Raw genomic sequence first — 57671 nt, forward strand, 5'->3', positions numbered from 1 at the left:
TTTGTCGACAGCTTCCTCAATCTGGCGGAAGCCACAGCCGGTGCATCACTGACCGGTACGGCGGGCGCTAACCAGGCGGTGAGGGTCACCGTTGGTGGCACTAACTATGACGTTACCGCCGGCACCAACGGTGTCTGGACGCTGGATCTCGACGCGGCCGCGTTGGGTGCGCTGGCACAGGGTACGCAGGCGGTCACAGTTGTGGCTACCGACAGTGCCGGCAATGCCACCACCGTGGCGGGCAGCTTCACGGTGGATACCCAGGCACCGACCGTCACCATTACGCCGTTTACCGGCGACAATGCGCTGACCTATGTCGAAAGCCTGTCTGCGCAGACGCTGAGCGGGACCACCGTCGGTGCCAGCGCGGGACAGCTGGTGACGGTCACCATCGGTACCTCCACGCTGACCGGCGTGGTGCAGGCTGATGGAAGCTGGTCAGTGAACGTTACGCCAGCGGCAATTGCGCAGCTTGGCACCAGCGGCACTGGCACCATCGGGGTGTCGGTGACCGATGCGGCTGGCAATATCGGCACCGCCAGTGCCGACGTCACTATAGACCTGACGCTGCCGGCAACGCCGCTGTTAACGCTGGCACCGGTGTCGACTGACAATATCGTGAACGCCACCGATGGTGACACGCTGACGATTAACGGCACCTTTGCCAATCTGCCCACCTTAACGGGTGCGGGAACCATTACCGTCACAGTAGATGGTGTGCCGGTCGGCACCTATCCGGTAGCGACCGCCGCAGGGACCTGGTCGGTGACTATCCCGAATCTGCCAGCGAACCTGGCCGACGGGACCCACACTGTTCAGGCGCAACTGGTCACGGTGGGCGACGGCACGTTCACGGCCAGCGAGCAGATCCTCGTCGACCGCGTAGCGCCAACGCTGACCATCGCGGCATTTGCTGGCGATAACGTGCTGAATGGCAGTGAAGCTGCGGTTTCGCAGACCATCAGCGGCACCGCATCCACTTCCGAGGCGGGCAGAGCGGTCACCGTGACGCTGGAAGGCAAAACCTATACCGCGATTGTGCAGGCAAACGGCAGCTGGAGCACCAGCGTGCCTTCCGGTGACCTGCAGGCGCTCACCCAGACTGGTCATACCATTACCGCCACCCTGAGCGATGCGGCGGGTAACCTCACGACCGCTACGGATACCTTCACCGTGGATACCGGCGCACCGCTGATTCAGGTGGAGGCGCTGCTGGGCGATAACCTGCTGAACGCCACCGATATCCTCACCACGCAGTTGTTGACCGGTACCGCCTCCGGGGCCGAAGGCCAGACCATTGGTCTGTATCTCGGCGACGGTGCACCGATTGCAACCGCAATCGTGCAGCCAAACGGAACCTTCAGCATTCAACTGACGCCGGAAGTGCTGGGTAGCCTGACCGACGGCACGCTGGTGTTTGGCCTGCGTGTCGACGATGCCGCCGGTAACCAGACCGATGCCACGGTCACCATTAATAAAGTGGTGAACAGCGCGCTGAATCTGGTGGTCGACTCACTGTTTGGTGACGGCTTCCTCAATGCTGCCGACACGGCTGTTGCCCAGACCATTACCGGTGTGGCAACCTCCGCTGGCGTCGGCGCGACGGTATCCTTAACGCTGGGTGGCACCACGCTGACCGCTAACGTTGGCCAGGACGGCAACTTTGCGCTGGTGGTGCCACCGAGCCTGTTGGGGGCGCTGCAGCCAGGCAGTACGGAACTGCAACTGGTGCTGACCGATGCGGCGGGTAACAGCAGAACCATCGGTGAAACCGTCACCACAATCCTTACCGCACCGGTTATCGGCGCGCTGGATACGCTGTTTGGCGGCGATGGCCTGCTGAATATCGCCGAGGCTGCCTTAACCCAAACGGTGGGCGGCACCGTCACGGCGGCAACCGGTTCAACGGTTACCGTCACGCTGGGCACCAAGTCTTACCAGTCAACGGTAAATGCGTTGGGTCGCTGGAGCGTCAACATCCCACCACTGGATCTGGCTGCGCTGACCGATGGCACGCTGGCGCTGGGGGTTAAGGTTGTCGACCCGGCGGGGAACACCAGCTCAACGGCGGTGAACGTCGGCATCTTTACCGCCACGCCAACCGTGTCGATCGGATCGATCTTTGGCGATGGCATCCTGAACATTGCGGATGCGCTGACCAATCAGACCATCAGCGGGACGGTTAACAATGCCGTGGCGGGATCCATCGTCCATGTGACCGTCGGTAATACCACGGTTGATGCCACCGTCGGCAGCAACGGTGCCTTTACCGCCACCATCACGCCGGCCCTGTTGAGCACTTTGACCAGCGGTAATCTGACCGTTACCGCGTCGGTGACCGATCCGGCGGGGAACACCTCGCAAGTCGTTAGCGCCGGTGCGGTGGTCAAACTGACCGCGCCTTCTATCACCATCAATCCATTGTTCGGTGATGGCCTGCTGAACGTGGCGGATGCGGTACTGGGCCAGACCATTGGCGGAACCATTACCGGCGCGGATGCAGGATCCCGCGTGGTGGTTACCATTGGCGGAACGCAGTTTGTCACCACCACCGCAGCCAACGGCACCTTCAGCCTGGCGCTGACACCAACTCTTCTGCAGGGACTCACCGACGGTAATCTGTCCGTTGGGGTTAGCGTGACCGACAGCGCAGGCAACACCACGGCGTCGTCAGCCAGCGCGCTGGTTGGGCTGCAGGTGCCAACCATCACCCTGAATCCGCTGTTTGGTGATGGGGTGCTTAGCCTGCTGGAATCGCTGGTGACGCAAACCATCAGCGGTACGGTCGGTAACGGCGTCGCCGCCGGTTCAATTGTGACCATTAATCTGGGCAGCTCTACCGTGACCGCAACCGTGGGTCAGGGCGGGGTATTCAGCGCGCAGGTTGCACCAAACATCCTCGGCACCTTACTGGACGGCAACCTGACGGTCGGTGTCTCGGTCGCGGATGCGGTGGGGAACGTGGCCAGCACCAGCGCGGGTCTGAAAGTCGGGATCCACAGCACGCCAACCTTGACCCTCAACACGGTGTTTGGTGACGGTGTGCTGAGTGCCAGCGATTTGAACGCGGCGCAAACCATCAGCGGGTCTTCAACTAACCTGACGGCGGGTACCACGGTCAGCGTATCGCTGAGCGGCAAAACCTACACCACCACCGTGGGTAGCGGTGGCAGCTGGAGCCTGAGCGTACCGAAAGCCGACCTGACCGCCCTGGCTAACGGCACGTTGACCGCCTCGGCGACCGCAACCGATGCGTATGGCAACCAGGCAAGCAATACCGGCTCGTTAAGCGTGATTGCGCAGACGCCGCCAACGGTAACCATCTCCAGCGTCTTTGGTGATGGCTTGCTGAATGCGACCGATGCCCTCAGTGCGCAGACCATTTCCGGTACCTCGACCAATGCCGAAGGTTCGGTGATCACGGTGAGAGTCGGCACGGCTACGCTGACCACCACCGTGGGCGCCAGCGGGGCATGGAGCGTGTCGGTTCCGGCCGCAACGCTGGCTGCCCTGCCGGACGGCACGGATTCGGTCACCGCGACCCTGACCAACGCCGCCGGTAATGCCGGTAGCGGAGCCACCACGGTACTGGTGGGCACCCACACGCTGCCAACCGTGGCGATCACCAACAGCAGCGTGTTTGGCGGCGACCACTATCTGAACCTCAGCGAAGCCAATGTCGCCGAGACCATCAGCGGTACCTCGACCAATGCGGTAGGGAGTTTGGTCTCGGTTAACGTGGCGGGGAATGTCTACACCACCACGGTGCTGGCCAACGGCACCTGGAGCGTTACCGTGCCTTCCGCAGCGCTGAAAAACATCGCGGATGGCTCGACCAACGTGACGGTCACGCTGACCGATGCGGTGGGCAATACCTCGACGGCCAGCGATGCCTTTACCGCGGTAACCCATAATCTGCCCGCCATCGGCGTCGACCCAATCCTCAGCCTGGTCAGCGTGTTGCTGACCGGTCTGACCGTATCGGGCGGCACGCTGAACCTGGCGCAGGGCACCCGACTGAACGTCACCCTGAACGGCACCACCTTGCAGGCCACCACCGATGCGCTGGGTCGCTACAGCGTGAAGTTCACTGGCGGCTTGCTGACGGCGCTGAGTCTGAGCAGCATCGTCACCGTGACGGCGGTGGATGCGGCGGGTAACCCGGCATCAACCAGCAACACCTTGCTGTTAGGTTCGCTGTTGCCAGTCAGCACCGCCTCTGTCGCCACTGCCTCGGTGATGATGGCGGTGGTGGCCGACGATACCTCGGCTGCCGCGGCGTCAACGCACTCCACCACGGACACCAGTACCACGGCGGTGACCCATGCCGCGACGGTAGATTCCACTCTGGTGACCGGCAGTGATACCAGCAGTACGGATACCAGCACCACCACGCATGATGCAACGGCCGCCGCAGCGACGGCGACCGACACGGCGGCAGTGGCAGACAGCAGTGCTTACACCATTGGCGGCGTGGTGATCACCCTGGCGGATGGTCACACGGTGGAAGGGGCATCCGTTACCGGGAGTGCGGGCAACGACACGGTAACCGTGAACTCGCTGAACTTTACCCATATCGACGGCGGGGCAGGTACCGATACGTTGGTACTGAACGGTGAGCATATGACCCTCGATCTCACCTCACTGGGGCTGAAAGTTGAGCACATTGAGGTGATCGACCTCGGTAAAGCCGGCACCAACAGCGTGAAGTTGGATCTCAACGAAGCGCTGAATATCACCGACAGTCAGACCAACGACCTGGTGATTAAAGGGACCACCGGTGACCAGGTGACGCTGGCCAACGGCGATGGCGGCGTATGGGCAACCTCAGGGCAGCGGACCGTTGATGGACAAACGTTTGACGTTTATCACAACTCGGCGCTCTCTTCGGCCAACACGCTCGGCGACGTGCTGGTACAGCACAATCTGCAGGTTCACGTGGTCTGATAAAGACTTTCCCTGCACGAGAGAGGAAATTCTCGTGCAGGGCGTCTAAGGTTAAGAGGAGGTTAACAGTTACTGGCTTTTGCAAAAGGTTCTTATAAAATAAGACAGTCAACGCAATGTGTTAACGTTGCGTAAAGAAAGACCAATAATACTAATATAAGAAGATCGCCTTGAACGGCGATCTTGCCATTTAGAGGGGATGCCCTCTTTTTTATGCAAGATGTCATGGCTGCTGTTCTAACCATTTCTCTTGTGGCGGGTTGCTCTGTAATCCGTCCGACACCGGGTCAGGCTCAGCTCCCTCTTCGGCGCTGGCTAGCTTATGCTTCTGGAAAATAAAGCGCTGCTTTATCTTTCGACCGCATGCCTTTACCTAATATCCGGTGCACAAGGGAATTTCGATGGTGTATACAGGCAGTAAATTGAAGAAAGTGTGGCTGTCACTCTGTATCGGCGCACTTTGCGCTTCAATGGGACAGGCTGCGCTGGCAGCAAAAGAGCCGAAAGCTCAATTCAACTGGCGTGCAGCACCGACCGAGGAGCAAATCGCCACCTTAACCCTGCGCGATGCCATCCTTCGCGCCTTTGCCCGTAATCCCAAAATTTCCGAAGCGGCGGCGCAAATCCACGTTGGCGAAGCCGATCTCGATGCCGCCGAGAGTGCGTGGTATCCGCAAATTTCCCTTTCAGCCACCGGCGGGCGGTCACAGCAGACCGATTCGGCCGGCAGCCTGAACAATAATGGTTCCGGCGGCATCACGCTGAGCCAGTTGCTGTATGACTTTGGCCGCACCGGCGGCGCCATCGACGAGCAGCATAAACTCTCCGATGCCTACCGCTACGACCTTTATGACACCATGACCACCGTGGCGCAGGACACGCTGCAAGCCTATCTGGAGGTCAAGCGCTACAAGGCGCTGGTGGACGCCTCGCGCAATAACGTCGCCTCGCTTGAACACGTCAAAGACATTGCCAAACTGCGTGCTGACGCCGGGCTGAGTTCGCAATCCGACGTGTTGCAGGCCGAAACCCGCATTGCGGGTATGCACGCCACGCTCGAACAGTATCGCGCGCAGGAACGTTCGGCGCAGGCGCAGCTGACGGTGCTGACCGGCGTGGTCTCCAACGATTTGCCGGAGCTGCCGCAGTCGTTGCTCAATCAGCAAATCACCCTCGACAAAATCGCCTACGAAAAAAGCGCCGCGGTACGCAGTGCGCAGGCGAAACAGGAAGCGGCGATGGAGCGCGTCCGTCAGGCCTCTTCAAACCACTGGCCAACCATCAAAGTGCAGGCCGGCCGTACCCGCTATGAAAACAGCAGCCGATCCTACTGGGACGATGAGTTGCAGCTGCAGGTTGAGGCTCCGCTCTATCAGGGCGGACTGGTCAATGCCAAAACCCGCGCCGCAGAAGGCGACCGGGAAGCGGCCGAGGCCGCGATTCAGCAATCGAAACTGGATATCAATCAGCATGCCTCCACGGCCTATGCCGACATGATCGGGGCCCAGCAACGGCAAACCGCCGGCGAGGCCCAGTTGGGCAGCGCCGATCACACCCGCGCGGTTTATGCCGATGAGTACAAGTTGAATAAGCGCAGCCTCAACGATCTGCTGAGCGTGGAGCAGGATGTATTCCAGGCCGACAGCAGTCGCCTGATGGCACTTTATGATGGCTGGGATGCCACGGTTCGTTATGCCGCAGCGGTCGACAATCTGCTGGACATTATGGGGATTGATCGCGAAGCCACCAGTGGGCAAACCTTGCCGTCACTGTGACGCTTGAAGCACACGCAACTTTTAAGGCAGTACTATGAACAAACAAACCGCAAGCACTGAGAACTGGATTGACGCCATGCTGCGTGTCGCCGCGCGTTTTGGCAAACCTGCGGACGGCTCCACCTTACGCCAGCAGATGCGCTGGTTTGAACACCTGACGCCAGCCCAGCAGCTGGAAAGACTGGCAGGCCTGTTGGGGCTGCATATGACCATGATGCCGCGCGACAAAATCCGCTGGCGGCAGGAAGTAACGCCGGTCATTTTGATCATGGAAAATGGCAACGTGGTGGTGGTCGAAACCATTGATGCGGAAGGCAAAGCGCGTTACTGGCTGAGCGACGGTGGCGATGTGGTGCGCGAAAGCGAGCTTGCGCTGTTGCTGGCGCAAAGTCAGGAGCAGGTGGGAATTGTCGGCGTGGCGGCGCGTGGGCGTGATGCGCGCATCGATGAATTCGTTAAGCCGTATAAAAAGCACTGGTTCTGGGAAAACTTCCGCGGCATGGGGCGCAAGATCGCCGAGATCTCGCTGGCGTCGGTGGTGGGTAACGTGCTGGCGCTGGCCGGGATCCTGTTCTCGATGCAGATCTACGACCGGGTGATCCCGGCGCAGTCAGAACCGACACTGTGGGTGCTGTTTACCGGGGTGCTGATTGCGGCGGTGTTTGAATATCTGATCCGCCTGATGCGTACCCAGGTATCCGATCTGATGGGGAAGCGCATTGACCTGAAAGTCTCTTCCATGCTGTTCGCCCGGGCGATGAATATCCGCAATGAGTCCCGGCCAAAATCAACCGGGTCTTTTATTTCGCAACTGCGCGAAATCGACCAGGTGCGCGAACTGCTGACCTCCACCACGGTCGGTGCGGCAGCGGACATGCCTTTCGTGATCCTGTTCCTGTTTATCATGGCCTTTATCGGCGGCCCGCTGGTGATTGTGCCGCTGCTGGCGATCCCGCTGATTGTCATTCCGGGTTTGCTGGTGCAGATCCCGATGGCGAAACTGGCGAAAGAAGGGCTGCGCGAAGGCGCGCTGCGCAATGCGGTGCTGGTGGAAACCATTGAAGGGATAGAAGATATCAAATCCCTGCAGGCCGAACCTTACTTCCAGCGCCAGTGGGAACAGACCCATGAAGTCAGTGCGGCGGTGGGCATGCAGCAACGCCTGTGGGGCGCGCGGCTGACCGGTTGGGCCTCCACTGTCCAGCAGTTAACCTATGCCAGCATGCTGGTGTTCGGGGTTTATCTGGTTCTGAATGGCGATATCACCACCGGTACGCTGGTCGCCAGCAGCATGCTGTCTTCACGCACCATTGCGCCACTGATGCAGCTGACGATGGTGTTCTCCCGCTGGCAACATGCCAAAAGCGCGATGACCGGACTGGACGAATTGCTGAAAAAGCCGCTCGATCAGGTGGATGAAGGGGAAATGGCCCACTGCCCAACCCTGACCGGGCAGTATGAATTGAAGGGCGTTCAGTACAGCTACGATGAAGAAAACGCGAAAAACGTGCTCAATATTGGACAGCTGCAAATCAAACCCGGCGAGCGTATCGCCATTCTCGGCAAGGTGGGCGCGGGCAAATCCACCCTGCTGCGGCTGCTGGCCGGACAGTCGATTGCCACTCAGGGGAAAGTGGTGGTCGATGGCGTGGATATTCGCCATATCGATCCCGTCGACCTGCGCCGCCAGCTGGGTTGGCTGTCGCAGGATTCCCGCCTGTTCTTTGGCACGCTGCGGCAAAACCTGATGCTGGGTAATCCTCATGCCAGCGAACAGGAGATGTTGCAGGCACTGCGGATCAGCGGTGCGCTGAGCCTGGTGCAGCAGGATGCCGCCAGCCTCGATCGGGTAATCAATGAAGGCGGCCGGGGATTGTCCGGTGGTCAGCGTCAAATGGTGATGCTGAGCCGGATGATCCTGCGCCAGCCGCAGGTGGTGCTAATGGACGAGCCGACGGCCTCAATGGATGAGCAGCTTGAAGACCATGTGATCCGTCAGATGCAGGGCTGGCTCTCCGGCCGCACGCTGGTGCTGGTGACGCACCGACCGGCGTTACTCAAGCTGGTAGACCGGATTGTGGTGATGGATAACGGCCGCATTATTGCTGACGGTGCGCGCGATGAGATCATTCGCAACGCCGCCGCGCAAACGGCGAAACAGAACGTGGCGCGGGGAGATGCAGCATGAGCCTGATTATGGTCGACCGCGGCATGAAGCAGAACGAGCGCAAAACCTCCGCCATCATCTGGTTATGTACCGCTGCGCTGGTGATTTTCTTTGTCTGGGCCCATTTTGCCATTCTCGATGAGGTCACCGTCGGCACCGGTAAAGTGACGCCGTTAAGCCGCGCCCAGGTGATTGAGAGTCTGGACGGCGGTATCGTCGACCAGCTCAACGTGCATGAAGGGGATATTGTTGAGAAGGGCGAGGTGCTGGCAAAACTCGATCCTACCCGCTTCCAGTCGAACTTCGGTGAGGCTGCCTCCAAAGCCCGAACGCTGCGTGCTTCCGCAGAGCGTTTACAGGCCGAGCTGACCGGTGCGCCGCTGGCCTTCAGTGCCGAGACGCTGAAAGAGCCGGAGCTGGTCGCGCGGGAAACCCAGCTGTATCAATCCCGTCGCCGTAACCTGTCGGAAACCGTTAAAAACCTGGAAGATGCGAAAAAGCTGGTGCAGGACGAACTGAGGATGACCGCACCGCTGGTGGCAAAAGGGGCGGCGGGTGAGGTGGAAGTCATTCGTCTTCGCCGCCAGGTCAGCGATCTGCAGGGCAAAATCGATGAAGCCAAAAATGACTACGCGGTGCGGGCGAGGGAAGAGCAGGTCAAAAACAACGCCGACCTGGATGCTCAGCTGCAGGTGGTGACCGGTAAAGAGGATCAGCTCACCCGTGCGACGCTCTATTCACCGGTGCGCGGGATCGTAAAGGACATTCAGGTGACCACCGTCGGTGGCGTGTTGCAGCCGGGCGGCAAGCTGATGGAAATCGTGCCGCTGGAGGATCAGCTGCTGATTGAAACCCGCATCAACCCGCGGGATATCGCCTACATCCGTCCCGGCCTGCCGGCCACGGTGAAGGTCACCGCCTATGACTCGTCTATCTATGGCGATCTGCCGGGCGAAGTGGAAACCGTCTCGCCAGATACCATTCAGGATGAGGTGAAGCGGGATCAGTACTACTACCGGGTTTACGTTCGTACGCAAAAAGCGGAGTTAACCAACAAGGCCGGGCGGAAATTCCCCATTGTCCCCGGAATGGTGGCGAATGTTGAAATTAAAACGGGTCAAAAATCGGTCATGGACTATCTGATTAAGCCGCTGAATAAAGTTAAAGAATCGATGAGAGAACGCTAGAAATTAACGCCACTGAATAGTTGATGAGGGTTATTTCCACGGAATAATTAACATCTTTATCAGTGGCTTTTTTTTTTGATTATTTGTGCTTAATTGCGGAAAAAACGGGCAAGGGGGATGTGGTTATTGTTTCACCGTAATTATCTTTACTTAAATTGACGGTTTGTTGAAAAAAGAATAAAAAAATGCCGAGCATCAAGCTCGGCGGGAAATAGGGTAAAACAATCTCATTCGGGGTGAATGAAGGTAATACTGAAATAAAATGATGATAGCGAGGTCATTATATTCCCTGATGGCTGAAAATTTTTATCATTCAGTGCTTAGCAAGCTAACCTTACATAACTTGATGAAAAACAAAGCATCGCCTGAATTTTGATGATAAATGCTATATTTTTTATCGATACGTGCTGTATGAAAGTTCCCCTAAACTTACATTTTGAAATATATACTTTGTACTCTGAAACAGTTTCGGAAATTTAGTATCATTTTCTTTATAGATTATTACGCACCGCACTCTAGTATGAGGTTGCCGGCTGAAAATTCGACGTTCAGCAAGCAGTGGCATAATAAGGCACATAACTAGAGGGTATTAAAATGAAACTTCGAGTTCTTTCCCTGATGGTCCCAGCGATGCTGATCGCCGGTTCAGCGGGCGCGGCTGAAATCTACAACAAAGATGGCAACAAACTTGACCTCTTCGGTAAAGTAGACGGTCTGCACTATTTCTCCGATAACGACGGTTCTGATGGCGACCAGTCTTATGTTCGCTTCGGTTTTAAAGGCGAAACCCAAATCAGCGATCAGCTGACCGGTTACGGCCAGTGGGAGTATCAGGCAGCGCTGAACACAGCTGAGTCTGAAGGGACAGCAAACAGCTTTACCCGTGTTGGCTTTGCAGGTGTGAAGTTCGGCGATGCCGGATCCTTCGACTACGGTCGTAACTACGGCGTAGCCTATGACATCGGCGCCTGGACTGACGTCCTGCCAGAGTTCGGTGGTGACACCTATGGCGCGGACAACTTTATGTTCCAGCGTTCTAACGGCCTGGCGACTTACCGTAACAACAACTTCTTTGGTCTGGTCGATGGCTGGAACTTTGCCGTTCAGTATCAGGGCAAAAATGACAGCGATACCGAATCTGCGACTGGCCGTGACGTACTGGGCGGAAATGGCGATGGCTATGGTCTGTCAACCACTTACGACCTGGGCGAAGGCTTTGGTATCGGTGCAGCAATGTTCAGTTCTGACCGTACCAATGAGCAGAATGGCGGCAGCGCAGCAACTCAGGACATTCTGGGTCGTGGTGACAAAGCAACGGCTTACACCGGCGGCCTGAAATATGATGCGAATAACATCTACCTGGCGGCGATGTACACCCGTTCACTGAACGCCACTCGCTTCGGTTCAAGCGGTTCTGATGCCTACGGTTATGCTAACACCGCGGACAACTGGGAACTGGTTGCTCAGTACCAATTTGACTTCGGTCTGCGTCCTTCCCTGGCGTTCGTTAGCTCACGCGGCAGCGACATCGAAGGTTACGGTTCTCAGAACCTGAAAAAATATGTTGATGTCGGCGCGACCTACTACTTCAACAAAAACATGTCTACCTATGTTGATTACCAAATCAACCTGCTGGATGACAATAACTTCACCGACGCAGCCGGCATCAACACCGATGACGTCGTGGCACTGGGCCTGGTTTACCAGTTCTAAGGTGTTTGGGGAGTGCAGGCCTCTGCGCTCCCTCGTTTACCATCCCTCGTATTCCGCTTCATCCCTTCTTTTATTCTCTTAATGGCTTGCGCGCTGATGACGGTGACGTGGACGATTGAGCTGTTTGACGTGCGTCTGCTTGTAATGCTTGTAGCCTGAAAAGATAATCAGCCCCAGACATACGGCAAGGAGTGCGTAATAAATCATGATATCTCCTTTGAAATCATTAAATGGCAGACGTTTATAGCCTGCGTACATCGCCTATCCTGGTGAGCATTTCACACAAGATCAAGTGAGTTTTCAGCGCAGTAGAGGCCGTTTTGCTCATTTTTCGGTCCAATATTTAATACAGGTGTTGTGAGTTATATGAAGAAGAATTGGCTGTATTGTACTGGTCTGACAGCATTTATCCTGCTTTCGGGCTGTGACGATCATAACCAGAGTCGCGACAATTCGGCGATGGTGCTGGAAGGAAGCACAATGGGAACATTCTGGCGAATTAGCCTCGCTGGCGTGGCGTCAGAACGTAAAGCGAGCCTGCAAAAAGCAGTTCAGCAGCAGTTAGACGAGGACGATCGCCAGCTCTCAACCTGGAAAAATGACTCCGTTCTGTCGCGTTTCAATCAGTACCGCGGCAGCGATCCACAACCGGTGAGCGAAAATATGGCGGATATCGTCAGCCTTTCCCTGCGCATTGGGCGGAAAACCGCCGGCGCGATGGACATCACCGTGGGGCCGCTGGTCAATCTGTGGGGATTCGGGCCGGATAAACAGCTGGTAAAAGAGCCGACTCAGGCGCAGATCGATGCGGCAAAAGCGCTGACGGGATTGCAGCATTTACGGGTGATCCAAAAAGCGGAAGGCGCTTATCTGCAAAAGGATTTGCCCGGCCTGTATGTTGATCTCTCAACCGTGGGGGAAGGTTTTGCCACCGATCATCTGGCCAGACTGATGGAGAAAGAGGGCATTAACAGCTACCTTGTTTCCGTGGGCGGCGCCGTGCTGACCCGGGGGAAAAATGCCCAGGGCCAGCCGTGGAAAGTGGCTATTCAGAAGCCCACCGATCGCGAAAATGCGGTGCAGGCGGTGGTCGATCTGCAGGGGCATGGCATCAGCACCTCCGGCAGCTACCGTAACTATTACGAGCTGAATGGCAAACGCATCTCACATGTGATCGACCCCGTCACCGGCCGGCCGATCCAGCACAAGCTGGTTTCTGCTACGGTTATTGCCACCACCGCGCTGGAGGCCGATGGCTGGGACACCGGACTGATGGTGTTGGGCGAAGAGAAGGCCAAAGCGCTGGCGCTGCGAGAAAATCTGGCGGTCTATCTGATAGAGAAGCAGGGCGAGGGTTTCAGTAGCTGGATGTCACCGCAGTTTAAGGCGTTTATCGTGCAACCGTAGGGCGACAGGCCTGAGGAATTAACATGCTGGATTTGTTTAGTGAAGAAGCACCGTGGGCCGAACCCCTGGCAGAGGGCGCGGTGATCCTGCGCCGACGGGCCAGAGAACACGCCGGCGAACTGATGCGGTTAGTCGAAGAGGTTTCTGCCCGCAATCCGTTTCACCACCGGATTACGCCTGGTGGACACCGCATGTCGGTGGCGATGACCAACTGTGGGGATTTTGGCTGGTCAACGGATTCACGCGGCTATCAGTACAGCGAGCGCGATAATGCCAGCGGTCTGCGCTGGCCAGCGATGCCGGATCGTTTTCGCCAGCTGGCAAGAGAATGCGCTGACGAGGCGGGTTTTGCACAGTTCAATCCTGATGCCTGCCTGATCAACCGCTACGAGCCGGGGGCAAAATTAACCCTGCATCAGGATAAAGATGAACAGGACTTAAAGCAGCCGATTGTTTCGGTCTCACTGGGGTTGCCGGCGGTGTTTCAGTTTGGTGGCTTCGATCGTGGCGACGCCACGCAACGGGTTCTGCTGGAGCATGGCGATATCGTGGTTTGGGGCGGTCCTTCACGTCTGCGTTTTCACGGCATATTGCCGCTGAAGCCCGGAATACACCCCTTAACCGGCGCTTTTCGCTACAATCTGACTTTCCGGCGCGCTTTTCGATAAGCGATCCGGAGTCAGATGAGAATTATTATTGATATCGTCTGGCGACTCATTAAACTGCACACTGCCTTATTGTTACCTGGATGGTGTCATGGAGTTGCTACGCGTTGTTTACCGGCAGTATCGCTGGCCGTTTATTTTGGTTATTGCTCTCAGCCTGCTCAGTGCCGCGCTGGGGATTGGACTGATCGCCTTTATTAATAAAGAGCTGATCGTCGCTCTGAACTCTTCTCTACTAATATTGCCAGAATTTCTCGGACTGCTGCTGCTGCTGATGGCCGTTACGCTGGCCTCGCAACTGGCATTAACCGTGCTGGGACACCATTTCGTCTACCGCCTGCGCGGCGAGTTTATCAAACGTATTCTGGATACCCAGGTTGAACGCATCGAGCAGATCGGCAGCGCACAGCTATTAGCCGGGCTAACCAGCGATGTGCGGGCCATCACCATCGCCTTTGTCCGTCTGCCTGAGCTGATTCAGGGGATTATCCTGACCATCGGATCGGCGGCTTACCTCGCCTGGCTCTCGCCACAAATGCTGTTTGTCACCGCGGTGTGGGTTGCTATCACCATTATTGGCGGCTGGCTGCTGGTGTCGAAAGTGTACCGCCACATGGCCAAACTTCGTGATATTGAGGATAACCTCTACACCGATTTCCAGACCATTATAGAAGGGCGCAAAGAGCTGGCGTTAAACCGTCAGCGTGCCCAGCTGATTTATGAAACGGTCTATCAGGAAGATGCCCGTAATTATCGCCATCATATCGTGCGTGCCGATACCTTCCATTTGAGTGCGGTAAACTGGTCGAACATCATGATGCTGGGTGCCATTGGGCTGGTGTTCTTTATGGCCAACAGCCTCGGCTGGGCAAACACCGCCGTTGCGGCAACCTATTCACTGACCCTGCTGTTCCTGCGCACGCCGCTGCTTTCTGCGGTGGGCGCGTTGCCGACACTGCTGACGGCTCAGGTGGCTTTTGACAAGCTGAACACTTTCCAACTTACGGTATACCATCCCGACTTTATTGTTCCTCAGGCTGCCAGCAACTGGAAGACGCTTGAACTGCGTAATCTGGTGTTCCATTACGGTGAGCAGGGATTCGAGGTTGGGCCGATAAACATGACCCTGAAGCGCGGCGAGCTGGTGTTCCTGATCGGCGGTAACGGCAGCGGAAAATCGACGCTGGCAATGTTACTGACCGGACTTTATCGCCCGGTATCCGGTCAGATCCTGTTGGATGGTGAAGAGATCGACGGCGCGAATAGGGAGAAGTACCGCAGCCTGTTCTCGGCGGTATTTACCGACGTCCACCTGTTTGACCGCTTAATTGATAATCAGGGACATGCTGCCGATCCGGCCAAAGTTCAGGCCTGGCTGGCGCGTCTGCAAATGCAGGACAAAGTGAAGCTGGAAGGGAACAAAGTCCTGAACCTGAAGCTATCTAAAGGGCAAAGCAAGCGCCTGGCGCTGCTGCTGGCGACCGCTGAGCAGCGCGATATCCTGCTGCTGGACGAGTGGGCCGCCGATCAGGACCCGCATTTCCGCCGCATTTTCTACCGGGAGTTGCTGCCATGGCTGCAGGAGATGGGCAAAACCGTGTTTGCTATCAGCCATGATGACCACTATTTCCTGCACGCGGATCGCCTGCTGGAAATGCGTGAAGGTAAGCTCAGCGAGTTGACCGGCGAAGAGCGTGAACTGGCGACGCTGGATGCGGTGAAGCGCACGGATGTGGTGAGCTAGAGCCGGGCGTTGGCGTCAATCAATAATCCAGGTCAGCACCTGTTCTGCCTGCACCTCAACCTGCCCGCTAAAGACTCTGCCAGCCGGGAAGTCGCTGGCAAATGAATCGGTCAGGTGCAGCTGTACCTGGCCGGTTGCCGGATGCAGAGCCGTGATCTCTGCGGCCCTGAAATCCATCGCCTGTCTGAGTAGCGGAAAGAGGGCCTTATACAGGCTCTCTTTAACCGAGAATGCCAGCGTCAGCGCGGTGGCGAAGGGCAATCCACTCTCCAGCAGCGTCTGTTTTTCCGCCGGCGACACAATCACACTGTGCATCTGTTCCGCGGTTTCCGCTGGCAGGATATTCTCGCAATCTACCCCCAACAGAAGCCGATGCTCTGCTCTGGATAGCAGCACGACGATGCTCTGATGGCTGTGAGACAGCGAACCTGAAATGCCGAACGGCCACACCGGCGCGCGATCGCCGTCATTGGACAGTATCGCCGCCTCAATTCCCATGCGACTCAAAGCATTACGCACCACCACCCGGCTGGCGAGATATTCCGCCCGGCGTTTGCGCACCGCTTGAGTTAAATGCTTCGGGCTGGGGATACCACATGCGACAAATAACCGCTCATCAAAGCGGGAAAGATCGAAAGCCGCTTTTATCAGCACCGTCTCTGGTCGATCGGCTGGCGAGCAAAAACACACATCGGTAATAAAGCCATCGGACTCAGGCAAGGCAACAGAAATAAGGGGAACGCCACAAGGGATTGTCAGAAGGGGGAATGCGCTATGAGGTGTCACCGAATACCTAACCTGCTTATCTTTATAAAGCGTAATTTAAGCAGGTTAGATTCACGATAGCAAAAACTGACTACTCGTTAGACGGGATTGCGAAGTTTTTCAGGGAAACGACAAAGTGTTCGTTGCCGCGGGAGATTTTCGCACCCCGGTCGCACCAGTGGCTTGCCAGCCTGAAAAAGTCATCACTATCAATATCATACGCCAGCTCTACTTTATTGATGCCGGAGTGCAGCATCTCTTCTGCATCTTTAAAGTTTCTTGCTTTGATTATCGCCATTTTATTCACCCGGTATGTGGTGTTGGTTTTGCCATAAAAGTGTAGCGACAGCATATGTTAATCGTGTGACAGTTTTGTTTCAGTGTGCCGGATTGAGACTTTCGCCACGTATTGTGAAATGAAAGTCTCATCAAATCAGCCAGTTTACAATTTCAGGAACTGGCTGAAGGCCTGCTGATTATCAACCAGGTGGCAGGGAAAGGTGCTGTGGGATAATGGTTGGGCAACCAGCTTTCTGTCCCGTCCCCAGATATCTTCAGCCTGCGCAATCACCTTCATAATGTGTTCCGGGTTGTTAAATTCCGGCAGATCGTATTCGGTGTGCGAAATTGACGACATTTTCTCAGCGATGCGTTGTGGCGTCATAATCCAGGAGAAATGCCAGCCCCCTTGCTGGATAACCCGGGTATTCCACTTTAACCACCGCCACTTCAGCCAATTTTTTCTGATGGCCGAGCGCTTCACGTTACGCAGCATCTCGGGCTGGCCGTCAAAGAAGTTGACCAGATTCTTGTAGCTCAGGGCTTTAGGTAGCTTGCACTGACGAGGCGTATCGTTGGTGTTGAATACCTGAAGATTGAACTGATAATTATAGAAATTCTGGTAAATGGTGGTGCAGAGCTCGCTGCCACGAATGGTAGGAATGACCTGCGGATTAAAAATCTCGTCAACGTCAGAAATCAAAATCAGATCGTCAGGACGGGCTTGCTTCAACCCATCCATGATGGCATTACGCGTATCGGCTTCATTTTGCCAGGCATCCGCATGAGGGGGACGATCGAAAACAACATAGATGATTTTATCGGCAAATTCTGCGAATTTATCCCGGTCGAAATTCAGCGGTTTTGGCTTGCCGGTAAAGGTGTGTGTGGACTCAACGATAACAAACTTGTCGACGACGTCAGACAGGGTATGCAACCGTAACGACAAAAGCATATCTTCGTCATAATATAAAAAACAGTCGTAAATCATTCGCGTATTCAACCAGAGTAATTTGGATTTTGTTTATAATCAATAAGATGTAACCACTAACGACGTGGTCTAAACATCAAAAAAGTAACCGTGAAAATATATAATAATGGTTAAATTTATTAGTTAACTCATTATTCAATATTTATATTTATAATGCCGTTAAATATTCTAGCAAAAATCACACATTAAGCGTGGTTATATTGCTAATTCATTCAAAAAATGAGCTGGAGCTTGCACATTCTGGAGTCAGGAGAAGAGGGGGGTATTGTGCAGGGTCACAGAAATGCAGGCAATAAAAAAGCAGCTATGGCTAGCTGCTTTGAAGGAGGTTTTGGTCGGCACGAGAGGATTTGAACCTCCGACCCCGGACACCCCATGACCGTGCGCTACCAGGCTGCGCTACGTGCCGACACGTGGGGTTAATACTACTCAAAACAACGTTGATTGCAAGTGGCCGGTTGTGTGAGTGCTATGAATTTAAACACCTTTATCGCTATTTAATGAGCGGGATCTTGTGGTGATAAACGAAGAACGTCATGTCCTGGAAGGTCAGCATTTCATCGGGTTCACCCAGCTGGTGCCGTATGGCGTCCAGTTTGCTGATGGCCTGGGTATCCGCTTCTGAGCTCTTCACCGCCGGGATGGCCACAAACTGGCGATCGGGAGATTTGCTGACGTAGTCGTCGGTCAACCATGACTTCATGGTTTGCAGGCGTATCGTATCGAAGAGGATCCGGTTATCCGTGGTGTCAAAGAGCACGGGGCTGATGTGGATCCTGCCGTCAGAAAGCCAGTTAACGTTGTTCGACAACTTCCAGTAGTCACCATAACCAAAGGTAAGATTATTTTTCTCAAGGAAGTTAATGTAATCATAGGTTTGCTGTTGCTGATCGTAAATCGGCGTTTTATTTTGCTGATAGGAATAGAGCGAAGAAGCGATAAACAGCGCGAAGACAATTATCACAGGCCACTTTTTAGAGAAAGCATATCCCAGCGCAGACAGGGCAATGGCAAAGCAGACGACGTTAACAAAGAATCTGGCGCTGATCTCGGCAGGGGAGTCGTAGCTGATAATGAAAGAAGAGACGATCGCCGCGATGGTTAGTAAACTAAAGCCAGCAACAAACACCGCTTCCTTGCCCTTTCGCAGACACAGCAAGAAAGAGTAAACAAACAGCACCACCCATACCAGCAGCGAAATAACATACGCGTAAGGGCTGTCAACGAACAGAATATTCAGGCTCTTACCCAGAATATGGATTGCCCACTCCGTGTTGACTGCCCACTGATCAAACGGCATCAGATGAAAACGCTGAATAGGTAAGCCGAACAGCCTTTGCACCACGTGGCTCATTGAAACAATAAAGCTGACGGCGAAAATGACCGGGATTTTCTTCTGCAGGCTACCTTTCCAGGCGAAATAAGCCTGTACCAGCAGCAGTGGCAGGAAATAGGTCGCCAATAACCACGGATCGGATATGGAAGCCAATAGCGCGATCAGGCTACAGACAACGGCCAGTGTCGTTGAATTTCTCTTCAGATTCAAAAAGCACAGGGCAAAGGTCAACACACCAAAGAAGTTGGTAGAGTAATGCGAGAAGGGGTGTGCAGCGAAGCCAAACGTATAGACGTAGGCAGGGAAAAGGATCAGGCTCAGTAAGGCTATAAGCGCAAACCAGCTCTTTTCAACAGTGTAGATAACCAGCGCCAACATGAACGCGGTCAGGCCGATGAACAATGAAGTCGATAACATCAGCGGCAATATGCCGTCGTTATTCATCAGCAGGAAGAAAACAAAATTTACCGGATAGGTGGTGAAGTACCAGTTATCTGGTGTAGGCGCCCAATCCCTGAATGCAGACAATCCTTCGGAAAGCAGTGCCCGCCAGACCAGTGAACTGTTGGCGCCATCAGGATCGATGGGGAAATAGCGTGAGGTCAGCAGGGTCGAAATAACTAAAGCTAATGCCAGCATGAACAGCAGAATGAGTAACTTTTTGAACCTGAATGTAGACATATATTTGACCTATAGATCCATTAAACACAGCGTATTGATTCGCCATTGCGACTTAAAAAGAGAAAATGCAGTCAATAAAAAAGCAGCCATTAGCAGCTGCTTTTTTCAAATTTTTGATCGCCTGTCAGTTAGCGATAAACCGCTTCTCTTCTGTCAGTACCTGCAGCAGCAGGCCCAACTGAGGTTTATGGTCTTTCAGGCGATGACCATTCTTATCCCACGCGGTGTAGCTACCGCTGTTATCCAACACCAGCGTCACGTCAGGGGTGGTGATCACCAACTGGCGCTCGTTGGTGCTGGCTACCCAGTCATGGCGGCGCTGCGCTGCGAACAGATCTTCACCCTGAGAATAGTCAGCCGCAGGGGTGCTGACATGCAACAGGCGCTGCATCAGCGTGGTCATAATATCCTGATGGTCGGTCAGCTTGTCCACCTGCTGCGCTGGCGTATTCGGCCAGTGAACAATCAACGGCACCTGAAGATTTGCGCGATTGCCCAGACTGTCATCGCCATCTAACGCCACGCCATGCTCGGCGGTGATCACCACCACGGTTTTATCCAGCAGGCCTTTCTCCTGCAGCGTGGTCAGCACTTGCTGGATTTGCTTGTCCACATCGGCCGCAGTGCGGTTATAGCGGCGGGCAATATTCTTGCCGCCATTGTCCGGGGTGTCGTTGCCATCCAGCGAAAGATAGGAGAACCACGGCGAGCTTTGTGATTTCTGTCCTTCAAGCCAGCGTTGCCATTGCGCGGTGGTTTGCGCATTGGACTGCGGCTGCGAAGGCGGCAATGAATAATCCGCTAACAGCGCCTGACGGTATAACGGTGAGGCAAAGCCATCCGCAGCAAACAGGCCAAACTGATAGCCCTGTTTGCCCAGTGAATCCACCAGCGCAGAAGGAACGCGGTTGGAGAGCACGCCGTCCATATAGCTGGCGGAAATACCGTAAAACAGGCCAAATAATCCACTGTCTGCATTGTTGCCGGAGCTGTAATGCTGCGTGAAGCGGACGTTCTGCTGAGCAAATTGCGCCAGATGCGGCAGCGATTTGGCTATCGTCGACTCATTCAAACCGTCGACGGTGATAATCAGTAAATTACTGCCGGTGCCCTTATCGCGGAAGGTGATGTCGTTCAGCGGATAGGCCACGGACACCGCTTCAGGATTACCCTGTTGCACCAGCCGGCGCTGATACTCCTGAGCATCCAGCAGACCGTGCTTCTCAAGGAAGCGACGCGCGGTCATTGGATAGGATAAAGGCAGATTGGAACGCTGCATGGTAATCGGGCGATAGAAGTTGGCGTCAGCCCAGATATACATCAGGTGGCTGGTAAAGAACGCCACAATAAACAGCACCGCCAGCGGCTTACCGAAACTGCGCCGGTTAAGGCTGCGCAGCTTCTGCCAGCTCCAGGTGGCAAACAGCATCTCTACCAGGAAAATAGCCGGCACGCTGATAAACATCAGCTGCCAGTCACGTGCCATCTCGGTCTGATCGGGATTGACCACCAGCTCCCACACCACCGGATTAAGGTGCAGGTGGAAGCGGTTAAAGACGGCACTGTCGATCAGGATCAGCGTCAGGCCAGCCGTGGCGATAATGGCCGAAAGGAAGCGCAGCAACCTCTGGGACATCACCACAAAGGTGAGCGGGAAGACGATCAGCAGATAGGCGGCAAAAACGATAAAGCTGAAGTGACCCATCCAACTGGTGAACGCATAAATGCGCCCGGCCAGCGAGGCTGGCCAGTCGGAGACAAACAGGTAACGGCTGCCAAGAATAAAGGCAAAGATGATATTAAAGAGGGCGAACCAGTGCCCCCAGCTAATCATCTGGGAGACTTTCTCTCGGTAGCGCTGCCGATTGGTTACCATAACAGGGTCAGGATCATCAAATTAATGGGCTTTATCGTCGCGCACGGAAGCCTGTAAAGCCTCGGCGAACGAGCGTGCCAGCGAGCGGCGTTGAGCCGGTGCTACGCTGGTATTTAACAAATTGGTAACCATATTTCCCAGTACCATCAGGGAAAGATCGGTTGGGGCCTTGTCTTTTTCAAGTACATGGGCCAGTTCAGCGAGGAGTTTCTCCACGCGGTCGTCACTGTAGCGAGATGATTGTGGCATAACGTCGAATTTATTGAGTATTAAAGGGCGGCATCTTACCGTAAAACCGGGATTTTTTCTGCACTTTTATCGTCAGTATCAGGTTAATGTTGTTGCCTGTTGATCGTAGCGACACTCGGTGATTGAATACGCGCCTACGTTAAAAGGAGAGTCTACCATGAGTCTGGATATCGAGCAGATTGCCCTCCACCAGCTGATCAAGCGCGATGAACAGACGCTTGAGCTGGTGCTGCGCGAATCGCTGCTGCCTGCCAATGCGCCCGTCACCGAAATGATGGAAGAGTTGCACCGCGTTTACAGCGCCAAGAGCAAGGCTTATGGCCTGTTTAATGAAGAGAGCGAACTGGCGGATGCGTTGCGTAACTGCCGCAAAGGCGAAGACGATTTTCTGGCTTTCAGCCGGGCAGCCACCGGTCGCCTGCGTGATGAGCTGGCCAAATACCCGTTCGCTGAAGGCGGCATCGTGCTGTTCGGCCATTATCGCTATCTGGCGGTAGAGTATTTGCTGGTTGCCGTGTTGAACAGCCAGAACAGTATGCGCGTCAATGAAGCGCTGGATATCAGCAGCACCCATTATCTTGATATCAATCATGCGGATATCGTTGCACGCATCGATTTGACGGAATGGGAAACCAATCCGGAATCCACCCGCTACCTGACCTTCCTGCGGGGGCGCGTGGGCCGCAAAGTTTCCGACTTCTTTATGGATTTCCTCGGTGCCAGCGTCGGTCTGGATACCAAAGCGCAAAACCGGGGTCTGTTGCAGGCGGTTGATGACTACTGTTCTGAGGCCAGCCTCGATAAAAACGAGCGGCAGAACTACCGTCAGCAGGTGCACAGCTATTGCAGCGAGCAGTTAAAAGCCGGTGAAGAGATCGAGCTGGAAGGCTTGTCCAACGAGCTGGCGCCGCTGGGCGAGAAAACCTTCCAGGCGTTCACTCAGGAGCAGGGTTACGAGCTGGAAGAGAGCTTCCCGGCCGATCGCGGTACGCTGCGTCAGCTGACCAAGTTCGCCGGAAGCGGCGGCGGAATGACGCTGAACTTCGATGCGTTGCTGTTGGGCGAACGAATTTTTTGGGATCCGGCGACCGACACGCTGACCATTAAAGGCACGCCACCAAACCTGCGCGACCAGCTGCAGCGTCGGAGCAGCGGCGGTTAAGGCAAAAAAAAACGCCGCATAAGCGGCGTTTTCTTCAAACGATTTCGGTCAGGCGATTAAGCGCGAACGAAGTCGATGTGGTGCAGTTTTGGCTTGAACGGGTGACGCTGAACAGCCTGCACTTTTACTTTTTCTTCTTTACCGTTGACGACCAGGGTCAGAACGTCAGTGTAGAAACCAGGCTTAGCCTGGATGTTCATTACTGAGTCGTGATCCAGTTCGATAGCTATTGGTGCAACTTCACCGCCATAGATGATGGCTGGGAATTTGTTAGCTAAACGCAGGCGGCGGCTCGCACCCTTGCCCTGCTCTTTACGTTCTTCAACATTGATAGTGAACATTGTTCAATCTCTTTATCTGATGATCCTGTTACAGGCGACCCAGCAACAGGTTGGAGTGTTCAACTTTTGCATTAGCAAAAGCGGGGCGAAGTATAGCCCAACTAAGGCTGTGCGGGCAATGTATTAAAGCGGATGCCTTAACGAAGTTCGTTGGCGCGGCGGTAGCGGCCCTGATAATCGAACATCTTCTCACGGATCTGCCAGTAATGACGCTGCTTGCGGGCCACCACAAAGTCCGGCTGGCGCAGCAGCGGCTGCAGGGCGACGATATCCGCAGCGGTTTTCCAGCCGAGCGGCACGCCCGGCGCACGCTGGTGCGGACGCAGGAAAATCTGTTCGAAGGCGGTTCGTTGCGCCGGCGTGGTGAGTCGGAACCGCTCGCTGACTTCCGTTGCCTCTTCATCGTAATAGCGCGCCTTCAGCCATTCTCCCTTCTCATCGGCACCGCTTTCCAGCACCATCGCGGCACACCGCAGCACCAGCGCATCCTTCAGTTTCAGCGCCGCCTTCAGCATATCGTCGGGATCGACGAGGATCGCGTCACACTGGTGACATCTTCGCGCGGCAATATCGTTTTCGGCATTACAGTGCGGACAGCTTTTAAAACGGAAGCGGAAATCGCACTGTTCGCGTTCGCCGTCATCGTCCTCCAGTACGCCCTGACAGCGGCGGCCAAAATGCTCGATGATGGTGCCATCGGCGGTGGTTTTTCCCCAGAAGGTATTGGCAAAGCCGCAGGCAGGGCAAAACACCTGCACCGGCTGGTTATCGCTTTTGCCTTTCGGCGCGCCAACTTCCGGGGTGAAAATATCGTGGGGATTGCCGGCATAATCGAGGATCAGACAGTCGGTTTTTCCTGGGGACAGGCGCAATCCCCGCCCGACGATTTGCTGATAGAGGCTGACCGATTCCGTCGGCCGCAGGATGGCGATCAGATCGACATGCGGGGCATCGAAACCGGTGGTCAGCACCGCAACGTTGACCATATAACGCAGTTCGCGGGCTTTAAATGCGGTAATCAGCGCATCGCGCTCGGGGCCTGGCGTTCCGGCGCTGATCAGCGCTTTACTGCCGGGCAGCAGGCCCAGCACCTCTTTCGCATGTTCAACCGTTGAGGCAAAAATCATTACGCCCTGGCGATCCTGCGCGAACTCGACGATCTGCTGAATGATATGCGGGGTGATGCGCTGTTGCTGCTTCAGTTCCCGGTTGAGATCGGCTTCGCTAAACAGGCCATTCTCGTTGGCGGTCAGACGGCTGAAATCGTATTGCACCACCGGCATATCCAGCCGTTCAGGCGGCACCAGAAAGCCATGCTTAATCATATAGCGCAGCGGCAGTTCATAGATGCAGTCGCGGAACAGCGCGCGTTCGTTGCCGCGCACCATACCGTGGTAATGGAACTGGTAAATCCAGCCTTTGCCGAGCCGGTAGGGCGTGGCGGTCAGGCCCAGCAGACGAAGGTGAGGATTGCGCTGGCGCAGATGCGCGAGGATTTGCTGATACTGGCTGTCGTCGGCATCGCTGATGCGGTGACATTCATCGACGATCAGCAGGGTGAATTCCGCATCGAACTGCGCCAGATTGCGTGCCACGGACTGCACGCTGCCAAAGACCACTTTGCTGCGGCTCTCTTTGCGTTGCAGCCCGGCGGCAAAGATATCGGCTTCCAGACCGTAAGCCTGATATTTGCTGTGATTTTGCGCCACCAGCTCTTTCACATGCGCGAGGACCAACACCCGACCTTTTGCCAGACGGGCAAGTTCAGCAATCACCAGACTTTTGCCCGCACCGGTAGGCAGCACGATAACGGCGGGCTGATGGGAGCGACGGAAGTAGCTGAGCGTGGCATCAACCGCTTCCTGTTGATAAGGGCGTAGGGTAAACGACATGAATTTTCAGGCAATCTGGGAGCAAAACCGCATTATGCCACGAAAGCAGCATTGATGCCTGTCAGCCTCTGTGCCTGAGGCCTAACTCCCGATATACTGTGGGTTCATTTCGAGATTCTCTCTTCAAACGTGCCGGTTAGCGGTGCGTCGGTTTCATTCTCATTTAAACAGGCAGTGCAGATTTAATGCGACTTGATAAATTTTTGTCTCAGCAACTGGAAATCAGCCGGGCGATTGCCCTTCGTGAGCTGCGGGCTCATAAAGTCACCGTAGACGGGGAAGTGGTCAGGCAGGGAGCCTTCAAGCTCAAGCCGGAAAACCAGGTAGAATATGACGGTAATCCGCTGCACCTGCAGTTCGGCCCGCGCTACTTTATGCTGAACAAGCCACAAGGCTACGTCTGCTCTACTGACGATCCGGATCATCCTACCGTGCTGTATTTCCTCGAAGAGCCCACCGCCTACAAACTGCATGCGGCAGGGCGACTGGACATCGATACCACCGGCCTGGTACTGATGACCGATGACGGTCAGTGGTCACACCGGATTACGTCTCCTCGCCATCATTGCGAAAAAACCTACCTGGTAACGCTTGAGTCACCGCTTGCCGATGACACCGCCGCGCAGTTCACGGCGGGTGTACAGCTGCACAACGAGAAAGACCTGACCAAACCCGCCACGCTGGAAGTGGTCAGCGAGTGCCAGGTGCGTCTCACCATCAGCGAAGGACGCTATCACCAGGTGAAACGGATGTTTGCAGCGGTGGGTAACCACGTTGTGGCATTACACCGTGAGCGCATTGGTGCCATTGTGATGGATGAAGACCTGGGAGAAGGGGAATATCGCCCACTGACGGCAGAAGAAATTGCCAGTGTGGTCGTTCCCCGCTAATAACATTTAAAGATCAAACCGGAAGTGAGGAGCAATGAGGGTGCGTAAGGACAAGAACTCATCAGTGGGACTGGTGGTGATCCTCGGCCTGTTGGCCATGTTAATGCCGTTGTCGATTGATATGTATCTGCCTGCGCTACCGCAAATTGCTCGTGAATTCGGGGTGTCGGCAGGCAGCGTGCAGATGACGCTGAATATCTACATTCTTGGATTTGCCCTGGGTCAGCTAATTTATGGCCCGCTGGCCGACAGCTTTGGCCGCAAACCGGTGATTGCCGCCGGCACGCTGATTTTTGCCGTCGCGGCCGCGGCCTGTGCGATGTCGCAAACCATCGACCAGCTGATCTTTATGCGCCTGTTGCATGGCCTGTCGGCGGCGGCCGGGAGCGTGGTGATCAGTGCGTTAATGCGTGATACCTACTCGAAAGAGGAGTTTTCACGCATGATGTCGTTTGTGATGCTGGTGACCACTATCGCCCCGCTGATGGCGCCGATTGTCGGTGGCTGGCTGCTGTTGCTGTGGAGCTGGCACGCCATTTTCTGGACCATCTCCGGCGCGGCTGTCATCACCACCGTGCTGGTGGTCACGCAGATTAAAGAGACGCTTCCCAAAGATAAGCGGCAAAAATTCCATCTGCGCACCACGATGGGTAACTTCCTGTCGCTGTTCCGCCATAAGCGGGTATTCAGCTATATGCTGGCCAGCGGCTTCTCGTTTGCCGGGCTGTTCTCTTTCCTTAATGCCGGGCCGTTTGTCTATATTGAGCTGAACCACATCACGCCGCAGGATTTTGGCTACTACTTTGCGCTTAACGTGGTGTTCCTGTTCCTGATGACCCTGCTGAACAGCCGTTCGGTGCGCCGTTTCGGCCCGCTGGCGATGTTCCGCTTCGGGCTGCTGGTGCAGTTCACCATGGCGGTGTGGATGGTGATCGTCAGTGCGCTTAACCTTGGCTTCCTGCCTCTGGTGTTTGGCGTGGCAATGTTTATCGGCTGCGTGGCGATGGTGTCATCGAATGCAATGGCGGTGATCCTCGAAGAGTTTCCGCATATGGCGGGTACCGCGTCTTCACTGGCCGGGACGTTACGCTTTGGTGTCGGTGCGCTGGTGGGGGCGTTGCTTTCCACGCTGTCATTCCAGAGCGCCTGGCCAATGGTGGGATCTATCTTTATCTGCGCGACCCTGTCCATCCTGCTGTTCATCTACGCCACCCGTCCACGTAAGGGCGCGGCTGCCTGATACCGACTGTGCGTCGCAAGGCGCACAGCTTATTCCCTGTCACATCCCTTCTTTCCAGACCTTGCCGGAATGCTTTACCCGCACTAATGTTATAGATATGTGAAAATAACCCAACGAAAAGTTACCTTCATGCAACAAAAGGGGTTGTTATCACGCCGTTAACGCGGTAAATATAACGTTAAAATGAGAGGTACTTCTCAAAAATAAGCCATTCTCATGGCAACGTTTACGGCTTTGGCCGCTGGAAGACTGCAGTACCGGTCTGGGGAGTTCGGGTGAATACGTTACAACATTCGGTGGTACACCGTTTACCGCAAAGTTATCGTTGGGGCGCAGGGCCAACCGGCACCTGTGTCGAACCGCTTATTCTTAACAGCATCACTGCCGATGACGATCTGGTCGGTCTGACGCTGCTCAGCCATCAGGGCGCGCAGGCGTGGGACATCATGCAGATGATTAAAGACGCGCTGGCTGAAATCCAGCTCGATTGTGCCGTGGTGGAGTGGGGAGGGGAACCTTGCCTGTTTGTCTCACGTCATGATGAGTGCACCACCACCTGTCGGCTGAAAAACTTCGGCGTGGGCATTGCAGAAACCCTTAAAGACTCTTCTGCCTGAACGTATCAGGCAGAGAGTGACTCAGGCCAGTGACAGCAGCTGGCGGGTATAGTCGGCTTTCGGGGCAGCGAACAGCTGTTCGCACTCTCCCTGTTCCACCACTTCTCCTTCCCGCAACACCACCACCTGATGACAGAGCGAGCGCACCACCTGTAAATCGTGGCTGATAAAGATATACGCCAGCCGGTGGGTGTTTTGCAGTTTTTTCAACAGGGCCAGAATCTGCTTCTGCACCGAGCGATCGAGGGAAGAGGTCGGTTCATCCAGAATGATCAGCTGCGGTTCAAGGATCAGCGCGCGGGCAATCGCAATGCGCTGGCGCTGGCCACCGGAGAATTCTGCCGGATAGCGGTGGCGCGTTTCCGCATCCAGCCCCACTTCCTCCATCGCCGCAATCACTCTGGCTTCGCGCTGGGCCGCGTTCAGATCGGGATGATGCACCTGCAAGCCTTCGGCAATAATCTGCAGCACGTCAAGGCGCGGATTCAGCGACGAGTTGGGATCCTGGAAAACCACCTGCACCTGACGACGAACCGGCAGCATCTGACGACGATCCCACTGATGAAGCGGCCGATCGTTAAACCAGATCTCACCTTCGGACTGGATCAGGCGGAGTAGCGCCAGCCCGGTGGTGCTTTTACCGGAGCCAGACTCGCCAACCAGCCCAAGACTCTCGCCGGGCCGCAGGGTAAAGCTTAACGACTTCAAAGCATGATGGTAGCCGGTGATACGCCGTAAAAAGCCCTGTTTAATCGGAAAGGCCACCCGCAAATTTTCAACCCGCAGCAAGGGCTTGGCATCGACGTCTGCCGGCTCCGGTCGACCTTCCGGTTCGGCGTTCAGCAGCGCCTGGGTATAGGCATGTTGCGGCGCACTGAACAGTTGTGTGGTGCTATTGGTTTCCACCGCCTGGCCGTTGCGCATCACCACCACATTGTCTGCCAGCTGCCGGACAATCCGCAGATTATGGGTAATAAACAGCAGGCCCATATTCAGCTCCTGCTTTAACTCGCGCAGCAGCGTCAGGATTTGCGCCTGCACGGTCACATCCAGCGCGGTGGTCGGTTCATCGGCAATCAACAGCTGTGGCTGCGTCAGCAGCGCCATGGCGATCATCACGCGCTGACGTTCGCCGCCGGAAAGCTGGTGCGGAAAATCATTCAGCCGTTTCGCCGCCTGGCGGATGCCAACCCGATCGAGACAGCTCAGCATCTCCGCGCGCGCCGCCTCTTTACGCATCCCGCGATGCAGCGACAGCACTTCGTACAGCTGTTTCTCAATGCTGTGCAACGGGTTCAGCGAGATCATCGGTTCCTGAAAAATCATCGCCATGCGGTTGCCACGCAGCCCGCGCAACGTGCGTTCATCGGCCTTCAGCACATCCTGGCCGTTAAACAGGATTTCCCCCTGCGGATAAATTACCGGCGGCGTGGGCAACAGACGCATCATTGACAGTGCGGTCACGCTTTTGCCGGACCCCGACTCGCCGACCAGCGCCAGCGTTTCGCCAGCATCCACCGACAGCGACAGGTCACTGACCACCTGGCGGTCAACGCCCGCCTGGCGGAAGGCAATGCTTAAATTTTTAACGGTCAGCAGCGTCATCAGTACACCTTACTGGGGTCAAAGGCGTCGCGAACCGCTTCACCGATAAAAATTAACAGCGATAGCAGGATCGCCAGCGAGAAGAAGGCGGTGATGCCAAGCCAGGGCGCCTGCAGATTATTTTTGCCCTGCAACAGCAGTTCACCCAGCGAAGGCGAACCGAGCGGCAGGCCAAAGCCAAGGAAGTCCAGCGAGGTCAGCGTGGTGATCGAGCCACAGAGGATAAACGGCAGATAGGTCAGCGTGGCGACCATCGCGTTGGGCAACATGTGGCGCGACATGATTTTACGGTCGCTGACGCCCAGCGCCTGCGCAGCACGAATGTAGTCGAAGTTGCGGGTGCGCAGAAATTCCGCCCGGACCACGCCCACCAACTGCATCCAGCCAAACACCACCGTAATTGCCAGTAGCCACCAGAAACCCGGTTGGATGACGCTCGACAACAGAATAATCAGGAACAGCGTTGGCATCCCGGACCAGACTTCAATAAAGCGCTGGCCCCATAAATCCACTTTGCCGCCGTAATAGCCCTGCGAGGCGCCAACAATCACCCCAATCACGCTGGAAATCAGCGTCAGCATCAGGCCAAACAGCAGGGAGATGCGCATACCGTAGAGGATGCGCGCCAGCACATCGCCGCCGTTGGCGTCGGTGCCCAGCCAGTTCTGCGCTGAAGGTGGGGAAGGGAAGGGCACCGTGGTGGCAAAGTTAATGGTGCCGTCACCGAAGCGGATCGGCGCCCAAATCGCCCACCCTTCCTTATCAATACGCGACTTCAGCCAGGGATCCTGATAATCCGCTGCGGTGGCCAGCGGGCCGCCAAAATCGGTTTCTTCATAATCGATGACCAGCGGGAAATAGGTGCGGTCGTGATAATGCACCAGCAGCGGCTTGTCGTTGGCCAGCAGCTCGGCACCCAGGCAGAGCACAAACAGCACGGCAAAAATCCACAGCGACCAGTAACCGCGGCGGTTATGACGGAATCGCGCCCAGCGCGCCTGATTAACGGGGCTTAAGCGGCTCATTATCGTCCCTCAAAATCAATGCGCGGATCGACCAGCGTATAAGTGATATCGCTAAGGATATTCAGCAGCAGGCCAATCAGCGTGAAAATATACAGCGTGCCAAACATCACCGGATAGTCGCGCTGAATAGTGGCGTCATAGCCCAGCAGGCCGAGGCCATTGAGTGAGAACATCACTTCGATTAACAGCGAGCCGGTGAAAAACATACTGATAAAGGTGGCCGGGAAACCGGCAATCACCAGCAGCATGGCGTTACGGAACACGTGGCGATAGAGAATTTTCTTTTCATCCAGCCCTTTGGCTCGGGCGGTCACCACATACTGCTTGCGGATCTCATCCATAAATGAGTTCTTGGTCAGCATGGTCAGGGTGGCAAAGCCGCCAATGACCGTGGCAATCACCGGCAGCGTAATATGCCAGAGATAATCGCCAATCTTGCCGTACCACGGCAGCGAATCAAATTGCGCTGACACCAGGCCGCGCAGCGGGAACCAGTCCAGATAGCTGCCGCCGGCAAACAACACGATCAATAAAATACCGAACAGGAAGGAGGGAATGGCATAGCCGATAATGATCAGCGTGCTGCTCCAGATATCGAAGGCGCTGCCGTTGCGCACCGCTTTTTTGATCCCCAGCGGAATGGAGACCAGATAAATGATCAGCGTGCTCCATAACCCGAGGGTGATGGAGACCGGCAGGCTGTCCTTGACCAGCTGGAGCACCGAGCTGCTGCGGAACAGGCTGTCGCCAAAATCAAAGCGGGCATAGTTCCACAGCATGGTGAAGTAGCGTTCATACAGCGGCTTATCAAACCCGTAGCGTTTAGTGATCTCAGCGATCACTTCCGGGTCTAAGCCGCGCGAGCCGCGATACTGGCTGTCACCGGGATTGGCACTGAGTTTGGCCCGGCTCTGACTTTCACCGCTGTTGCCGCCCGGCATGCCGGTGGTCTGGCCAAACTCAATATTCGCCAAAGCCTGATCGACCGGCCCACCGGGCGCAATCTGCACGATAAAGAAATTGATGGTGATGATCGCCCACAGCGTGGGGATCACCAGCAGCAGTCTGCGGAGTAAATAAGCGCCCAATCCTGACTCCTTAACGACGTTGGGCCGGCAGCTGCGCGGCTTTGTTCACATCATACCACCAGTTATCGAAGCCCAGAGAATAGGTCGGGCGGGTCGATGGCATTGAAAACTTATTCCAGTAAGCATACCGGTTGGTGGCGTTATACCACATCGGGATCATGTAATAACTCCAGGTCAGCACCCGATCCAGCGCGCGACCCAACGGCAGAAGTGCCGCTTGATCACCCTGATGCTGATTAATCTGGGCGATTAGCCCATCCAGTACCGGGTTCATCACATGCGGGCGGTTATAGCTGGAACTGATAAAAGAGGACGCCCAGTAGAATTGCAGATTGCTGTCCGGAAAGGTCATCGCCGGGTAGGGCGAGGGCAGCATATCAAAATCACTTTTGCGCAGGCGGGCAAGATACTGCGAGCTGTCGACTTGGCGAACGTTCAGCGTGATGCCCAATCTGCTCAGGGTATGCTGGAAAGGCAGTACCCACTGATCGTTGCCGCCACTGCGCAGCAACAGTTCAAAGTTAAAGGGCTTGCCGGTTTTCACATTGGTCAGCTTCTGATTTTTAAGCTCCCAGCCGGCCTGTTTCAGCAGCGCCAGCGCCTTAAGCAAATTCGCCCGGTCATAGCCGCTGCCGTCGGTTTTCGGTGGCTGATAAATTTGCGAAAACACCTCATCCGGTATTTTGCCTTTTAAGGGGCCCAGCAGCTCAAGCTCTTTGGCATCCGGATAGTTTCGCGCGGCATATTCGGTGTTCTGGAAATAGCTGTTGGTACGGTTATAGGCATGGTAGAACAGCGCTTTATTCATCCATTCAAAATCAAAGGCGAGGGAGATCGCTTCCCGCACCCGACGATCGCTGAACTGCGGTTTTTGCACGTTAAACGCCAGCCAGCTGCTGGCAGTGGCCACATCATTCGGCTGTTCGTCTTTGGTAATAAAGTGATTCTCAAAGTTCTTGCCGCGATATTGCGTTGCCCACTTTTTGGCCGACCCTTCGGTGCGAAAATCAAAGGCACCGGCTTTAAAGGCTTCAAAGGCCACGTTGTCATCAAGGTAATAGTCGTAGCGCAGCGTATCGAAATTAAACCGTCCTTTATTCACCGGTAAATTGGCGGCCCAGTAATCCTTCACGCGAGAATAGGTGATCGACTGGCCCACTTTATACGCGGTAATGCGATAAGGGCCGCTGGATAACGGCGGGCTGGCGAGCGGTTCGCCCAGATTGTGATCCTTCCAGAATTTCTCTGGAAATACCGGCGTCGAGAGCAGGGAAAGCATTTTATCGCGATCGCTTTCAGGCAGTTCAAAGCGCACGGTCAGGCGGGAAATGGCTTTCGCCGTCACGCCTTTATAAAACACGCGATACTGCGGCACGCCTTCGGTCATAAATTTGTGAAAGGTGAAGGCAACGTCGTCGGCGGTGATCGGCGATCCGTCCTGGAATCGCGCCTGTGGGTTCAGCGTCACTTCCACCCAGCGGCTGTCATCCGGATAACGGGCGAACTCGGCAATCAACGGATAATAGCTGCCGGTTTCATCATCGGAGGTGGTGAACAGGGAATCATATAAGGTGTCTGTACCGGCACCGGGATTGCCGCGCATCGCAAAGCGGTTGAAGTTGTCATAGGTGCCAATCGCCGACAGCGTGACGCTGCCGCCTTTGGGCGCAGCAGGATTGGCATAGTCGTAGTGGGTGAAGTCGGTGGCGTATTTGGGTTCACCGAGTTGCGCGAAGGCATAACTCTCATTGATATTTTCAGCCTGGGCGACGGCAGCCGTCACGCTGAAGAGTAAAAAAGTAAACCAGCGCAATATCATGGTGTTATTCGGCTCCGGGAGAAAAAAAACGCACTGTGCAAGCGTAGCAGCAGGAGAACAGGCGAAGCAATGCGTAAATCCCGCTCTTTACGCTTCCAGACAGTCGTTGGCCGGCAGGGACACAGGCCCCCGCGCCCGCTCTTCATTAAAATATTCAATCAGCTGGGAAACCGTACGCGGGCGGCTGAAATAAAACCCCTGCATATAGGTGACACCGTGCTGAAGCAGCCACCTGACCTGCTGCTGGGTTTCCACCCCTTCGGCAACGGTGCGTAAATTAAGCGTTCTGCCCAGCGTTAATACGGTATCCAATACCGGTGAGGTAACGGTTTGCAGGCCAATACTTTGCACAAAGCCGCGATCGATTTTTAAATAATCGAACTTAAACTGTTCCAGATAGATTAACGCGCTGTGCCCGGTGCCAAAGTCGTCAATGGCAATGCGGATCCCCTGCTGGTGGATCCAGTCGAACACTTCATCAGCATTATTCTTTTCCACCATCGTCCGTTCGGTAATTTCGAAAATGTAGCTGAAGTGGTTAACGGGCATCGAAGCCAGCCAGTTTTTCACGTCCTGAATAAAACCGGCATCAATAAGGTGCTTAGGAGAAAGATTTAATCCGAGGCTCACGCCGGCAGGCACCGCATGGCGAAATTTGTGCGCATCCCTGGCGACCAGCTGAAACAGATGACGGGTCAGCGGGATAATCATATTTTTCCCTTCGGCATAGCTGATAAAGGTATCTGGCGAGATAGGGCCTTCCGTTGGGTGCGTCCAGCGCAGCAGCGCTTCCAGTCCTACTGCTTTGCCGGTGGAAACTTCGACCACCGGCTGATACTCCACATGAAACTCACCGCGCTTAATACCCAGCAGGATCTCCTTGCCGGGCTTTATTTTCAGCGTCATCAGCAGGAAGCAGCCGCTGCCGCCGAGCAGACCCAGCAGTAACCCCGCCAGCAGGATCAGATTGATATCCTTTGCCGGCAAGGTTTTGCCATACAGCAGCAGGGTCATGTCATAGCCAGGAATGGCGATGGTTTTAAGTGGGGAAGCGGGGAGGTTTTTAACCGAAATGACCCGTCGCTGCCAGGTGGTCAGCGCGTTATTTCCTGCCACGATGGCCATACCACTGACTTCCTGCTGCGTTGCGGCCATCAGCAGATAATCGGTGAGGTTAATATTTAGCGTGGTCAGGACACCACTTCCCTGCGCGCCTGGGCCTTTTAACCACAAGGCAATCGCCGGTTTACCGGGCACCATTGGCGTGTCGGCAAGGAGTTGGATATCTGACGCGTGACTGGTTTGCGTGTCGGGTGACAGCCGGGAAACGGCGACCTGCATGGTGCCAGTCGCGGAAGAGCAAAAGGCGATATTATGACTGACCAGTAAAATGGCACGGATATTACCGGCAAAGGCGGCCTTCTGCGTCAGCGTACTGTTTACCGCAGGGCAGGAAAGGGTGGTGACTGAGAGTAACGGTGCCAGCGTTTGCCGCAGCTCCGTTAAAGAATGAATGACGTAATTTTGGGTTTCGCTGGCCAGCCGGTCATGATTTCTGGCGCGCTGGTGCCAGAGCAAAAGCAGGGTAATGACAGTAAAGAGAAAAAATAATATGACGCCAATAGCGGCACTAAACTGGGCAATCTTGCGCGGATTGGTCACATGCCGCGTTATCGTTTTTGTCAGTGGCATTGTGGGGATCTCCGGGGAGCGCCGTTTTTTATGTCCCTGTAAACCAAAAAAAACGCTGCCGAAGCAGCGTTCTGTTATCTCGTTTTTCCGCGGACTTCAAGGGATTGAAATCAGCCAGGCATATGGCTAAGGACCCGGCGAGCTTCGCGATACCGCGTCTTCCAGTAGCTGTCGTTCAGATTCGAAATCATCACGCCGCTGCTGGTCGATGCGTGTACAAAGTTATCGTTGCCAAGATAGATACCGACATGGCGTCCGGTGGAACCGGCGCGGAACAGTACTAAATCTCCTGGGCGTAACTTGCCACGATTAATGCTCTTTCCGGTGTCTTCCTGCTCGTAAGTTGAACGAGGCAGATCGAGTCCAAACTGCTCACGGAAGGTGGTCTGTACAAATGCCGAACAATCAATGCCGCGCTTGCTGGTACCGCCAAGGCGATAGCGAACGCCTTTCCAGTCTGCATACTGATCCATCAGGCGGGATTTGATATCCACATTTTGGACCATCTGTTCGAATTCATCCTGAGACGCTTGAAGTAAAAAGCCGTTCTGGCCCTTAACTGCATGAGTATCAGTTTGTGCATTATTGCTGGTATTCGTCGAGCTACATGCTGATAAAACTGTCGCTAACGCGACCGCGGGTAACACCCGCCAGATATATCTCAGTATTGGTTGAGACTTGACCATTATGTTTGTGATCCCTTGAGGTCCTTAACGACGAGGTCGCTAGATAAGTGATAAAACGGAACGAGATTAATTAGCGCAACAGTCTAAGACAATTCCTGAAACCCGAAATTGTGGAAAAGCGCACAGTTTTGAGTGTAAATCCTGGAATTAGTCTACGAATGCAGCCTAATGGAAATTGAGGTTACCCGAATACAAGCCCCGTGGCGAGGGGTTTTAGCGACTTTTTTATAGGATTTTATGATGTGAAACAGAAATGTAAGAATGCGCCTACAATATCGACAATCGTGAGGAAAACTTGAGGGAAATATGAGAAAAATTGGGTAAAAAAAAGTCACTGCCAAAAAAGTGAGATTAATCACGCTGGACAATGGCGTTAAGTCACCATTTTAAGAGGGCAGTAACCATAATGAAATCTTTTGAGTGGCACTTAATTAGGATGCTAACGATTTTTTAAGCCGTTAATGGCAGGACGATTTCCTGATATCCCATTAACGGCTGGCGTTATTGCTAAGAAGATGACTGAGCAGGCTTATATTTACCCGGCAAATGGCGATATAACGCATTTACAATAAAGTCACTTAACGGCGTCATCAGACACCAGCTCATGCCCACCAGCACGATTGAGAGCGAACCGACTACCACATCGGTAAACCAGTGCGCACCAATCATGATCCGTGGCGCGGCAAAGATCAGCACAATCGCCACGGCAAGCATAAATGCCCTGCGGCTGAAATAACGCAGCATAAAGCAGGCAAATATCATCAGCATCATACCGTGATCGCCAGGGAAACTATCTGCCGAGGCATCTTTCGCCGGAATGCCGGTTAATTTCGACACGTGATTCACATCCGGGAAGAATTTGGTCGGGCTGGGATGGGAAACCGGAATTAAATGGCCCAACTGATTCAGCACCACGGCACAAATAAGCATCGCAATGCCGATCGCCAACAGGCGGCGACGGCCGACGGGCGTTTCACGGCGCCAGAAATGCAGGTAAAGCGCACCCATTGCTAACAACGACACGCCATCAAACGCGCGGAAGTTAGTGATAGCCAACAGCCAAAGCAGCGGCTTGCTGGTCACCAGATGGGTGTTGAACCAATAGAAAAGGTCTTTATCTATCGGGAACCAAAAGCCATGGTTTTCAGGCAGATACCATGAGAAAAACAGCGCAAATCCCAGCGCGTTCAGCAGCAGGATCATCAGTAAACGTTTAGTGGTCATTTGTGTTAAGGATTTATTAAGAAATAATAACCGGGCAGATTAACCCGTGAAAGTTAAACGAAGTTTCAACAAGGCAGATTGTAGTTCATTCCAGTCGGCTTCTCCTTCATGGATCATCTCAATACGACTGTCCGGTGGGGAAGACGCGCGGGTTTCGATATGAAAGTCGTCTCCCTGACGGTTCACACTGACTAATCCCTCCGCAATGCGCATGACGCCTTTCACGCGGGAAACCGGCGCCAGCCGGACCCACTCTAGCAGCCCGATGGTGTCGAACACCGTATCCGCGTCGAATATCCAGCCGCAGGCATGATAACCCTGGCCAGCATTCAACGACCGCCGCCAACGCGCGCCCGAGGTCAGTGCCAGCGCTGCGAGGCCCGACTGCGGTTGTGAACGCGAATGGGCGTGATGCTGACCTGCTGGCAGCTGACGCAGATTGATGCGCGGTTCGGCCAGCAGAGCGTGATCAATTTTGCCAAAGTGGGTGGTAACAACCGGCCGCTGATGTTCATCGGCTGCCTGCCACTGCGCCAACGCGTCTTTATCTGCCTGCTGCCAGCGATCTTCTTTATTGGCGACGATAATGTCCGCGGCCGCCAGCTGGTCGCGGAAATTTTCATTTTCCACCACGCGTGGGTCGGCAAGCTGGCGAGGATCCAGCACACATAAAGAGGCATCCAGCGTCAGCCACGGACGGTAAACCTCGGCGGACAGCATATCAAGGATCTGTTTGGGATGGCCTAAACCGGTCGGTTCAATCAGCAGGCGATCGGGCTTCGCCTGCCTCAGCAGCATATTCAACCCGACCTGCATCGGTAACCCATTGACGCAGCACATACAGCCGCCCGGGATCTCTTTCAGGATCGCACCGCTGTCTGCCAGCAGGGCACCATCAATGCCGACTTCACCAAACTCATTGACCAGCACGGCCCACTGCTCATTTTCGGGTTTATTGGCCAGCAGGTGCAGCAGGGTTGTGGTTTTGCCACTGCCTAAAAAGCCGGTGATCAGGTTTACGCGGGTCATCTCTCACTCCAGACATTTAAGACTAAAAAATTTAAGTTTTCGCCAATAGTGCCGATCTGTTTATCTCAACGCCCAGCTACGCTCAACAGGCGTAGAACAACAGTATGAGGTTTCTATGAACGGCATTAAATCGGTTGTGGTGATGGTGCTTTTGACCTCATGGACGAGTCATGTTCTGGCACAGGAGACGTCGGGGAGAACCGCCTCAGGAGTGATTACATTCCAGGGCGCAATTGTGGAGTCTGGCTGTGATATGTCTGTCCGGAAGAGTCAGGTTCAAAGCCTCTGCTACCGGCAGGGAAAAAACCAACTGACGACCTCTTCATTGATGGCAAATCAGGCGTTGCCGAAAGGGGTGGGACGATCGGATTTTCGCTGGTTGGATCCGGCACATAAGTTTGGCGAACTCACCGTCAACTATAATTGATTTGTTATAATATAACAATTACGGCGATGCGCTGCGCATCGCCGGTTAACATCGTTAGTCTGCGCGGCTCATGTAGCGACGCTCAGCGATATGAATGCGAATTTTATCGCCATTGCTCAGGTATTCTGGCACCTGAACCACCAGCCCGGTGCTCATGGTCGCAGGTTTGGTCCGCGCACTGGCAGACGCCCCTTTAATCCCCGGCGTGGTTTCGACGATTTCCATATCCACCGTCTGTGGCAGTTCCAGCGCCAGAATCTGGCCATCCATGGTTAATACCTGAATGCCCGGAATGCCGCCTTCTGGCAGGAACAGCAGTTCTTCTTCGATCTGCTCCGACTTAAACAGGTACGGGGTGTAGTCTTCATCATCCATAAACACGTACTCATCACCGTCTATATAAGAGAAGGTGACCTGGCGGCGGCTTAAGGAGATGGTGTCGATGATCTCATCGCCCTTAAAACGCTCTTCTACCTTCAGCCCGGTACGGATATCGGTAAAACGCATTTTATACAGTGTTGAAGCACCGCGGGCACTTGGGCTCTGCACATCAATATCTTTTACTAACAGCAGTTTGCCGTTGTGGCTGACCGCCATCCCTTTTTTAATTTCATTTGCTCTTGGCATGGGTTTTATCTCGATAACAGGGCCGTGAAAAATTCTCGCGTCAAATTACTCCGGCTTGAGAATTCAGGCAAGTGCATAGCTGATTTATGCAGGAGAAAAAGCGCGGATCTTTGCGCCATCACAGGCTTTCACTAAAGAATAGCCTTCCTGACCGCCGCCTGCTATTGTCGCGCTTTATTGCTGAGGGGAATATGAAATGGAGTGCCGTGCTGCCTGTGGGGCCTGTTGTACCGCGCCTTCAATTTCATCGCCTTTGCCGGGGATGCCGAACGGCAAACCGGCGAATACCCGCTGCATCCAGTTAGACGAACAGTCCCGCTGCAAGATTTTTAACTCTCCGTTACGGCCAGCGGTTTGCGCCGGATTAAAGCCCTCGCGGGAGATGTGTAAAACCAGCCATCAGGAAGCGATGGTCTATCTGTTGGACCTTGAGCGCCAGACGGCACCTTAAGGCCGCGTCGCTTCGGCTGGATCCCGCTGAGGTTGCGCAGACTGCACCTCTTTCAGCCGCCAGATGCAGCCGGTGGCCAGCACCATCATCGCTACCGCAAACCAGAACACCGCAGCATATCCCCATATTTCGGCCACGATACCCGCCAGCGATCCGCCAATAATCCAGCCCATACGGGTGGAGTTGCTGAACAGCGTGGTTGCCGCGCCAGCCTGTCCGGGCATCAAATCCTGAAAGTAGATCATGCCGATCCCGGCCATAATGCCGATAAAGGCGGCGTTGAGCATCTGGCTTAACAGCAGCGGGATCTCGCTGGTAAACAGCAGCGTGGTGCAATAGAACAGCAGGCCAGACAGGGCCGCAATGCGCATCATCAGGCGCTTACCAAAACGTTTAGCGTAATAACCCGCCAGCAGCATAATGGGAATTTCCAGGCCTGCTGCCAGGCCCATCAACATCCCCGCCAGTTTCTCAGACAGATGCAGCGTGCCGACCACGTACAGCGGCATGGCAATCAGGTAAAGCCCGTTGCACGCCCACATTAAGGTGCACCCGCTGAACAGCAGCAAACTGTCACGGCGATTTTCCCGGGGAGCCTGTAACCGGGTGGCGGTGATCGGCCGGGTTTTGCGCATCGAAGGCAGCTTTACCCGCACAATCACCGCGCACAGGATAAAGGCCAGGGCGGCGCACAAATACATGTTCTTAAAGCCGTAACCCAGCGCCAGCATAAAGGCCAGCGGAGGGCCAATCGCCCAGGCCAGCGAAATTTGGGTGCGCATCACCGAGGTAAACATGGTGCTGCTGCGGCCCAATTTATCGCTGTGCTCACGTGCCAGCGCGAACATCTGAGGCGTGGCCGTGCTGCCGAAGGCGGACAGCACCACGCCAATCAGCAGCAGGATAAAGTAGTTGCGGTTCCAGGCGAATAACAGCGAGGCGAGGGCACCGACCAGACAGCAGATCAGGATCAGGCTTTTGCGGTCGCCCTGACGATCGGAGTAGCGCGCTAAGAGCTGGCTGACGAAGATCCCGGCGATGGCGTTGACGGTGAAAAACAACCCTACCATAAACGGCCGCACGTGGACTTCACCAGACAGGAACAGGCTGAGCGTCGGGGTTTGCAGCGCGCTGGCCAGGCCGGTAATAAAGGCAACAACAAGGAAGGCAAGTGACTGAGTATCGGGCAGAATGCGGACTCTTACCGGCGGATTTTGCATGAAAAACCCTGTTCATCTAAAGGAAAACGGCTGAATTCTACGCCCAGGGCAGGCAATTAAAAAGCCGTTTCATTTGTTCCGATAAAGCGCAGACAAAAATCGCATTTTCTGCACCAGACGCGTTCCTGGCGGACCTTCCCACTTGTATTCAGTTCCTTAAGGCAAATGGCGATTTCAGCAGCCGTCAGCAAACGCAACGGCAACCGCCTGGATTTTCCTGAAAAGGTCAGCAAAGTGTGCGTAGCATCAAAAATATGCTACGCCGTTAGCGGTAAAACTTGCAACCCATTGAGGATCGGGACCAAACTCATTGAAACGTTTCAGCGTTGCCTGTTCAGCTTGTTACTCCACAGACAGCGCTTTTTTTCTCAAATTAGCTGAAACGATTCAAATTCAGCAGAGAGGAGAACTATGTTCCAGCTAGCATTGAACGCCATTCATCCCGGTGCCACCGCCGGTAATAAAGAAGAGGCCATCCACCAGGTTGCCGCTGCACTGACTTCAGCCGGTAATGTGGCGGAAGGTTACATCAACGGGATGCTTGCCCGCGAGCAGCAGACTTCCACTTACCTCGGTAACGGAATCGCTATCCCACACGGCACCACGGACACGCGTGATCTGGTGCTGCAAACGGGTGTGCAGGTATTCCAGTTCCCACAGGGGATTGCCTGGGGTGACGATCAGACCGCGTATGTGGTGATTGGTATTGCCGCCAAATCTGATGAACACCTGGCGCTTCTTCGCCAGCTGACGCACGTTCTCAGTGATGACAGCGTGGCTGAAGAGCTGAAAACCACCGACTCTGCGGAAACGCTGCGCGCCCTGTTAATGGGCGAAAAGCAGGGTACCGAATTCAAATTCGACACCTCGTTGATTGCGACCGACGTGGCCGCCAGCGACTTAATGACGTTACAGGCGCTGAACGCCGGTCGTCTGCAGCAGGCTGGCGCGGTTGATGCCAGCTTTGTCAGCAGCGTCATTTCTGGCAAGCCGCTGAATCTGGGACAGGGCATCTGGCTCAGCGACAGCACCGAAGGCAACCTGGGTAGCGCAGTGGCGGTGAGCCGCGTGGCGAATGCCTTTGATGTTGATGGCGAGAAAGCCGCGCTGCTGCTGACCGTAGCGGTGGCGGACGATAAACCAATGAGCGTGCTGAATTACCTCAGCGACCTGCTGATCCAGCAGAAAGCCGATCGCCTGTTGAGTGCGGATGCGGCGGGCATTCTGGCCTTGCTGACCAGCGACGTCTCCGAGCAGGCCGACGTGCTGACCGAAGAGTTCACTATTCGCAACGAGCATGGTCTGCATGCCCGTCCGGGTACCGCGCTGGTCACCGTCATCAAACAGTTCAATTGTGATGTTACCGTCACCAATCTCGACGGCAGCGGCAAACCGGCTAACGGACGCAGCCTGATGAAAGTGGTTGCGCTGGGCGTGAAGAAAGGCCACCGCCTGCGCTTCACCGCCAGTGGCGAAGATGCACAAGCCTGCCTGACCGCCATCGGTGAGGCGATCTCAGCGGGTCTGGGCGAGGGCGCATCATGAGCAGACGCGTTGCAACCATTACCCTGAACCCGGCTTATGATCTGGTGGGTTACACCCCGGAAGTTGAGCGGGGCGAAGTCAACCTGGTGAAAACCACCGGCCTGCACGCTGCCGGTAAAGGCATCAACGTCGCCAAGGTGCTGAAGGACCTCGGCATTGATGTCACCGTCGGCGGCTTCCTCGGCAAAGAGAATCAGGATGGCTTCCAGCACCTGTTCAGCGAGCTGGGCATTGCTAACCGGTTCCAGGTGGTTGAAGGCCGCACGCGCATCAACGTCAAGCTGACGGAAAAAGATGGCGACGTGACGGACCTGAACTTCTCCGGTTTTGAAGTCACGCCGCAGGACTGGGAGCGTTTCACTACCGACTCTCTGACCTGGCTGGGCCAGTTCGATATGGTTTGCGTCAGCGGCAGTCTGCCGGCGGGCGTGGATCCGGATGCCTTTACCGAGTGGATGACTGCGCTGCGCACTCACTGCCCGTGCATCATCTTTGACAGCAGCCGTGAAGCGCTGGTAGCCGGACTGAAGGCTGCGCCATGGCTGGTGAAACCGAACCGCCGCGAACTGGAAATCTGGGCCGGACGTAAACTGCCAGATTTGCAGGACGTGATTGAAGCGGCGCATGCCTTGCGCGAGCAGGGTATTGCCCACGTGGTGATCTCACTGGGCGCTGAAGGCGCGCTGTGGGTCAATGCTTCAGGCGAATGGATCGCCAAACCACCGGCTTGTGAAGTCGTCAGCACAGTAGGTGCCGGGGATTCGATGGTTGGCGGGCTGATTTACGGCCTGTTAATGCGCGAATCCAGCGAGCACACGCTGCGTCTGGCAACGGCAGTGGCGGCCATGGCCGTCAGCCAGAGCAACGTGGGCGTTAAAGACCGTACCCAGTTGGCCGCGATGATGGCGCGTGTCGACCTACAACCATTTAACTGACAGCAGGAGAGCATAATGAAAACGCTGCTGATAATAGATTCTTCGCTGGGGCTGGCAACGGGCTATCTGGCAAAAAATATCACCACGGCTGCGGCGGCCAGTAAAGGCCTGACGCTGACCGACAACCTGGCCGACGCTGACCAGGTAATTGTGGCCGGGAAAAACATCCCTGCGGACGCCTCGCTGGATGGCAAAGCCATCTATCTGGCCGACATTGAACAGCTGCTGCGTCAGCCGGAAGCGGTACTGGCGAAAGCGCAGACCGACGCCAAACCCTGGCATGCGCCAGCGGTAGCGGCAACGCCGGCCAGCGCGGTCGCCACCAAAGGACCTAAACGTATTGTTGCGGTGACTGCCTGCCCAACCGGCGTGGCGCACACCTTTATGGCTGCTGAAGCCATCGATACCGAAGCGAAAAAACGCGGCTGGTGGGTGAAGGTGGAAACCCGGGGTTCGGTCGGTGCTGGCAACGCCATCACACCGGAAGAAGTGGCAGAAGCCGATCTGGTGATTGTGGCGGCAGACATCGAAGTGGACCTGGCGAAGTTTGCCGGTAAGCCGATGTACCGCACCTCAACCGGTCTGGCGCTGAAGAAAACCGCGCAGGAACTGGATAAGGCCGTCGCGGAAGCGAAACCGTATCAACCGAAAGGCGGCGCGCAGTCTTCTTCCTCTGACGATAAGAAAGAGGGCGCGGGTGCCTACCGTCACCTGTTGACCGGCGTATCCTATATGCTGCCAATGGTGGTTGCGGGTGGTCTGAGTATCGCCCTGTCCTTCGCCTTTGGTATCACTGCCTTTAAAGAGCAGGGCACGCTGGCCGCCGCACTGATGCAGATCGGTGGCGGTAGCGCCTTCGCGCTGATGGTGCCGGTGCTGGCCGGGTTTATCGCCTTCTCGATTGCTGACCGTCCGGGCCTGACGCCGGGTCTGATCGGCGGTATGTTGGCCACCAGCATCAACGCCGGTTTCCTCGGCGGGATCATCGCCGGTTTCATTGCCGGTTACGCCGCGAAATTTATCAGTAGCAAACTCAAACTTCCGCAAAGTATGGAAGCATTGAAACCGATCCTGATTATCCCGCTGGTTGCCAGCCTGATCACCGGTCTGCTGATGATCTACGTGGTGGGTACGCCGGTGGCGAAAATCATGGAAGGCCTGACTCACTGGCTGGCGAACATGGGGACGGCGAACGCCATCCTGCTGGGCGCAATCCTCGGCGGCATGATGTGTACCGACATGGGCGGTCCGGTGAACAAAGTGGCGTATGCCTTTGGTGTTGGCTTACTGAGTTCGCAGACCTACGCACCTATGGCAGCCATTATGGCGGCCGGTATGGTGCCACCGCTGGCGATGGGGCTGGCAACGCTGGTGGCCCGTCGTAAGTTCAACAAAGGTCAGCAGGAAGGCGGCAAGGCTGCGCTGGTTCTGGGACTGTGCTTTATCTCTGAAGGCGCTATCCCGTTCGCGGCCCGTGACCCGATGCGCGTTCTGCCATGCTGTATCATTGGTGGTGCGCTGACCGGCGCAATCTCCATGGCGGTGGGTGCCAAACTGATGGCGCCGCACGGTGGATTGTTCGTCCTGTTGATCCCAGGGGCGATTACCCCGGTGATCGGTTACCTGATGGCCATTATTATCGGTACGGCAGTTGCTGGCCTGTCTTACGCGGTGTTGAAACGCCCTGAGGCAGAATTAGCAAAAGCCTGATTGCTCAACCACAGGCAATAAAAAAGCGCGGGCGACCGCGCTTTTTTTATTTCTGGCTCACGGAGAATCGGCTTCTCCGTGACATCCACCTTTTCTACCCGGCGGAACGCTGCTCTGACTTCAGCCAGGCAATCTCATCCTTCCAGATATCCGGGTTTACGGTTTCAAGAATCATCGGGATACCGTCAAAACGCGCATCTTTCATCATCCAGCTAAACACCGTTTTGCCGATGTTGCCTTCACCGAGGCTGTGATGGCGGTCAACGCGGCTGGCGAAGGCGCTTTTCGCGTCATTCAGGTGCATACCACGCAGATACTGGAAACCGACGATGCGTTCAAATTCGGCGAAGGTATTGATGCACTCTTCTTCGGTACGCAGATCGTAACCACCGGCAAAGGCGTGGCAGGTATCAATGCAGACGCCGACGCGGGACTTGTCTTCCACGCCATCAATGATCGCAGCCAGATGTTCAAAGCGGAAGCCGAGGTTGCTGCCCTGGCCGGCGGTATTTTCGATCACCGCCGTCACACCCTGGGTTTTATCCAGCGCAATATTGATCGACTCGGCGATGCGCTTCAGGCAGTCATCCTCTTCGATCTGATGCAGATGGCTACCGGGATGGAAGTTCAGCAGCGACAGGCCAAGCTGCTCGCAGCGTTGCAGTTCGTCGAGGAAAGCGTCGCGGGATTTCTCCAGCGCTTCGGTCACCGGGTGACCCAGGTTAATCAGGTAGCTGTCGTGCGGCAGGATCTGCGCGGAAGTGTAATTATACTTCTCGCAGGCCGCACGGAAGGCGGAAATAACCTCATCAGTCAGCGGGGCTGCCCGCCACTGGCGCTGATTTTTGGTAAACAGCGCAAAGGCAGTGGCTTCGAGTTCATGTGCGCGCAGCACCGCTTGATCCACACCGCCAGCCGCGCTGACGTGGGCACCGATATATTTCATGCCGTTCTCCTGTTATTGGGCTGCATCAAAGGACGCGAGCGGGCAATGATAACCGGAAACGGTGGGAAGTTATGACAACAAATGCGGGATCAGCAGGTTAATCGCGCCACCGCCGACCATCAGCCAGATAAACAACACCAGCCCTAACAGCAGCGGCTTCAGTCCGGCCTTTTTCAGCGAGCTGAGTCGGGTGGTCAGGCCCAATGCGGCCATGGCGGTTGCCAGCACAATATTATCAATCTGGTTCAGGGTGTTTACCACCGGCTGAGGCAGCAGGTGCAGCGAGTTGAACATCGCCACGGCGATAAACACCAGCGCAAACCAGGGGAAGCGTAACGGGTTCGGGGTGCTGTTCCCACCGGGAGCGGAGCGACGCATTCTGGCGCTCAGTAACAGCAGGAAGGGCGCCAGCATCATCACTCGCAGCATTTTCGCGATCACCGCGGTATTTTCCGTTTCCGGGCTGACCGCATGTCCGGCCGCCACCACCTGCGCGACTTCATGCATGGTTGAGCCGGTAAACACGCCCCAGCTGGCTGGCGTAATGCTGGTGAACAGCGATGCCGCGAGGGGATAGAGCAGCGGGTAGATAAAGATCGCCAGCGTACCGAAAATCACCACGGTCGCGATAGCCACCGCCACTTTAGAGGCTTCTGCTTTGATCACCGGTTCGGTGGCCAGGATCGCCGCCGCGCCACAGATGCTGCTGCCGGCCCCAATCAACCACACCGTATCGCGATCTAATTCAAACACCCGGCGTCCCAGCCAGCAGGCGAGAAAGAAGGTCGAACTCAGCGTAAGCACATCGATCAGCACGCCGCTAACACCGACATCGGCGATTTGCTGGAACGTCAGGCGGAAGCCATAAAGGATAATGCCTAATCGCAGCAGCTGCTGTTTCGCGAGGATGACGCCCGGATCGCAGCTGACGGCGAGGCGCGGGTAAAGGGTGTTGCCCGCGACTATCCCGGCGACAATAGCCAGCGTCAGGGCACCCAGTCCGAGCGCGGCAACGGAAGGCACCGTCCCCAGCCAGGTTGCGCCCGTTGCCAGCATTAAGGCTAACAGTAATCCGGCCGCATAACGGCCAGGCTGAAGTTTTGGGTGGTGTAGCGTCAGGGTCGTCATGGCAAGCTCCTTTTCAATACGGACAGCATGGAGAAAGGTGGCTTAAAAGAGAAATTGATTATATATTTATAATTAACCACTATAAGTGATAGATGACCTTTCCCCCTGTTACGCAAGGGCATAACCCGCCAGCCGGGGCAGGGCAGCGATCGAGGAGAAGCAATGCACATTACGTTACGGCAGCTGGAAGTGTTTGCCGAAGTCCTGAAAAGTGGGTCGACAACCCAGGCATCCCAGGTGTTGTCGCTGTCGCAATCTGCGGTGAGTGCCGCACTGGCCGATCTTGAGGGCCAGCTCAACGTACAGCTATTCGATCGCGTGGGTAAGCGGCTGGTGGTCAATGAACATGGCCGCCTGCTGTATCCCCGCACCGTGGCGCTGCTTGAGCAGGCAACCGAAATCGAACAGCTGTTCCGCGAGGATAATGGGGCGCTGCGTGTCTATGCCAGCAGCACCATCGGTAACTATTTGCTGCCCGGCATGCTCGCCGGCTGGCGCAAGGACTATCCCGATCTGCCGCTGGAACTCAGCGTCGGCAACAGCCAGGATGTGATCACTGCGGTAGCGGATTTCCGGGTGGATATTGGCCTGATTGAAGGCCCGTGCCATATGAGCGAAATCATCAGTGAACCCTGGCTGGAAGATGAGCTGGTGGTGTTTGCCGCGCCCGATGCGGAAATCTTTGCCCAACCGGTTACCCTGGAAACTCTGGCGGCTGCCGCCTGGATTTTACGCGAGCACGGTTCCGGCACCCGCGAAATCGTTGATTATTTGCTGCTGTCACACCTGCCGCAGTTCAAGCTGGCGCTGGAACTTGGTAACTCCGAAGCGATTAAACATGCCGTCCGCCACGGAATGGGGATCAGCTGTCTTTCACGGCGGGTGATTGCCGAACAGCTGGCGGTGGGCACCTTAAAAGAAGTGCCGGTGCCGTTACCCAAACTGAAGCGCACGCTGTACCGCATTCACCATAAGCAGAAGCATCTGTCCAAGTCGCTGCTGCGTTTTTTGAGTTACTGTACCGAGTAAAATTTCCCTTATGTCCCCGGCTCAGCCAGGGGATAAAGCCAGTTGGCCTGCCTTTTTCAGGGGAAAAGACGCTGGAACTAATAATCCGGCGGCAATCATGAAGCTATCTTATAACGTGGCGGAATCACTAGGCGAGACCGGTCAGTTTGCTACAATCGCGCCTCATTTTTCCAAGGACGCAGCATTTCAAGATGGTTCAGGACACAAAAACAACAGAACAACCTGCGCTAAGGCGTGAGTTAAAAGCGCGTCATCTGACGATGATCGCCATCGGCGGATCCATTGGCACCGGTTTATTCGTCGCCTCAGGCGCGACAATTTCTCAGGCGGGCCCGGGCGGCGCGCTGCTCTCCTATATGCTGATCGGCCTGATGGTCTATTTTCTGATGACCAGCCTCGGCGAACTGGCGGCCTTTATGCCGGTCTCTGGCTCCTTCTCTACTTACGGCGCCAACTATGTGGAAGAGGGCTTCGGCTTCGCGCTGGGCTGGAACTACTGGTACAACTGGGCAGTGACCATTGCTGTTGACCTTGTGGCTTCGCAGCTGGTGATGACCTACTGGTTCCCGGACACCCCAGGCTGGATCTGGAGCGCGTTATTCCTCTGCGTGATCTTCCTGCTGAACTACATCTCGGTAAAAGGCTTCGGTGAAGCGGAATACTGGTTCTCGTTAATCAAGGTGGTGACCGTTATCGTCTTTATCGTGGTGGGTGTGCTGATGATTGTTGGCATCCTGCGCGGCGGTGAAACGGCGGGCTGGCATAACTGGCAGATTGGTGATGCGCCCTTTGCCGGCGGTTTCTCAGCGATGATCGGGGTGGCGATGATCGTCGGCTTCTCCTTCCAGGGCACCGAGCTGATTGGTATCGCCGCCGGTGAGTCTGAAGACCCGGCGAAAAATATCCCGCGGGCGGTGCGTCAGGTGTTCTGGCGTATCCTGCTGTTCTATGTGTTTGCGATTCTGGTGATCAGCCTGATCATTCCGTATACCGACCCAAGCCTGCTGCGTAACAACGTGACCGATATCAGCATCAGCCCGTTCACGCTGGTGTTCAAACACGCGGGCTTACTGTCTGCGGCTGCGGTAATGAACGCGGTGATCCTGACCGCCGTGCTGTCAGCCGGTAACTCAGGGATGTATGCCTCAACGCGCATGCTGTTTAACCTGGCCCGCGAAGGCAAAGCGCCGCGTATCTTTGGCAAACTGTCCGCCGGCGGCGTGCCGCGCAATGCCCTGTACGCCACCACGGTGGTTGCCGGACTGTGCTTCCTGACCTCGATGTTTGGCAACCAGAGCGTCTATATCTGGCTGCTGAACACCTCGGGTATGACCGGCTTTATCGCCTGGCTAGGCATTGCCATCAGCCATTACCGCTTCCGCCGTGGCTATGTTGCGCAGGGACTTGATCTGGCCGATCTGCCTTACCGCTCCGGCTTCTTCCCGCTGGGCCCGATCTTCGCCTTTGTGCTGTGCCTGATCATTACGCTGGGGCAGAACTATCAGGCATTCCTGTCGGATCGCATTGACTGGTATGGCGTGGCGGCGACCTACATCGGTATTCCACTGTTCCTGATTATCTGGTTCGGCTTCAAGCTGACGCGGAAAACCCGTTTTGTGAAATACAGCGAAATGGAGTTTCCGAAATATACCGGTAAGTAGTTGCCGTAAAATGAACAAGGCGCGGATCCCGCGCCTTTTTTGTTTGTAAGGAGTTATTACAAATATTATTGATAACTATTATCATTTGCTTTATTGTTACCGCCGTTACTTTTTCTTCTTTGCTAAGGAATCAGGCGTGGAAAATTTAAGCGGGTTAGTGATCAAAAAAATCGCAGTATCGTTGACGTTACTGGCGCTGACGGCAGGCAGCAGTTGGGCTGCAACCGTCACAGACATTGCCGGACGTGAAGTGACGCTGCCGGAAAAAACCGACCGGATCCTGCTTGGCGAAGGGCGTTTGTTTTACGCCGTATCGCTGCTAGAAGGGCAGAAGCCTGTTGACCGCATCGTGGGTTGGCAGGGCGATTTCCGTAAACTGGACACCCAGACTTACGCGGAATACCGCAAAAAATTCCCAAAAATTGATAATATTCCCCTGATTGGCCACACCACCGCCGACAGCATCAGCCCGGAAAAAGTGCTGACGCTGAACCCGGACGTGGCCATTTTTGGCTTATCCGGCCATGGGCCGGGCCGCAGCAGCGAGCTGGTCAGTCAGCTGGAAAGCGCCGGTGTGCCGGTGGTGTTTATCGATTTCCGTGCAAATCCGCTTAAAAATACCGTGCCCAGCATGCGGGTGCTGGGCAAAGTGTTGCACCGCGAAAAGGAAGCTGAGAACTACATCAACTTCTATCAGCAGAACCTTAAGCGGGTGACCGACATCACCAGCAAAATCCCGGCGGCCGACAAGCCTTCGGTGTTTATTGAGCTGCGCGCGGCCTCGATGCCCGAGTGTTGCGGTACCGCAGGAAAAGGCAATATGGGCGACTTTATTGACCTCGCCGGCGGCAACAATATCGCCCGCGACCTGTTGCCGGGCCCGCTGGGTACCGTTAACCTGGAAAAGGTGATCGCCAGCCAGCCGAAGATTTATATCGCCAGCGGCGGTAAAGCGCCGGGTGCTGCCGGACCGGGCATTAAGCTTGGCGCGCAGGTAAGCCAACAAGAAGCGCAATCCAGTCTGGCCACCGTTTTGAAACGCACGGGCATTAACCAGCTGGATGCGGTGAAAGAAGGACGCAGTTACGCTATCTGGCATAATTTTTACAATTCGCCGTATAACATCCTGGCTATCCAGGCGTTTGCCAAATGGTTCTACCCCGAGCAGTTCGCTGACCTCGATGTCGCCGCTACTGAGAAACAGCTGTATCAGCAGTTTCTGGCGGTGCCACCAACGGGCACTTACTGGACTGAAACCGAGTAATTACAGGTATTGAGAATGAGTGTGACCCACGACCCGGTGCAGTACGCCGAAAAGCCCCAAGCCGAAGGCGTGATGGGCCGTTACCATCATATGTTGCGTCATCGTCTGCTGATGATGAGTGTGTTGGTGTTGGCAATCCTCGCCTCGCTGGTGCTGGATTTTACCCTCGGTCCGTCCGGCCTGACGCTGGACACCTTGTGGCACACGCTGCTGTCACCGGAATCGGTTGATGCCGGCACGCGCGTTATCGTCTGGGACATTCGTCTGCCTTATGCCCTGATGGCGGTGGTGGTGGGTCTGGCGCTGGGTCTGGCGGGTGCAGAGATGCAAACCATCCTGAATAACCCCCTGGCCAGCCCGTTTACGCTGGGCGTTTCCTCTGCGGCGGCTTTTGGCGCCGCGCTGGCCATCGTGCTGGGTATCGGTCTTCCGGGGATCCCCGATCAGTGGTTCATTTCGGCTAACGCCTTTGTCTTTGCGCTGTTTGCCGCATTAATGCTGGATGGCGTGACGCGCTGGACGCGGGTAGCGACCTCGGGCGTGGTGCTGTTCGGTATCGCGCTGGTGTTTACCTTTAATGCGCTGGTGTCGATGATGCAGTTTATTGCCAGCGAAGACACGCTTCAGGGCCTGGTGTTCTGGACCATGGGCAGCCTGGCGAGAGCCTCGTGGGATAAGCTGGGCGTGCTGACGCTGGCCTTTGCCATTCTGGTGCCGTTCTCAATGATGAGTTCCTGGAAGCTGACCGCGCTGCGTCTGGGTGAAGATCGCGCCGTCAGCTTTGGCATTGATGTCCGCCGTCTGCGTCTGGGGACATTGCTGCGCATCAGTATTCTTTCCGCGCTGGCGGTAGCCTTTGTTGGCCCGATCGGCTTTATCGGCCTGGTCGCGCCGCATATCGCACGAATGATCTTTGGTGAGGACCACCGTTTCTATCTGCCAGCCAGTGCGCTGACCGGTGCGCTGGTCCTGTCGATGGCTTCGGTGGTGTCGAAAAACCTGATCCCGGGTGTGATCATCCCGGTGGGCATCGTCACCTCGCTGGTAGGCGTGCCGTTCTTCCTGAGTATTATTCTGCGTCACCGGGGGACCGTCTGATGGAAGGCTTACGTATCAGTGGTTTCCACGCCGGTTACCCAAAACGCAAAATTATCAGCGACCTGAACGTGCCGCTGTTGCCGCGAGGCAAAATCACCGTGCTGCTGGGGCCAAATGGCTGTGGCAAATCCACGCTGCTGCGCTCGCTGGCCGGCCTCAACCGCGCCGAAGGCGAAGTCTGGCTGAACGGCACGGAACTGATGTCGCAGCCGTTTGCCCGTCGTGCAGAGAAGGTGGTTTATCTGCCGCAGTCGCTGCCTGCCGGCGTGCATCTGCATGTGCTGGAATCAATTATCGTGGCACAGCGTGCTTCCGGTGGTCGCAGCAGCGCCGCCAGTGAAGCCGAAGTGATGTCGGTGCTGGAGCAGTTGGGGATTGCCCATCTGGCCTTAAGCTATCTGGATCAACTTTCCGGTGGGCAAAAACAGCTGGTCGGTCTGGCGCAATCCTTAATTCGTCGGCCGGAGCTGTTATTACTCGATGAGCCCCTCAGCGCATTGGATTTAAATTATCAATTTCACGTAATGGATTTGGTGCGCAGAGAAACGCAGAAAAGAAATATTATTACGGTGGTGGTGGTGCACGATATTAATATCGCCCTGCGTCACGGTGAACACGTATTAATGCTGCAAAACGGTGAGTTAATTGCCGATGGTTTACCGGAAGAAGTGATCACCCCAGCCAGCCTGGCCAGAGTCTATGGCGTCAAGGGCCGCATCGAGCGCTGCACGCGGGGAACCCCGCAGGTGCTGATTGATGGCCTGGTGACGGAACCGATGCTGTAATTATTCTGTCTGGCAAGACACCTGCAAAGGGCGGAATCTTTCCGCCCACTATTATAAAGATAAAAAACAAACCGGAAGATACCGGGATGATTAAGCAGAGAACACTCTGCGGTTTTCGTGTGAGCAAAAGGTATTGATAACACTATTTTAAAATGCGCCTCATGGAGAATAGCATGTTCAGGTTGAATCCCGTTGTCCGCTGCGGGCTATGCGCGTCTGCGCTGGCCTTCACCTTTCCGGTAGCCGCGGAAGAAGCGGAAAAGAAAGAAGAAGACACCATGGTCGTCACGGCCTCTGCGGTTGAAGTGAATTTAAAAGAAGCTCCCGCCAGTATCAGCGTTATTACCGCCGACGATATAAAACGCCGGCCGGTGCAGAATCTCAGGGACGTATTGCGTGATGTGCCTGGCGTTCAGCTCACTAACGAAGGGGACAACCGCAAAGGCGTCAGCCTGCGTGGCCTCGACAGCAGCTACACCTTGATCCTGATTGACGGCAAGCGCGTCAATTCCCGCAATGCCGTTTTCCGCCATAACGACTTCGATCTGAACTGGATCCCCGCGGATGCCATTGAGCGGATCGAAGTGGTGCGTGGGCCGATGTCCTCACTGTACGGCTCGGACGCGCTGGGCGGCGTGGTCAACATCATCACCCGCAAGGTCGGTAAAGCCTGGCATGGCACCTTCAGCGCCGATACCACGGTGCAGGAACACCGCGATCGCGGCGACAGCTACAACGGTAACTTCTTCACCAGTGGACCGCTGATTGATGATTTGCTGGGCGTGAAACTCTACGGCAGCCTGGGCAAGCGTGAAAAGGATGCCCAGCAGTCGTCTGCCACCTCTGCCACCGGCCTCAGCCCGCGTATTGAAGGCTACACCGCCCGTGATGGCAACGTCGAGTTCGCGCTCACGCCGACCGACAGCCAGAATATGACCTTCGGTTACGGCTTCGATCGTCAGGATCGTGATTCCGATTCGCTGGACAAAAACCGCCTGAAGCGGCAGAACTATTCTGTTGGTCATGATGGCCGCTGGGGATGGGGCAACACCGAGCTGCGCTTTTACGGTGACCGGGTGGATAACTACACCGGCGGGCAGAATATTATTGCTAAAAACAACTCGCTGGATGGCAAGCTGATCCTGCCGTTGGCGGAAATTAACCAGCTGCTGACCTTTGGCGGGGAAGTGCGTCACGACAAACTGCAGGATCCGGTCAATCTGTCCGGCAGCGGGTCGACCTCCGCCAGCCAGTATGCGCTGTTTGTGGAAGATGAATGGCGGATCTTTGATTCGCTGGCGCTGACCACCGGTGTACGTATGGACGATCATCAAACCTATGGCGATCACTGGAGTCCGCGCGCGTATCTGGTCTATAACGCCACCGATACCGTGACGGTCAAAGGCGGCTGGGCCAACGCCTTTAAAGCACCTTCGCTGCTGCAGCTGAGCCCCGACTGGCAAACCAATTCCTGCCGTGGCAGCTGTGCGGTTGTCGGTAGTCCTGAGCTGAAGCCCGAGACCAGCGAAAGCTTCGAGCTGGGGATCTATTACGCCGGTGAAGACGGACTGCTGGATGGCGTAACCGGCAGCATTACCGCTTTCCAGAACAATATCGACGATATGATCAATATTGCCCGTACGTCTTCAGTCAGCCTCGCACCTGGCTACAGCAACTTTGTTGGGTTTGATGCCAGTGGCCGGCCGGTATTCCGTTATTACAACGTCGACAAAGCGCGGATCACCGGGGTGGAAACGGAACTGAAGATCCCGTTTGATGATGCCTGGAAGCTGACGCTGAATTACACCTATACCGATGGGCGTGATATCAGCGGCGGCGGCAATAAGCCGCTGGAGCAGCTGCCGTTGCATACCGCAAACGGCACGCTCGACTGGGCGCCCTTGCAGGACTGGTCGTTCTATCTGCAGGCTAACTATTCTGGCGAGCGGCGGACGTTGAATAATGATGGCTTAACGCCTGGCGGCTATGTGCTGTGGAATACCGGCGCATCGTGGCAGGCCAGCAAAGCCGTTAAGCTGCGGGCTGGTGTGTTAAACCTCGGGGATAAGGATTTGAACCGCGACAGTTACAGCTATAACGAAGATGGCCGTCGTTACTTTGCTGCGGTGGATTACACCTTCTGATCGCCGTAATGACAGGAATACGCAGCCGGGCAATGCCCGGCTGTTTTTTTTATGCCAGCAGATACTGCGCATGGAAGCGCAGATGGTCTTCAACGAAACTGGCGATGAAGAAATAGCTGTGGTCGTAGCCTGGCTGGATGCGCACGTTCAGCGGGAAGCCCTTTTCACGCGCAATATCATCAAGCCGCTCAGGATGCAGTTGATCGGCGAGGAACTGGTCGGTGTCACCCTGATCGATCAGCATCGGCACCTTCGCCGTGGTCTGACGCATCAGCCAGCAGCTGTCGTACTGACACCAGGCCTGAGTGTCCTCACCCAGATAGCTGCTGAACGCCTTTTGTCCCCACGGCACTTCCGCCGGGTTAACAATCGGTGCAAACGCGGAGGCAGAGGTGAACTTCTGCGGGTTACGCAGCGCCAGCATAATCGCGCCGTGACCGCCCATTGAGTGCCCCATAATGGCCTGACGCTCGCTGACGTTAAAGTTACCGGCGATCAGCGCAGGCAACTCTTCATTCAGGTAATCGTACATGCGGAAATGCGCATTCCACGGCGCCTGGGTGGCATTGAGATAGAATCCCGCGCCCTGGCCCAGGTCGTAACCTTCGTCGTTCGGCACACCTTCACCACGCGGGCTGGTGTCCGGCATCACCAGTACGATCCCTAACTCCGCAGCCATGCGCTGAGCGCCTGATTTGGTGGAGAAGTTCTCGTCGGTACAGGTCAGACCCGCCAGGAAATAGAGCACCGGCGGTGGCGCATCGCGTTTCGGTCCGGGCAGAAATATGCTGAAGGTCATCGCGCAGTTGAGCGAGGTGGACGGATGGCGATAACGCTGCTGCCAGCCGCCAAACATTCGGTGTTCTTCAAGTAGCTCCAGAGTGGATGGCATCAATCCTCCTGATTTATTTTTTAAAATGCACCACTGAACGGATCGATTTGCCTTCGTGCATCAGCTCAAAGGCGTCGTTGATCTCTTCCAGCGGCATATTGTGGGTAATAAAGTCGTTAAGTTGGAATTCGCCGTCCAGGTAACGTTGCACAATGCCCGGCAGTTGTGAGCGGCCCTTAACGCCACCGAAAGCAGAACCCCGCCATACGCGGCCGGTCACCAGCTGGAATGGCCGGGTAGAAATCTCTTCGCCGGCACCGGCGACACCGATGATCACCGACTCGCCCCAGCCTTTATGGCAGCATTCCAGCGCGGAACGCATCACGTTGACGTTACCGATACATTCGAAGGAGAAGTCGACGCCACCGTCGGTCATCTCAACGATCACTTCCTGAATCGGCTTGTCGAAATCTTTCGGGTTGATCAGGTCGGTTGCGCCCAGTTTGGTCGCCAGGTCGTATTTGCTGGTATTGATATCAATACCGATGATGCGGCCGGCTTTCGCCATTTTTGCGCCGATAATCGCCGACAGACCAATGCCGCCCAGACCGAAGATGGCAACGGTATCGCCTTCTTTCACCTTGGCAGTATTCATCACCGCACCCATACCGGTGGTGACGCCACAGCCCAGCAGGCAGACTTCTTCCAGCGGGGCGTCTTTGCTGATCACCGCCAGGGAGATTTCAGGGATAACGGTGTATTCGGAGAAGGTCGAAGTGCCCATGTAATGGAAGATAGGCTTGCCGTCTTTAAAGAAGCGGGTGGTGCCGTCCGGCATCAGGCCTTTGCCCTGGGTGGCGCGGATCGCCTGACACAGGTTGGTTTTGCCGGACAGACAGTATTTACACTGGCCGCATTCCGGGGTGTACAGCGGGATAACATGGTCGCCAACGGCAACGCTGGTCACTCCTTCACCAATCGCTTCCACCACGCCGCCGCCTTCATGGCCGAGGATCGCCGGGAACACGCCTTCAGGATCTTTGCCTGACAGGGTGTAAGCATCGGTATGGCACACGCCGGTCGCGACGATACGCACCAGCACTTCGCCTTTCTGCGGTGGCATCAGGTCCACTTCCTCGATAGAAAGCGGTTCACCCGCAGCCCAGGCGACCGCCGCGCGAGTCTTAATCATTTGCATCTAATTTTTCCTCTTAGAAGGTGATCCGGCTACTGCTCGGGAGTTTAGTCAAATCAAAAACGATAAAAGTCAGTATGGACGAATTTCATCAGGAATGAAGGTCTTCCCCTGTTAGCGCATCGTCAATCTGTTCAATAATCAGGTATTTCAGCGCTTCAACGTTAGGGGTGAAAGCATCGCGCCGCCAGACCAGCCAGGTGGCAGCATCGCGTACCTCAGCCGGCAGGGCATGGCGCTTGATGCGATCTTTCGCCGGCATCTGTTCCAGCACCGATTCCGGCAGTAACGCCAGGCCGGCACCGCTGGCGACGCAGGCGAGCATGGCGTGATAGGACTGAATTTCCATAAAGGTGCCCGGCTGTACGCCGGTGCTGCGGAACCAGTTCTCAAACCTGATGCGATACGAGCAGCTGGGACGGAAGGCGAACAGGGTGTCGCCGGAGGCATCGGCTGGCTCGAGGATATCCGCATGCTCCAGGCTGGAGATCAGCACCATCTGCTCGTGGAAAGCGATGCAGCTGTTAAGCTCGTCAACGCGGATCGGCCCATCGGCCAGCGCCGCCGCCAGAGTGCCTTCGC

Annotated in this window: 47 protein-coding genes and 1 tRNA gene (2 of these 48 cut by a window edge); 23 read left to right on the forward strand and 25 right to left on the reverse strand. The window is 55.5% G+C overall.

Features of this window, described 5'->3' with window-relative positions:
• The 5 genes from AC0IXH_RS01880 to ompC form a co-directional block, all read left to right on the forward strand.
• Positions 1-4947, forward strand: partial view of an Ig-like domain-containing protein gene (locus AC0IXH_RS01880; RefSeq protein WP_471719857.1) — the 3' portion only. The gene continues 13254 nt to the left of window position 1, outside the view; only the last 4947 of its 18201 coding nucleotides appear in the window; its start codon lies beyond the left edge, outside the window; its stop codon occupies positions 4945-4947.
• Between the two features lie 470 nt (positions 4948-5417).
• On the forward strand, positions 5418-6722 hold the full coding sequence (locus AC0IXH_RS01885; RefSeq protein ID WP_049789663.1) for a TolC family outer membrane protein: 1305 nt from the start codon (positions 5418-5420) through the stop codon (positions 6720-6722).
• Positions 6723-6756: 34 nt separating this feature from the next.
• Entirely contained in the window at positions 6757-8910 is a 2154-nt protein-coding gene (locus AC0IXH_RS01890) for a type I secretion system permease/ATPase (protein WP_471719858.1), read from the forward strand.
• The gene (locus AC0IXH_RS01895) at positions 8907-10076 is read left to right on the forward strand and encodes a beta-barrel domain-containing protein (RefSeq protein ID WP_013203047.1); all 1170 of its coding nucleotides are present in this window, start codon (positions 8907-8909) and stop codon (positions 10074-10076) included. The genes AC0IXH_RS01890 and AC0IXH_RS01895 overlap by 4 nt, the downstream gene beginning before the upstream one ends.
• Before the next feature lie 594 nt (positions 10077-10670).
• Positions 10671-11789 carry a porin OmpC gene (ompC, locus tag AC0IXH_RS01900; RefSeq protein ID WP_041692069.1) on the forward strand — a complete coding sequence of 373 codons (1119 nt, stop codon included), beginning with the start codon at positions 10671-10673 and terminating at the stop codon, positions 11787-11789.
• A 78-nt stretch (positions 11790-11867) separates the two neighbouring features.
• Here the strand turns inward: ompC and AC0IXH_RS01905 are convergent, their stop codons facing one another.
• Positions 11868-11996: a hypothetical protein gene (locus tag AC0IXH_RS01905; protein WP_256372240.1), complete on the reverse strand. Its 129-nt coding sequence runs from the start codon at positions 11994-11996 to the stop codon at positions 11868-11870.
• 159 nt (positions 11997-12155) lie between these two features.
• Here AC0IXH_RS01905 and apbE point away from each other — a divergent pair, with 159 nt between their 5' ends.
• From apbE to AC0IXH_RS01920, 3 genes are all read left to right on the forward strand, one after another.
• Positions 12156-13196 (forward strand): FAD:protein FMN transferase ApbE, encoded by a 1041-nt coding sequence (gene apbE / locus AC0IXH_RS01910; RefSeq protein WP_471719859.1) that lies wholly within the window; start codon positions 12156-12158, stop codon positions 13194-13196.
• Between the two features lie 23 nt (positions 13197-13219).
• Positions 13220-13864: a DNA oxidative demethylase AlkB gene (alkB, locus tag AC0IXH_RS01915; RefSeq protein WP_013203043.1), complete on the forward strand. Its 645-nt coding sequence runs from the start codon at positions 13220-13222 to the stop codon at positions 13862-13864.
• Positions 13865-13952: 88 nt separating this feature from the next.
• A complete protein-coding gene (locus tag AC0IXH_RS01920; protein WP_013203042.1) occupies positions 13953-15605 on the forward strand; it encodes a multidrug ABC transporter permease/ATP-binding protein in 1653 nt (550 codons plus the stop codon).
• Between the two features lie 15 nt (positions 15606-15620).
• Here the strand turns inward: AC0IXH_RS01920 and AC0IXH_RS01925 are convergent, their stop codons facing one another.
• The 7 genes from AC0IXH_RS01925 to AC0IXH_RS01955 all read right to left on the reverse strand — a co-directional run bounded on the left by AC0IXH_RS01925 (position 15621) and on the right by AC0IXH_RS01955 (position 21782).
• On the reverse strand, positions 15621-16391 hold the full coding sequence (locus AC0IXH_RS01925; protein WP_471719860.1) for a 4'-phosphopantetheinyl transferase family protein: 771 nt from the start codon (positions 16389-16391) through the stop codon (positions 15621-15623).
• Between the two features lie 70 nt (positions 16392-16461).
• The gene (locus AC0IXH_RS01930; protein ID WP_053144630.1) at positions 16462-16668 is read right to left on the reverse strand and encodes a hypothetical protein; all 207 of its coding nucleotides are present in this window, start codon (positions 16666-16668) and stop codon (positions 16462-16464) included.
• A 144-nt stretch (positions 16669-16812) separates the two neighbouring features.
• Positions 16813-17640: a glycosyltransferase family 17 protein gene (locus tag AC0IXH_RS01935; protein WP_471719861.1), complete on the reverse strand. Its 828-nt coding sequence runs from the start codon at positions 17638-17640 to the stop codon at positions 16813-16815.
• Between the two features lie 332 nt (positions 17641-17972).
• Positions 17973-18049 (reverse strand) — tRNA-Pro (locus AC0IXH_RS01940).
• Between the two features lie 84 nt (positions 18050-18133).
• Complete coding sequence (locus AC0IXH_RS01945) at positions 18134-19657, reverse strand: hypothetical protein (RefSeq protein ID WP_471719862.1); 1524 nt, start codon at positions 19655-19657, stop codon at positions 18134-18136.
• 124 nt (positions 19658-19781) lie between these two features.
• Complete coding sequence (yejM, locus tag AC0IXH_RS01950) at positions 19782-21533, reverse strand: LPS biosynthesis-modulating metalloenzyme YejM (protein ID WP_013203038.1); 1752 nt, start codon at positions 21531-21533, stop codon at positions 19782-19784.
• Positions 21534-21554: 21 nt separating this feature from the next.
• The gene (locus tag AC0IXH_RS01955) at positions 21555-21782 is read right to left on the reverse strand and encodes a YejL family protein (RefSeq protein ID WP_013203037.1); all 228 of its coding nucleotides are present in this window, start codon (positions 21780-21782) and stop codon (positions 21555-21557) included.
• A 157-nt stretch (positions 21783-21939) separates the two neighbouring features.
• On the opposite strand from AC0IXH_RS01955, the gene yejK reads away from it, so the two are divergent.
• On the forward strand, positions 21940-22944 hold the full coding sequence (gene yejK, locus AC0IXH_RS01960) for a nucleoid-associated protein YejK (RefSeq protein ID WP_013203036.1): 1005 nt from the start codon (positions 21940-21942) through the stop codon (positions 22942-22944).
• Between the two features lie 56 nt (positions 22945-23000).
• On the opposite strand, the gene rplY is transcribed toward yejK, so the two are convergent.
• Both rplY and AC0IXH_RS01970 read right to left on the reverse strand, forming a co-directional pair.
• Positions 23001-23285 (reverse strand): 50S ribosomal protein L25, encoded by a 285-nt coding sequence (gene rplY, locus AC0IXH_RS01965; protein WP_013203035.1) that lies wholly within the window; start codon positions 23283-23285, stop codon positions 23001-23003.
• A 137-nt stretch (positions 23286-23422) separates the two neighbouring features.
• On the reverse strand, positions 23423-25177 hold the full coding sequence (locus AC0IXH_RS01970; RefSeq protein ID WP_013203034.1) for a DNA repair helicase RadD: 1755 nt from the start codon (positions 25175-25177) through the stop codon (positions 23423-23425).
• Positions 25178-25362: 185 nt separating this feature from the next.
• Between AC0IXH_RS01970 and rsuA the strand changes: the two genes are divergently transcribed.
• The 3 genes from rsuA to AC0IXH_RS01985 all read left to right on the forward strand — a co-directional run bounded on the left by rsuA (position 25363) and on the right by AC0IXH_RS01985 (position 27924).
• Positions 25363-26067, forward strand: a complete 705-nt coding sequence (gene rsuA / locus AC0IXH_RS01975; RefSeq protein ID WP_105760654.1) for a 16S rRNA pseudouridine(516) synthase RsuA — start codon at positions 25363-25365, stop codon at positions 26065-26067.
• Positions 26068-26107: 40 nt separating this feature from the next.
• Positions 26108-27307, forward strand: coding sequence for a Bcr/CflA family multidrug efflux MFS transporter (locus AC0IXH_RS01980; RefSeq protein ID WP_013203032.1), 1200 nt, complete (start codon positions 26108-26110; stop codon positions 27305-27307).
• A 275-nt stretch (positions 27308-27582) separates the two neighbouring features.
• Complete coding sequence (locus tag AC0IXH_RS01985) at positions 27583-27924, forward strand: YejG family protein (RefSeq protein WP_013203031.1); 342 nt, start codon at positions 27583-27585, stop codon at positions 27922-27924.
• Positions 27925-27945: 21 nt separating this feature from the next.
• Here AC0IXH_RS01985 and yejF read toward each other — a convergent pair whose 3' ends face one another.
• From yejF to AC0IXH_RS02025, 8 genes are all read right to left on the reverse strand, one after another.
• A complete protein-coding gene (gene yejF, locus AC0IXH_RS01990; protein ID WP_053144208.1) occupies positions 27946-29529 on the reverse strand; it encodes a microcin C ABC transporter ATP-binding protein YejF in 1584 nt (527 codons plus the stop codon).
• Positions 29529-30554, reverse strand: coding sequence for a microcin C ABC transporter permease (locus AC0IXH_RS01995; RefSeq protein WP_346594066.1), 1026 nt, complete (start codon positions 30552-30554; stop codon positions 29529-29531). The genes yejF and AC0IXH_RS01995 overlap by 1 nt, the downstream gene beginning before the upstream one ends.
• A complete protein-coding gene (locus AC0IXH_RS02000; protein WP_013203028.1) occupies positions 30554-31642 on the reverse strand; it encodes a microcin C ABC transporter permease YejB in 1089 nt (362 codons plus the stop codon). The genes AC0IXH_RS01995 and AC0IXH_RS02000 overlap by 1 nt, the downstream gene beginning before the upstream one ends.
• Before the next feature lie 10 nt (positions 31643-31652).
• Entirely contained in the window at positions 31653-33461 is a 1809-nt protein-coding gene (locus AC0IXH_RS02005) for an extracellular solute-binding protein (protein WP_471719863.1), read from the reverse strand.
• A gap of 87 nt (positions 33462-33548) precedes the next feature.
• Positions 33549-35153, reverse strand: a complete 1605-nt coding sequence (locus AC0IXH_RS02010; protein WP_471719864.1) for a cyclic di-GMP phosphodiesterase — start codon at positions 35151-35153, stop codon at positions 33549-33551.
• Positions 35154-35263: 110 nt separating this feature from the next.
• On the reverse strand, positions 35264-35839 hold the full coding sequence (mepS, locus tag AC0IXH_RS02015) for a bifunctional murein DD-endopeptidase/murein LD-carboxypeptidase (protein WP_013203025.1): 576 nt from the start codon (positions 35837-35839) through the stop codon (positions 35264-35266).
• Between the two features lie 507 nt (positions 35840-36346).
• On the reverse strand, positions 36347-37063 hold the full coding sequence (locus AC0IXH_RS02020) for a phosphatase PAP2 family protein (RefSeq protein ID WP_471719865.1): 717 nt from the start codon (positions 37061-37063) through the stop codon (positions 36347-36349).
• Positions 37064-37102: 39 nt separating this feature from the next.
• Positions 37103-38092: a CobW family GTP-binding protein gene (locus AC0IXH_RS02025; protein WP_013203023.1), complete on the reverse strand. Its 990-nt coding sequence runs from the start codon at positions 38090-38092 to the stop codon at positions 37103-37105.
• A 115-nt stretch (positions 38093-38207) separates the two neighbouring features.
• Here AC0IXH_RS02025 and AC0IXH_RS02030 point away from each other — a divergent pair, with 115 nt between their 5' ends.
• Positions 38208-38519, forward strand: a complete 312-nt coding sequence (locus AC0IXH_RS02030) for a hypothetical protein (RefSeq protein ID WP_049789611.1) — start codon at positions 38208-38210, stop codon at positions 38517-38519.
• A 54-nt stretch (positions 38520-38573) separates the two neighbouring features.
• On the opposite strand, the gene yeiP is transcribed toward AC0IXH_RS02030, so the two are convergent.
• Positions 38574-39146 (reverse strand): elongation factor P-like protein YeiP, encoded by a 573-nt coding sequence (gene yeiP, locus AC0IXH_RS02035; protein WP_013203021.1) that lies wholly within the window; start codon positions 39144-39146, stop codon positions 38574-38576.
• A gap of 196 nt (positions 39147-39342) precedes the next feature.
• Between yeiP and AC0IXH_RS02040 the strand changes: the two genes are divergently transcribed.
• A complete protein-coding gene (locus AC0IXH_RS02040; protein ID WP_053144197.1) occupies positions 39343-39597 on the forward strand; it encodes a YkgJ family cysteine cluster protein in 255 nt (84 codons plus the stop codon).
• Here AC0IXH_RS02040 and AC0IXH_RS02045 read toward each other — a convergent pair.
• A complete protein-coding gene (locus AC0IXH_RS02045; protein ID WP_471719866.1) occupies positions 39594-40817 on the reverse strand; it encodes a sugar efflux transporter in 1224 nt (407 codons plus the stop codon). The two genes, AC0IXH_RS02040 and AC0IXH_RS02045, sit on opposite strands and share 4 nt — an antisense overlap.
• 411 nt (positions 40818-41228) lie before the next feature.
• Here AC0IXH_RS02045 and fruB point away from each other — a divergent pair, with 411 nt between their 5' ends.
• Genes fruB through fruA form a run of 3 tightly spaced genes read left to right on the forward strand, consistent with a single transcriptional unit; the run spans position 41229 to position 45007 of the window.
• The gene (fruB, locus tag AC0IXH_RS02050) at positions 41229-42362 is read left to right on the forward strand and encodes a fused PTS fructose transporter subunit IIA/HPr protein (protein WP_013203018.1); all 1134 of its coding nucleotides are present in this window, start codon (positions 41229-41231) and stop codon (positions 42360-42362) included.
• Complete coding sequence (fruK, locus tag AC0IXH_RS02055; RefSeq protein ID WP_013203017.1) at positions 42359-43297, forward strand: 1-phosphofructokinase; 939 nt, start codon at positions 42359-42361, stop codon at positions 43295-43297. Before fruB ends, fruK begins: the two co-directional genes overlap by 4 nt.
• 15 nt (positions 43298-43312) lie before the next feature.
• Positions 43313-45007, forward strand: coding sequence for a PTS fructose transporter subunit IIBC (gene fruA / locus AC0IXH_RS02060; RefSeq protein WP_013203016.1), 1695 nt, complete (start codon positions 43313-43315; stop codon positions 45005-45007).
• A gap of 94 nt (positions 45008-45101) precedes the next feature.
• On the opposite strand, the gene nfo is transcribed toward fruA, so the two are convergent.
• Positions 45102-45953 carry a deoxyribonuclease IV gene (gene nfo / locus AC0IXH_RS02065; RefSeq protein ID WP_013203015.1) on the reverse strand — a complete coding sequence of 284 codons (852 nt, stop codon included), beginning with the start codon at positions 45951-45953 and terminating at the stop codon, positions 45102-45104.
• A 69-nt stretch (positions 45954-46022) separates the two neighbouring features.
• Positions 46023-47081: a YeiH family putative sulfate export transporter gene (locus tag AC0IXH_RS02070; RefSeq protein WP_471719867.1), complete on the reverse strand. Its 1059-nt coding sequence runs from the start codon at positions 47079-47081 to the stop codon at positions 46023-46025.
• Positions 47082-47243: 162 nt separating this feature from the next.
• On the opposite strand from AC0IXH_RS02070, the gene yieE reads away from it, so the two are divergent.
• From yieE to cirA, 6 genes are all read left to right on the forward strand, one after another.
• Entirely contained in the window at positions 47244-48110 is an 867-nt protein-coding gene (gene yieE / locus AC0IXH_RS02075) for a DNA-binding transcriptional regulator YeiE (protein ID WP_013203013.1), read from the forward strand.
• A gap of 191 nt (positions 48111-48301) precedes the next feature.
• The gene (locus AC0IXH_RS02080; protein WP_013203012.1) at positions 48302-49771 is read left to right on the forward strand and encodes an amino acid permease; all 1470 of its coding nucleotides are present in this window, start codon (positions 48302-48304) and stop codon (positions 49769-49771) included.
• A 136-nt stretch (positions 49772-49907) separates the two neighbouring features.
• Positions 49908-51035 carry an ABC transporter substrate-binding protein gene (locus tag AC0IXH_RS02085; RefSeq protein WP_346594079.1) on the forward strand — a complete coding sequence of 376 codons (1128 nt, stop codon included), beginning with the start codon at positions 49908-49910 and terminating at the stop codon, positions 51033-51035.
• 15 nt (positions 51036-51050) lie between these two features.
• Positions 51051-52133: a FecCD family ABC transporter permease gene (locus AC0IXH_RS02090; protein WP_013203010.1), complete on the forward strand. Its 1083-nt coding sequence runs from the start codon at positions 51051-51053 to the stop codon at positions 52131-52133.
• Entirely contained in the window at positions 52130-52918 is a 789-nt protein-coding gene (locus tag AC0IXH_RS02095) for an ABC transporter ATP-binding protein (RefSeq protein WP_105760669.1), read from the forward strand. Before AC0IXH_RS02090 ends, AC0IXH_RS02095 begins: the two co-directional genes overlap by 4 nt.
• A 173-nt stretch (positions 52919-53091) precedes the next feature.
• On the forward strand, positions 53092-55062 hold the full coding sequence (gene cirA / locus AC0IXH_RS02100; RefSeq protein ID WP_471719868.1) for a catecholate siderophore receptor CirA: 1971 nt from the start codon (positions 53092-53094) through the stop codon (positions 55060-55062).
• A gap of 49 nt (positions 55063-55111) precedes the next feature.
• On the opposite strand, the gene fghA is transcribed toward cirA, so the two are convergent.
• The 3 genes from fghA to ptrR all read right to left on the reverse strand — a co-directional run.
• Positions 55112-55954: an S-formylglutathione hydrolase gene (gene fghA / locus AC0IXH_RS02105; protein WP_346566559.1), complete on the reverse strand. Its 843-nt coding sequence runs from the start codon at positions 55952-55954 to the stop codon at positions 55112-55114.
• Between the two features lie 13 nt (positions 55955-55967).
• Complete coding sequence (locus AC0IXH_RS02110) at positions 55968-57092, reverse strand: S-(hydroxymethyl)glutathione dehydrogenase/class III alcohol dehydrogenase (RefSeq protein ID WP_013203006.1); 1125 nt, start codon at positions 57090-57092, stop codon at positions 55968-55970.
• Between the two features lie 88 nt (positions 57093-57180).
• Positions 57181-57671 carry the 3' portion of a putrescine utilization regulator PtrR gene (ptrR, locus tag AC0IXH_RS02115; RefSeq protein ID WP_471719869.1) on the reverse strand. The gene runs 403 nt beyond the window's last position, so 491 of the gene's 894 nt are visible here — the last part of the coding sequence; its start codon lies beyond the right edge, outside the window; it ends in the stop codon at positions 57181-57183.

The sequence above is a fragment of the Erwinia sp. AC075 genome (assembly GCF_979253995.1).

Bases quoted from the DNA above. Each gene is read 5' to 3' on its own strand.
- AC0IXH_RS01885 (WP_049789663.1), top strand. From the start codon at position 5,418: ATGGGACAGGCTGCGCTGGCAGCAAAAGAGCCGAAAGCTCAATTCAAC.
- AC0IXH_RS01890 (WP_471719858.1), top strand. From the start codon at position 6,757: ATGAACAAACAAACCGCAAGCACTGAGAACTGGATTGACGCCATGCTG.
- AC0IXH_RS01895 (WP_013203047.1), top strand. From the start codon at position 8,907: ATGAGCCTGATTATGGTCGACCGCGGCATGAAGCAGAACGAGCGCAAA.
- ompC (WP_041692069.1), top strand. From the start codon at position 10,671: ATGAAACTTCGAGTTCTTTCCCTGATGGTCCCAGCGATGCTGATCGCC.
- AC0IXH_RS01905 (WP_256372240.1), bottom strand. From the start codon at position 11,996: ATGATTTATTACGCACTCCTTGCCGTATGTCTGGGGCTGATTATCTTT.
- apbE (WP_471719859.1), top strand. From the start codon at position 12,156: ATGAAGAAGAATTGGCTGTATTGTACTGGTCTGACAGCATTTATCCTG.
- alkB (WP_013203043.1), top strand. From the start codon at position 13,220: ATGCTGGATTTGTTTAGTGAAGAAGCACCGTGGGCCGAACCCCTGGCA.
- AC0IXH_RS01920 (WP_013203042.1), top strand. From the start codon at position 13,953: ATGGAGTTGCTACGCGTTGTTTACCGGCAGTATCGCTGGCCGTTTATT.
- AC0IXH_RS01930 (WP_053144630.1), bottom strand. From the start codon at position 16,668: ATGGCGATAATCAAAGCAAGAAACTTTAAAGATGCAGAAGAGATGCTG.
- AC0IXH_RS01935 (WP_471719861.1), bottom strand. From the start codon at position 17,640: ATGATTTACGACTGTTTTTTATATTATGACGAAGATATGCTTTTGTCG.
- AC0IXH_RS01945 (WP_471719862.1), bottom strand. From the start codon at position 19,657: ATGTCTACATTCAGGTTCAAAAAGTTACTCATTCTGCTGTTCATGCTG.
- yejM (WP_013203038.1), bottom strand. From the start codon at position 21,533: ATGGTAACCAATCGGCAGCGCTACCGAGAGAAAGTCTCCCAGATGATT.
- AC0IXH_RS01955 (WP_013203037.1), bottom strand. From the start codon at position 21,782: ATGCCACAATCATCTCGCTACAGTGACGACCGCGTGGAGAAACTCCTC.
- yejK (WP_013203036.1), top strand. From the start codon at position 21,940: ATGAGTCTGGATATCGAGCAGATTGCCCTCCACCAGCTGATCAAGCGC.
- rplY (WP_013203035.1), bottom strand. From the start codon at position 23,285: ATGTTCACTATCAATGTTGAAGAACGTAAAGAGCAGGGCAAGGGTGCG.
- AC0IXH_RS01970 (WP_013203034.1), bottom strand. From the start codon at position 25,177: ATGTCGTTTACCCTACGCCCTTATCAACAGGAAGCGGTTGATGCCACG.
- rsuA (WP_105760654.1), top strand. From the start codon at position 25,363: ATGCGACTTGATAAATTTTTGTCTCAGCAACTGGAAATCAGCCGGGCG.
- yejF (WP_053144208.1), bottom strand. From the start codon at position 29,529: ATGACGCTGCTGACCGTTAAAAATTTAAGCATTGCCTTCCGCCAGGCG.
- AC0IXH_RS01995 (WP_346594066.1), bottom strand. From the start codon at position 30,554: ATGAGCCGCTTAAGCCCCGTTAATCAGGCGCGCTGGGCGCGATTCCGT.
- AC0IXH_RS02005 (WP_471719863.1), bottom strand. From the start codon at position 33,461: ATGATATTGCGCTGGTTTACTTTTTTACTCTTCAGCGTGACGGCTGCC.
- AC0IXH_RS02010 (WP_471719864.1), bottom strand. From the start codon at position 35,153: ATGCCACTGACAAAAACGATAACGCGGCATGTGACCAATCCGCGCAAG.
- mepS (WP_013203025.1), bottom strand. From the start codon at position 35,839: ATGGTCAAGTCTCAACCAATACTGAGATATATCTGGCGGGTGTTACCC.
- AC0IXH_RS02020 (WP_471719865.1), bottom strand. From the start codon at position 37,063: ATGACCACTAAACGTTTACTGATGATCCTGCTGCTGAACGCGCTGGGA.
- AC0IXH_RS02025 (WP_013203023.1), bottom strand. From the start codon at position 38,092: ATGACCCGCGTAAACCTGATCACCGGCTTTTTAGGCAGTGGCAAAACC.
- AC0IXH_RS02030 (WP_049789611.1), top strand. From the start codon at position 38,208: ATGAACGGCATTAAATCGGTTGTGGTGATGGTGCTTTTGACCTCATGG.
- yeiP (WP_013203021.1), bottom strand. From the start codon at position 39,146: ATGCCAAGAGCAAATGAAATTAAAAAAGGGATGGCGGTCAGCCACAAC.
- AC0IXH_RS02040 (WP_053144197.1), top strand. From the start codon at position 39,343: ATGGAGTGCCGTGCTGCCTGTGGGGCCTGTTGTACCGCGCCTTCAATT.
- AC0IXH_RS02045 (WP_471719866.1), bottom strand. From the start codon at position 40,817: ATGCAAAATCCGCCGGTAAGAGTCCGCATTCTGCCCGATACTCAGTCA.
- fruB (WP_013203018.1), top strand. From the start codon at position 41,229: ATGTTCCAGCTAGCATTGAACGCCATTCATCCCGGTGCCACCGCCGGT.
- fruK (WP_013203017.1), top strand. From the start codon at position 42,359: ATGAGCAGACGCGTTGCAACCATTACCCTGAACCCGGCTTATGATCTG.
- fruA (WP_013203016.1), top strand. From the start codon at position 43,313: ATGAAAACGCTGCTGATAATAGATTCTTCGCTGGGGCTGGCAACGGGC.
- nfo (WP_013203015.1), bottom strand. From the start codon at position 45,953: ATGAAATATATCGGTGCCCACGTCAGCGCGGCTGGCGGTGTGGATCAA.
- AC0IXH_RS02070 (WP_471719867.1), bottom strand. From the start codon at position 47,081: ATGACGACCCTGACGCTACACCACCCAAAACTTCAGCCTGGCCGTTAT.
- yieE (WP_013203013.1), top strand. From the start codon at position 47,244: ATGCACATTACGTTACGGCAGCTGGAAGTGTTTGCCGAAGTCCTGAAA.
- AC0IXH_RS02080 (WP_013203012.1), top strand. From the start codon at position 48,302: ATGGTTCAGGACACAAAAACAACAGAACAACCTGCGCTAAGGCGTGAG.
- AC0IXH_RS02090 (WP_013203010.1), top strand. From the start codon at position 51,051: ATGAGTGTGACCCACGACCCGGTGCAGTACGCCGAAAAGCCCCAAGCC.
- cirA (WP_471719868.1), top strand. From the start codon at position 53,092: ATGTTCAGGTTGAATCCCGTTGTCCGCTGCGGGCTATGCGCGTCTGCG.
- fghA (WP_346566559.1), bottom strand. From the start codon at position 55,954: ATGCCATCCACTCTGGAGCTACTTGAAGAACACCGAATGTTTGGCGGC.
- AC0IXH_RS02110 (WP_013203006.1), bottom strand. From the start codon at position 57,092: ATGCAAATGATTAAGACTCGCGCGGCGGTCGCCTGGGCTGCGGGTGAA.